This is a genomic window from Nostoc sp. JL33 (genome assembly GCF_017114985.1).
Classification (GTDB): domain Bacteria; phylum Cyanobacteriota; class Cyanobacteriia; order Cyanobacteriales; family Nostocaceae; genus Nostoc.
Genome location: NZ_JABXKP010000080.1, coordinates 1 through 57,671, shown reverse-complemented (window position 1 = coordinate 57,671; position 57,671 = coordinate 1). Strand labels below are relative to the sequence as shown.

Annotated in this window: 54 protein-coding genes and 1 pseudogene (1 of these 55 running past the window's edge); 20 read left to right on the top strand and 35 right to left on the bottom strand. The window is 42.6% G+C overall.

Features of this window, described 5'->3' with window-relative positions; genetic code table 11:
* From HWQ23_RS23800 to HWQ23_RS23790, 3 genes are all read left to right on the top strand, one after another.
* A protein-coding gene (locus tag HWQ23_RS23800; protein ID WP_292833705.1) for an FAD-dependent oxidoreductase crosses the window boundary here: on the top strand, window positions 1–541 show its end. 1,271 nt of this gene lie to the left of the window's left edge; 541 of the gene's 1,812 nt are visible here — the last part of the coding sequence; the start codon falls outside the window, past its left edge; the stop codon is at window positions 539–541.
* A 107-nt stretch (window positions 542–648) separates the two neighbouring features.
* Complete coding sequence (patX, locus tag HWQ23_RS23795) at window positions 649–873, top strand: heterocyst-inhibiting protein PatX (protein ID WP_292833704.1); 225 nt, start codon at window positions 649–651, stop codon at window positions 871–873.
* On the top strand, window positions 860–1,009 hold the full coding sequence (locus HWQ23_RS23790; protein WP_292833703.1) for a hypothetical protein: 150 nt from the start codon (window positions 860–862) through the stop codon (window positions 1,007–1,009). Before patX ends, HWQ23_RS23790 begins: the two co-directional genes overlap by 14 nt.
* A 596-nt stretch (window positions 1,010–1,605) precedes the next feature.
* Here the strand turns inward: HWQ23_RS23790 and HWQ23_RS23785 are convergent.
* Complete coding sequence (locus HWQ23_RS23785; protein WP_292833701.1) at window positions 1,606–2,505, bottom strand: ferritin-like domain-containing protein; 900 nt, start codon at window positions 2,503–2,505, stop codon at window positions 1,606–1,608.
* A 358-nt stretch (window positions 2,506–2,863) separates the two neighbouring features.
* Here HWQ23_RS23785 and gifA point away from each other — a divergent pair, with 358 nt between their 5' ends.
* A complete protein-coding gene (gene gifA, locus HWQ23_RS23780) occupies window positions 2,864–3,064 on the top strand; it encodes a glutamine synthetase inactivation factor IF7A (protein WP_292790281.1) in 201 nt (66 codons plus the stop codon).
* Between the two features lie 121 nt (window positions 3,065–3,185).
* Here gifA and glnA read toward each other — a convergent pair whose 3' ends face one another.
* Entirely contained in the window at window positions 3,186–4,610 is a 1,425-nt protein-coding gene (glnA, locus tag HWQ23_RS23775) for a type I glutamate--ammonia ligase (RefSeq protein ID WP_292833699.1), read from the bottom strand.
* Between the two features lie 372 nt (window positions 4,611–4,982).
* Here glnA and apcB point away from each other — a divergent pair, with 372 nt between their 5' ends.
* The 3 genes from apcB (at window position 4,983) to HWQ23_RS23760 (ending at window position 7,287) form a co-directional block, all read left to right on the top strand.
* Window positions 4,983–5,492 (top strand): allophycocyanin subunit beta, encoded by a 510-nt coding sequence (gene apcB, locus HWQ23_RS23770; protein WP_292833697.1) that lies wholly within the window; start codon window positions 4,983–4,985, stop codon window positions 5,490–5,492.
* Window positions 5,493–6,033: 541 nt separating this feature from the next.
* Window positions 6,034–6,468, top strand: coding sequence for a DUF29 family protein (locus HWQ23_RS23765; RefSeq protein ID WP_292833695.1), 435 nt, complete (start codon window positions 6,034–6,036; stop codon window positions 6,466–6,468).
* Window positions 6,469–7,287: a TlyA family RNA methyltransferase gene (locus HWQ23_RS23760; protein ID WP_292833693.1), complete on the top strand. Its 819-nt coding sequence runs from the start codon at window positions 6,469–6,471 to the stop codon at window positions 7,285–7,287.
* Window positions 7,288–7,305: 18 nt separating this feature from the next.
* Here the strand turns inward: HWQ23_RS23760 and HWQ23_RS23755 are convergent, their stop codons facing one another.
* The 4 genes from HWQ23_RS23755 to HWQ23_RS23740 all read right to left on the bottom strand — a co-directional run bounded on the left by HWQ23_RS23755 (window position 7,306) and on the right by HWQ23_RS23740 (window position 11,331).
* Entirely contained in the window at window positions 7,306–7,827 is a 522-nt protein-coding gene (locus HWQ23_RS23755; RefSeq protein ID WP_292833691.1) for a hypothetical protein, read from the bottom strand.
* Window positions 7,828–7,835: 8 nt separating this feature from the next.
* Entirely contained in the window at window positions 7,836–9,215 is a 1,380-nt protein-coding gene (locus HWQ23_RS23750; protein WP_292833689.1) for an AAA family ATPase, read from the bottom strand.
* A gap of 78 nt (window positions 9,216–9,293) precedes the next feature.
* The gene (locus HWQ23_RS23745) at window positions 9,294–9,539 is read right to left on the bottom strand and encodes a type II toxin-antitoxin system HicB family antitoxin (RefSeq protein WP_292833687.1); all 246 of its coding nucleotides are present in this window, start codon (window positions 9,537–9,539) and stop codon (window positions 9,294–9,296) included.
* Between the two features lie 190 nt (window positions 9,540–9,729).
* On the bottom strand, window positions 9,730–11,331 hold the full coding sequence (locus HWQ23_RS23740; RefSeq protein WP_292833685.1) for an alkaline phosphatase D family protein: 1,602 nt from the start codon (window positions 11,329–11,331) through the stop codon (window positions 9,730–9,732).
* 162 nt (window positions 11,332–11,493) lie between these two features.
* Between HWQ23_RS23740 and HWQ23_RS23735 the strand changes: the two are divergent.
* A pseudogene (locus HWQ23_RS23735) lies at window positions 11,494–12,343 on the top strand (sensor histidine kinase); the annotation flags it as partial.
* Between the two features lie 72 nt (window positions 12,344–12,415).
* Here HWQ23_RS23735 and HWQ23_RS23730 read toward each other — a convergent pair.
* The 5 genes from HWQ23_RS23730 to HWQ23_RS23710 all read right to left on the bottom strand — a co-directional run bounded on the left by HWQ23_RS23730 (window position 12,416) and on the right by HWQ23_RS23710 (window position 15,253).
* Entirely contained in the window at window positions 12,416–13,519 is a 1,104-nt protein-coding gene (locus tag HWQ23_RS23730; RefSeq protein WP_292833683.1) for an AI-2E family transporter, read from the bottom strand.
* 59 nt (window positions 13,520–13,578) lie between these two features.
* Complete coding sequence (locus HWQ23_RS23725; protein ID WP_292833681.1) at window positions 13,579–13,860, bottom strand: hypothetical protein; 282 nt, start codon at window positions 13,858–13,860, stop codon at window positions 13,579–13,581.
* A gap of 94 nt (window positions 13,861–13,954) precedes the next feature.
* A complete protein-coding gene (locus tag HWQ23_RS23720; RefSeq protein ID WP_292833679.1) occupies window positions 13,955–14,392 on the bottom strand; it encodes an NUDIX hydrolase in 438 nt (145 codons plus the stop codon).
* Between the two features lie 13 nt (window positions 14,393–14,405).
* Complete coding sequence (locus tag HWQ23_RS23715) at window positions 14,406–14,894, bottom strand: hypothetical protein (protein WP_292833677.1); 489 nt, start codon at window positions 14,892–14,894, stop codon at window positions 14,406–14,408.
* 200 nt (window positions 14,895–15,094) lie between these two features.
* Window positions 15,095–15,253: a hypothetical protein gene (locus tag HWQ23_RS23710; protein ID WP_292833675.1), complete on the bottom strand. Its 159-nt coding sequence runs from the start codon at window positions 15,251–15,253 to the stop codon at window positions 15,095–15,097.
* Between the two features lie 143 nt (window positions 15,254–15,396).
* Between HWQ23_RS23710 and folD the strand changes: the two genes are divergently transcribed.
* The 3 genes from folD to HWQ23_RS23695 all read left to right on the top strand — a co-directional run bounded on the left by folD (window position 15,397) and on the right by HWQ23_RS23695 (window position 18,112).
* The gene (gene folD, locus HWQ23_RS23705; protein ID WP_292833673.1) at window positions 15,397–16,284 is read left to right on the top strand and encodes a bifunctional methylenetetrahydrofolate dehydrogenase/methenyltetrahydrofolate cyclohydrolase FolD; all 888 of its coding nucleotides are present in this window, start codon (window positions 15,397–15,399) and stop codon (window positions 16,282–16,284) included.
* 138 nt (window positions 16,285–16,422) lie between these two features.
* Window positions 16,423–17,355 (top strand): geranylgeranyl diphosphate synthase CrtE, encoded by a 933-nt coding sequence (gene crtE / locus HWQ23_RS23700; RefSeq protein WP_292833671.1) that lies wholly within the window; start codon window positions 16,423–16,425, stop codon window positions 17,353–17,355.
* Between the two features lie 301 nt (window positions 17,356–17,656).
* Window positions 17,657–18,112: a divergent PAP2 family protein gene (locus HWQ23_RS23695; RefSeq protein ID WP_099100219.1), complete on the top strand. Its 456-nt coding sequence runs from the start codon at window positions 17,657–17,659 to the stop codon at window positions 18,110–18,112.
* 237 nt (window positions 18,113–18,349) lie between these two features.
* Here the strand turns inward: HWQ23_RS23695 and HWQ23_RS23690 are convergent, their stop codons facing one another.
* The 8 genes from HWQ23_RS23690 to fraC all read right to left on the bottom strand — a co-directional run bounded on the left by HWQ23_RS23690 (window position 18,350) and on the right by fraC (window position 24,948).
* On the bottom strand, window positions 18,350–19,051 hold the full coding sequence (locus HWQ23_RS23690) for a hypothetical protein (RefSeq protein WP_292833669.1): 702 nt from the start codon (window positions 19,049–19,051) through the stop codon (window positions 18,350–18,352).
* A 309-nt stretch (window positions 19,052–19,360) separates the two neighbouring features.
* Window positions 19,361–19,690 (bottom strand): MgPME-cyclase complex family protein, encoded by a 330-nt coding sequence (locus tag HWQ23_RS23685; protein WP_292833667.1) that lies wholly within the window; start codon window positions 19,688–19,690, stop codon window positions 19,361–19,363.
* Window positions 19,691–19,755: 65 nt separating this feature from the next.
* On the bottom strand, window positions 19,756–20,472 hold the full coding sequence (locus HWQ23_RS23680) for a nuclear transport factor 2 family protein (RefSeq protein ID WP_292833665.1): 717 nt from the start codon (window positions 20,470–20,472) through the stop codon (window positions 19,756–19,758).
* Between the two features lie 161 nt (window positions 20,473–20,633).
* On the bottom strand, window positions 20,634–21,359 hold the full coding sequence (locus tag HWQ23_RS23675) for a pyridoxine 5'-phosphate synthase (protein WP_292833663.1): 726 nt from the start codon (window positions 21,357–21,359) through the stop codon (window positions 20,634–20,636).
* A gap of 182 nt (window positions 21,360–21,541) precedes the next feature.
* Window positions 21,542–22,198 carry a pentapeptide repeat-containing protein gene (locus HWQ23_RS23670; RefSeq protein ID WP_292833661.1) on the bottom strand — a complete coding sequence of 219 codons (657 nt, stop codon included), beginning with the start codon at window positions 22,196–22,198 and terminating at the stop codon, window positions 21,542–21,544.
* 307 nt (window positions 22,199–22,505) lie between these two features.
* Complete coding sequence (locus HWQ23_RS23665; protein WP_292833659.1) at window positions 22,506–23,285, bottom strand: ABC transporter permease; 780 nt, start codon at window positions 23,283–23,285, stop codon at window positions 22,506–22,508.
* Window positions 23,286–23,340: 55 nt separating this feature from the next.
* Window positions 23,341–24,348 carry a septal junction protein FraD gene (gene fraD, locus HWQ23_RS23660; protein ID WP_292833657.1) on the bottom strand — a complete coding sequence of 336 codons (1,008 nt, stop codon included), beginning with the start codon at window positions 24,346–24,348 and terminating at the stop codon, window positions 23,341–23,343.
* 60 nt (window positions 24,349–24,408) lie between these two features.
* Window positions 24,409–24,948 carry a filament integrity protein FraC gene (gene fraC, locus HWQ23_RS23655; protein ID WP_292833655.1) on the bottom strand — a complete coding sequence of 180 codons (540 nt, stop codon included), beginning with the start codon at window positions 24,946–24,948 and terminating at the stop codon, window positions 24,409–24,411.
* Between the two features lie 223 nt (window positions 24,949–25,171).
* On the opposite strand from fraC, the gene HWQ23_RS23650 reads away from it, so the two are divergent.
* Complete coding sequence (locus HWQ23_RS23650; protein WP_292833653.1) at window positions 25,172–26,308, top strand: cob(I)yrinic acid a,c-diamide adenosyltransferase; 1,137 nt, start codon at window positions 25,172–25,174, stop codon at window positions 26,306–26,308.
* 500 nt (window positions 26,309–26,808) lie between these two features.
* Here the strand turns inward: HWQ23_RS23650 and HWQ23_RS23645 are convergent, their stop codons facing one another.
* Window positions 26,809–27,120: a microviridin/marinostatin family tricyclic proteinase inhibitor gene (locus HWQ23_RS23645; RefSeq protein WP_292833651.1), complete on the bottom strand. Its 312-nt coding sequence runs from the start codon at window positions 27,118–27,120 to the stop codon at window positions 26,809–26,811.
* Between the two features lie 724 nt (window positions 27,121–27,844).
* Here HWQ23_RS23645 and HWQ23_RS23640 point away from each other — a divergent pair.
* Window positions 27,845–28,186, top strand: a complete 342-nt coding sequence (locus HWQ23_RS23640) for a hypothetical protein (RefSeq protein ID WP_292833649.1) — start codon at window positions 27,845–27,847, stop codon at window positions 28,184–28,186.
* A 247-nt stretch (window positions 28,187–28,433) separates the two neighbouring features.
* On the opposite strand, the gene HWQ23_RS23635 is transcribed toward HWQ23_RS23640, so the two are convergent.
* The 4 genes from HWQ23_RS23635 to HWQ23_RS23620 form a co-directional block, all read right to left on the bottom strand.
* Window positions 28,434–29,438, bottom strand: coding sequence for a transaldolase (locus tag HWQ23_RS23635; protein WP_292833647.1), 1,005 nt, complete (start codon window positions 29,436–29,438; stop codon window positions 28,434–28,436).
* Between the two features lie 358 nt (window positions 29,439–29,796).
* On the bottom strand, window positions 29,797–31,227 hold the full coding sequence (pyk, locus tag HWQ23_RS23630; RefSeq protein ID WP_334887731.1) for a pyruvate kinase: 1,431 nt from the start codon (window positions 31,225–31,227) through the stop codon (window positions 29,797–29,799).
* A gap of 237 nt (window positions 31,228–31,464) precedes the next feature.
* Window positions 31,465–32,508, bottom strand: a complete 1,044-nt coding sequence (gene gap / locus HWQ23_RS23625; protein WP_292833643.1) for a type I glyceraldehyde-3-phosphate dehydrogenase — start codon at window positions 32,506–32,508, stop codon at window positions 31,465–31,467.
* Between the two features lie 359 nt (window positions 32,509–32,867).
* The gene (locus HWQ23_RS23620; protein ID WP_292833641.1) at window positions 32,868–33,911 is read right to left on the bottom strand and encodes a DUF2891 domain-containing protein; all 1,044 of its coding nucleotides are present in this window, start codon (window positions 33,909–33,911) and stop codon (window positions 32,868–32,870) included.
* Window positions 33,912–34,015: 104 nt separating this feature from the next.
* Between HWQ23_RS23620 and HWQ23_RS23615 the strand changes: the two genes are divergently transcribed.
* Window positions 34,016–34,231 (top strand): hypothetical protein, encoded by a 216-nt coding sequence (locus tag HWQ23_RS23615; protein ID WP_292833639.1) that lies wholly within the window; start codon window positions 34,016–34,018, stop codon window positions 34,229–34,231.
* A gap of 224 nt (window positions 34,232–34,455) precedes the next feature.
* Here the strand turns inward: HWQ23_RS23615 and HWQ23_RS23610 are convergent, their stop codons facing one another.
* The gene (locus tag HWQ23_RS23610) at window positions 34,456–36,054 is read right to left on the bottom strand and encodes a B12-binding domain-containing radical SAM protein (RefSeq protein ID WP_292833637.1); all 1,599 of its coding nucleotides are present in this window, start codon (window positions 36,052–36,054) and stop codon (window positions 34,456–34,458) included.
* 543 nt (window positions 36,055–36,597) lie between these two features.
* On the opposite strand from HWQ23_RS23610, the gene HWQ23_RS23605 reads away from it, so the two are divergent.
* Entirely contained in the window at window positions 36,598–36,975 is a 378-nt protein-coding gene (locus tag HWQ23_RS23605; RefSeq protein WP_292833635.1) for a nuclear transport factor 2 family protein, read from the top strand.
* A gap of 165 nt (window positions 36,976–37,140) precedes the next feature.
* Here the strand turns inward: HWQ23_RS23605 and HWQ23_RS23600 are convergent, their stop codons facing one another.
* Window positions 37,141–38,124: a CHAD domain-containing protein gene (locus HWQ23_RS23600; protein ID WP_292833633.1), complete on the bottom strand. Its 984-nt coding sequence runs from the start codon at window positions 38,122–38,124 to the stop codon at window positions 37,141–37,143.
* A gap of 290 nt (window positions 38,125–38,414) precedes the next feature.
* Between HWQ23_RS23600 and HWQ23_RS23595 the strand changes: the two genes are divergently transcribed.
* Window positions 38,415–39,482: a DUF3616 domain-containing protein gene (locus HWQ23_RS23595; protein ID WP_292833631.1), complete on the top strand. Its 1,068-nt coding sequence runs from the start codon at window positions 38,415–38,417 to the stop codon at window positions 39,480–39,482.
* An 82-nt stretch (window positions 39,483–39,564) separates the two neighbouring features.
* On the opposite strand, the gene HWQ23_RS23590 is transcribed toward HWQ23_RS23595, so the two are convergent.
* Window positions 39,565–39,969: an NIL domain-containing protein gene (locus HWQ23_RS23590; RefSeq protein WP_292833629.1), complete on the bottom strand. Its 405-nt coding sequence runs from the start codon at window positions 39,967–39,969 to the stop codon at window positions 39,565–39,567.
* Window positions 39,970–40,933: 964 nt separating this feature from the next.
* On the opposite strand from HWQ23_RS23590, the gene HWQ23_RS23585 reads away from it, so the two are divergent.
* A complete protein-coding gene (locus HWQ23_RS23585) occupies window positions 40,934–41,557 on the top strand; it encodes a hypothetical protein (protein ID WP_292833627.1) in 624 nt (207 codons plus the stop codon).
* A gap of 420 nt (window positions 41,558–41,977) precedes the next feature.
* Window positions 41,978–42,436 carry a L,D-transpeptidase gene (locus HWQ23_RS23580; RefSeq protein WP_292833625.1) on the top strand — a complete coding sequence of 153 codons (459 nt, stop codon included), beginning with the start codon at window positions 41,978–41,980 and terminating at the stop codon, window positions 42,434–42,436.
* Between the two features lie 111 nt (window positions 42,437–42,547).
* On the opposite strand, the gene HWQ23_RS23575 is transcribed toward HWQ23_RS23580, so the two are convergent.
* Genes HWQ23_RS23575 through HWQ23_RS23565 form a run of 3 tightly spaced genes read right to left on the bottom strand, consistent with a single transcriptional unit; the run spans window position 42,548 to window position 45,573 of the window.
* A complete protein-coding gene (locus tag HWQ23_RS23575) occupies window positions 42,548–43,255 on the bottom strand; it encodes an actin-binding WH2 domain-containing protein (RefSeq protein WP_292833623.1) in 708 nt (235 codons plus the stop codon).
* Window positions 43,256–43,297: 42 nt separating this feature from the next.
* On the bottom strand, window positions 43,298–44,002 hold the full coding sequence (locus HWQ23_RS23570; protein WP_292833621.1) for an actin-binding WH2 domain-containing protein: 705 nt from the start codon (window positions 44,000–44,002) through the stop codon (window positions 43,298–43,300).
* Window positions 44,003–44,025: 23 nt separating this feature from the next.
* On the bottom strand, window positions 44,026–45,573 hold the full coding sequence (locus tag HWQ23_RS23565) for an FAD-dependent monooxygenase family protein (RefSeq protein WP_292833619.1): 1,548 nt from the start codon (window positions 45,571–45,573) through the stop codon (window positions 44,026–44,028).
* A 102-nt stretch (window positions 45,574–45,675) separates the two neighbouring features.
* Here HWQ23_RS23565 and HWQ23_RS23560 point away from each other — a divergent pair, with 102 nt between their 5' ends.
* Window positions 45,676–46,245 carry a Uma2 family endonuclease gene (locus tag HWQ23_RS23560; RefSeq protein ID WP_292833617.1) on the top strand — a complete coding sequence of 190 codons (570 nt, stop codon included), beginning with the start codon at window positions 45,676–45,678 and terminating at the stop codon, window positions 46,243–46,245.
* Window positions 46,246–46,465: 220 nt separating this feature from the next.
* Here HWQ23_RS23560 and HWQ23_RS23555 read toward each other — a convergent pair whose 3' ends face one another.
* The 5 genes from HWQ23_RS23555 to HWQ23_RS23535 form a co-directional block, all read right to left on the bottom strand.
* Window positions 46,466–48,562, bottom strand: coding sequence for a pentapeptide repeat-containing protein (locus HWQ23_RS23555; protein ID WP_292833615.1), 2,097 nt, complete (start codon window positions 48,560–48,562; stop codon window positions 46,466–46,468).
* Window positions 48,563–49,507: 945 nt separating this feature from the next.
* Window positions 49,508–49,723: a hypothetical protein gene (locus tag HWQ23_RS23550; protein ID WP_292833613.1), complete on the bottom strand. Its 216-nt coding sequence runs from the start codon at window positions 49,721–49,723 to the stop codon at window positions 49,508–49,510.
* Between the two features lie 108 nt (window positions 49,724–49,831).
* The gene (locus tag HWQ23_RS23545; protein ID WP_292833611.1) at window positions 49,832–49,939 is read right to left on the bottom strand and encodes an antitoxin family protein; all 108 of its coding nucleotides are present in this window, start codon (window positions 49,937–49,939) and stop codon (window positions 49,832–49,834) included.
* Window positions 49,940–50,228: 289 nt separating this feature from the next.
* Window positions 50,229–53,582, bottom strand: a complete 3,354-nt coding sequence (locus tag HWQ23_RS23540; protein ID WP_292833609.1) for an efflux RND transporter permease subunit — start codon at window positions 53,580–53,582, stop codon at window positions 50,229–50,231.
* Window positions 53,583–54,118: 536 nt separating this feature from the next.
* A complete protein-coding gene (locus HWQ23_RS23535) occupies window positions 54,119–55,771 on the bottom strand; it encodes a mechanosensitive ion channel family protein (RefSeq protein ID WP_292833606.1) in 1,653 nt (550 codons plus the stop codon).
* 393 nt (window positions 55,772–56,164) lie between these two features.
* Between HWQ23_RS23535 and ahcY the strand changes: the two genes are divergently transcribed.
* Window positions 56,165–57,442: an adenosylhomocysteinase gene (ahcY, locus tag HWQ23_RS23530; RefSeq protein WP_292833604.1), complete on the top strand. Its 1,278-nt coding sequence runs from the start codon at window positions 56,165–56,167 to the stop codon at window positions 57,440–57,442.
* The last annotated feature ends 229 nt before the right edge of the window (window positions 57,443–57,671 follow it).

Below are 57,671 nucleotides of genomic sequence, written 5' to 3'. Positions count from 1 at the left end.
TGGGGCCACCAGATTACAACCTGTGGTTATGGGCATTGGTCAAGCAGCAGGGATGGCAGCAGCGATATGTGTTGAGTTAAACTGCCAGCCGAGGGATTTACCTGTTAGGGCGCTACAAACGGCTTTATTGCAAGACAATCGCTCAAAAGCAGCAATTATTCCTTTATTTAATCTTCCACCCAATCATTCGGATTGGCTGGACTGGCAACTGTATTACTTAAATAACCCACAAGCCTATCCAGTTAGTGGCGATTGCCCTTGCCCATCAGCGAATGAGTACCCTGACTCTGCTTTTGGCAAGGGATTAATTCGGGAAAATAACTGTTTCAAAGGCATTTTCTACCGCTTGTCACAGCAGGAATACAGATTCACTGTCACAGCACCAGCCGCATATCAAGGGCAAAATTGGCAGCTTGTGACTTTGCGATCGCATATCGACGAGCAATTACGCGCTTATCCCCACGAACAATTAGTCACATTCTGGGGTCGTCAGAATCACTTTGCTAATTGGTTATTAGTCGAACATTTAAACGAAGGATAAGAAGAGTTTATTTTCAGTAAAACAGAATACTTTTTGATCATTTGTCCGGATATTCATCAAAAAGCTAAGTATCAGTGAAGTGGAGAGTTTCAAAATAGACACCTTCTATGCGTGCTGCCATTTCACTTTTAGTATCGAGTCTGGTGTTCGGCCCCTTAGCTTATAACTGCCAAGCAATGAATAACTTATCCTATGGGCTGATTTCCACGCCTGCTTCAAAACAGTGGCTCTCGGCGGCATCTGAACAAAATGCAGATGATGCGCCACGTCATCGCGGTAGTGGGCGCCGAGAAATCACCCAAAAATCCGGAAATATCTATGGTGTCCTTTAACAAGCGTAGGGTAATGCCTCCTTTGCCAAAGGAACCAAAGTACCAGAAAAACGGCTGTTGTGCTACCATCTTTTACACAGCTTTTCTGGCAGAGATACATATAGTTGACACACGAAAACCTTCAGCGATCGCTTAGTTTTTCAACTGCAAGCTTTGTATATATAGTTAGTGTCAATCCTGGTGATCAAAACGCAAATCAAATTAAGTGCCTTGATCAATAGCATTACCAACTCCTCAAAAGCTACACAATTGTTGCTCATATTCGGTGGGAAACTCTGCGTCTCAATCCTCAACTGCTCTATAAATTGATGTTACTTAGGCTATCAGTTAATCTAAAGCACATCTAATTCAGACATTTTGCTTGTTGAGGAAACAGTCTTCAGGCAACTTAACTTTATTTCCCAATAGGTTTTTTTCTCATACATTCAGTAGCTGGTTATCTACATCAGCAACTAATTGATTTTCGCTCCGACACCTGTTTAGCGTCCTTTGCCGAAGCATAAATATTAAGAAGGATCTGCTAGATCATCTTAGTCATTTTAATTATTCTACAGCCAAAGCCAGATGCAAAATTTTGCATCTGGCCTTTTTAGATGAATTTTACATGAAGAAAAGGGAGTGGGGAGTGGGGAGTGGGGGGATGAGGGAGCAGGAGAAAATTCCTCTCCTCTGCACCCTTCCCACTGCCCCTCTGCCTCTTCTCAATGCCCAATGCCCAATGCCCACTCCCTTTTACACTGTTGTTTTCTTGTCGTTAATTTCTCTTCCCTGGATGCCGTTGAGGAACATTGGCACAAACTTCTCCATAAACGCCTGTGGATCGCGCTGCCAAGCCTTTTGTGCAACCTGAATCCTAGTAAATTGCAACTCAGGCGCTAGCAAAGTCTGGGGTAAGCGTTCCATCAGGTACTGGGGACGTTGCCAAAGCGGCATGGTATTTGCCACTTCCACCAGGTTGGCAACTCCCCGCAGTTCTGCACCCAAGGTAATATCCATTCCCGATTCAAATGCTGCTTGTTCAATTGCGGTATATTTTCGCTTGGCTTGCTCTACTTTTTGCCGATGTTCTGGACTCTTACGAGCGAGTTCTGCCAGCCAACGATTACCCCACCGGACGTGTCCCACTTCCTCTGGGAGAATTTTTTCAATCGTTTCCCGAATTTTGATGTTTTCTTCTGTCTGTGGCGCTTGTTTGAGGGCGTGAATGTGGGCAGAGAAATACTCACAACCCCGCTTTTCAGTAATGTTAATTGCTGCTAAACCAGCAATTATACTGTCGTCTCGGTTGTGTTTTGGGTCATAGGTGTCTTTGTCGAGCAGCCGATCAAATTCATCGATATAGGAAGTTCCTGGAGGAGTTCCTATATCGCTTCCCAAATCAATCAACAAGTCAGTTAGCCACATGGCATGACGAGCTTCATCCGAGATGTGATGAGACAAATCCCGCACCAGTTCCGGTGGTTGCCCATTCAGTTGTTCAATTACCTCAGTCAGGTCTTTGCAACTGCGTTGTTCACTATAACGGTAGCGGTTGAGGGTAATTAGATGGATTTCGCGATCGCATACCACCCGCTTCAATATATCTCTAGCACCCAAAACATTCTGAAATTTACGTGGGTAGGTAACTGTCATAAATTATGTAAATTTTTGTAAACTAAATCTGTATTTCGCTCGTAACTTAGTTTTTTGCAACTGCTGTATCTGTGCCGCGTCACTGAAAAATGAGTATAAGTTACAAAAATTAATCACTTTCAACTCAAGTGTAAATAAAAGTAACGAATAAATGTTCAGTCTTGAGAGAGGTGTATTTCTTCAAGGCAGAGGTGGATTAAAGAGATTTTTCCGGCTTTTGGGAAACAAATAGTTCATATTGTCAGCAAAAGCAAATATAAATTTTTGTAAAAAGTAGCTTATGTTACAGAATTTTTGCTATATTAGTCTTGTAAGAAACTAAAAACTATATATTCACAGAATAGAGAGGACTATGGTTATGTCTATCGCAGATAAATCTCGTGCGTTAATGGTACGTGAACATCAGCAAGTCAAGAATCGTCAACAATCAATGCTGATGCGTGCTGCACAAGAACTTGGTCTTCCTGAAGAAGCATCCTACTATTGGAACCCGATTCAAGGGAAGGTAGATGCTAGCGCTCGGATGATTTATGGGTCTAGTCATGCTTCGATGAGCTAAGTTTCAATAGTTTTAAGGTTGATTTTTGGAGTGAATATCTCAACTGAGAACTCTGCAAAAAAAAGCCACCCTCTACTTTAGGGTGGCAAAACTTATATATTTAGATAGATACGATACTTAATTAAGCATCGTAGTAGAGGTAAAACTCGTAAGGATGAGGACGTAGCTGCAACTGTTTGACTTCGTTACCTAGCTTGTAATCAATCCAATTTTCGATAAAGTCTTCCGTGAATACGCCTGATTCTGTCAAGAAGGCGTGATCTTTTTCCAGTGCTTGCAACGCCAGTTCTAAAGAACCTGGAGTTGAAGGAACCTTTGCCAGTTCTTCTGGAGAGAGTTCATAGATATTCTTATCTAAGGGTTCACCAGGATGGATTTTGTTCTTGATGCCATCGAGACCAGCACAAAGCATTGCAGCAAATGCCAAGTAGGGGTTAGAAGTAGCATCTGGACAACGGAATTCTAAACGCTTGGCTTTGGGGTTAGTGCCAGATAGAGGAATACGGATAGAAGCAGAACGGTTCCCTTGGGAATAAGCCAAGTTTACTGGAGCTTCATAACCAGGCACTAGGCGCTTGTATGAGTTGGTGCTGGGGTTGGTAATAGCCAACAGCGCTGGTGCGTGTTTGAGAAGACCACCAATGTAGTACAACGCCATTTCACTCAAACCAGCATACTTATCACCTGCAAACAGAGGTTTGCCATCTTTCCAGATGGACTGGTGACAGTGCATTCCAGAACCGTTATCGCCAAAAATCGGTTTTGGCATGAAGGTAACGGTTTTGCCGTGTTTCTTGGCAACGTTCTTGATGACATATTTGTAAATCATCAACCAGTCAGCCGCTTCGATCAACTTCCCAAACTGGAAACCTAGTTCGCACTGACCACCAGTAGCAACTTCATGGTGATGCTTTTCAATAGGCACACCTAATTTTGCCATTACCAACAGCATTTCTGTACGGATATCTTGGAAAGAATCCGTTGGTGAAACTGGGAAGTAACCTTCTTTGAAGCGTGGTTTGTAACCCAAGTTGGGTTTTTCATCTGTACCGGCTTTACCGGAATTCCAAGCACCTTCTTCGGAGTCTAAGAAGTAGTAGCCTTCGTTAGCGGTTTGGGCAAACCTAGCACTATCAAAGATAAAGAACTCAGCTTCCGGGCCAAAGAAGGCTGTGTCACCAAGACCAGTGGAAACTAAGTAGTCTACTGCTTTTTGGGCAATAACCCGTGGGCAACGATTGTACCATTCGCCTGTGCGGGGTTCTTTGATGCTACAAATTATACTTAGCGTTGGGACTTCCATGAATGGGTCGATCCAAGCAGTGTTGGGGTCGAGTACCATCGTCATGTCCGATTCGTTGATTGCTTTCCAACCCCGGATGCTGGAACCGTCAAAAGGTACGCCATCAGTGAATGCAGTCTCATCGATTTGGTTTTGGTACAGTGTGAGGTGCTGCCAAGTCCCTACTGTATCGATGAATTTGAGATCAATCAGCTGAATTTTTTCATCTTGAATTCTCTTCAAGACTTCTTGTGGTGTTGTCATTGTTACTCCTTCTCTACCAATTTCCGTAAAATAAAACCAGAATCTTCCAAAGCATCCTAACCCTGCTGATCTCAATTAAGCCGTGACACACCTGAAATATCTTAAATACTAGACATTGGCGAATTTTGTAGTCTATGTTACAGATGTCTGGATTATCAAATTATATTAACCTTTCAGCGATCATCTCTACAAAACTGGAAAGTTCATCATATAGGGGTCAACTTTGGCATAGAATCCATAGATAGTGGATAAATTGTTTTTGTGCCGAATCTATTTTTAATAGCACAAAAATTTACTGGTGTAATTGACTGGTGCATAAGTGCAGCCAAATAAATATCAAACCATAAATAGCAATGATTGGGAGAAGAAGGAATGCGCGATGCGGTAACAAGTTTAATTAAGAATTATGATCTAGCTGGCCAGTATTTCGACCGGAATGCGATCGATAGCCTGAAGTCTTACTTTGACAGTGGTACAGCAAGAGTACAAGCGGCGGCGGCGATAAATTCTAATGCGGCTGCACTTGTCAAGCAAGCTGGTTTGAAATTATTTGAAGAACTGCCAGAATTGATTCGTCCTGGTGGAAATGCTTATACAACTCGTCGTTATGCGGCTTGTCTGCGGGATATGGACTACTACCTGCGCTACGCCACCTATGCGCTGGTTGCTGGGAACACAAATGTGTTGGATGAGCGTGTGCTGCAAGGGCTGCGAGAAACTTACAATTCTCTAGGAGTGCCTATTGGGCCTACGGTTCGCGGTATCCAGATTCTCAAGGATCTGATTAAGGAACAAGTGACAGCCGCAGGTGTGGTTAATACTGCTTTTGTGGATGAGCCATTTGATCACATCACACGCGAGTTGAGCGAACAGGATATTTAGTCATTCAACAATAAGTATAAAATATAGCGATCGCACTTTGATTTTATGGGGCGATCGCTTTTTTATGAACCCTAACAGGCGTTGACAAGGGCTTTATCCAAGTTTTCGCCGCCAAAGAAAGTTCCCAAGCGAGTCTATGAAGGTATATTTTCTGAACGTTTATCCCTCAAAAATGTTTAAGTCCCGTTAGCAAAGAAAAGCTCCTCTAGCGTTTATTGTAAGCTGGACAGTTGAATTAGACTGGCTAAGTGCAGGTTTGCGTAAAATCGTGGCGAATTGAGGGTTGAAATTTAAACGCAAAGTGGAGGCAGCGCGTTGCGTATTTTCCCACGGCAGTTCCTTCAAGTCGGCAAAGCCGCCCAACGGACTGCCTCCCCGTTGTAGCGACTGCCGTCGCGCAGAGAGAAGCGCGGAGGGACGCAGAGAATTTGCTATGAATTAATGAAATGTTGTACTAAGGAATGCGATCGCTCATAGATGAAACACATTAGCTTATCTTATAGAGCCACAATAGAAGTTGCCGATGTTTGAGGCGCTGATTATGGAAGAATTATTAAGTTTGAAAGACTTGCTTGTTAAAGGCGATGTTCAAGGGGCATTGATTATAGTTGAAGAATTAACAGAAATGAGCCGAAATGACATAATCAAGACGATTCGTAGCTATGCAGTGATTTTGCTGCTGCATCTAATTAAACAACAAGCTGAAAATCGCACGACTCGCTCTTGGGAAGTCTCAATTCGGAATTCGGTTCTGGAAATTCAACGCGAAAATAAGCGGCGTAAAGCTGGAGGCTATTATCTCGCGCCAGAAGAATTGTTAGAAATCTTAGCAGAAGCCTATTTAAATGCCAGTAATGAAGCTTCCCTAGAAGTAGAAGAAGGTCGTTATGAGCCAGAAGAATTAGAAAAGCTGGTTAAGCGAGAAGAAATCATCAATCGTGCTTTGGCTTTAATTTTACCAGGAGAGTCTAGTTAATTGGCTAAACAGCGACTCGATACATTATTAGTAGAGTTAAATTTATGTTCTTCTCGCGCCTTGGCACAACGGCTAATTCAGGCGGGGGAAGTTACTGTTAATCAGCAGTTAGTTGATAAACCTGGTACAGAAGTTGATATTTCAGCCCAAATAAATATTAAAGTGCGATCGCCTTTTGTTTCTAGAGGCGGTGAAAAACTCTCCAAAGCTTTATCAGTATTTGCCATTCCCGTAGCAGAGCGCATTTGTTTAGATGGTGGGATTTCTACTGGTGGTTTTACTGATTGTCTCTTGCAAGCTGGAGCGAAACAAGTTTACGGAATTGATGTCGGTTATGGGCAAGTTGACTGGCGGTTGCGAAATGATTCGCGGGTAATTTTACGGGAACGCACCAATTTACGGCAACTACGACCAGATGAGTTATATGGCGAGGATGACGCGATTCCTGATTTGGCGGTGGTCGATGTATCGTTTATTTCTTTAACGAAGATTCTGCCTGCTTTGTGGCAATTAACTCAAGCTAATCGGGAAGCTGTGTTGTTAGTCAAGCCACAGTTTGAAGTCGGTAGATCGCGTGTGGGTAAAAAAGGCGTTGTGCGTGATCCAAATGACCAAGCTGATGCCATTTTTCAGGTGTTGCAAGCAGCCCAGGAATTAGGATGGAAATACAAAGGCTTAACTTGGTCGCCAATCACTGGCCCTGCTGGAAATATTGAATATCTTTTATGGTTGGGAATGGAAAGTGAAACACCACCACTTGATTTAGAGGTAATTAAGCAAATAACTTTAGAAGCAACAACTGATTTACGGAAGAGTTAAACATTGCTCAAGGATATTTTACTTGGTGCGATCGCTTCGCCGTCTACGTTCTGGGGTAGCTGGTTCATAAGCCTTCAGTCCCCCATCGCCCGTAAAAATTTCTACTTGGAATGTGCTACTAGCTTTAGCGTAATATTCAGCCACAGTCTTAATTGTCGCATCTCCGATGGAAATCTTTCTAGATGCTAGAGTAGGCCATTCCGTAGCTAACTGTTTTAATTGTTCTGAATTCCAAAGTTCACCTACTTGAGTTTCAAAAACTCCCCAAGGTATCAATCCATCCGCTACTTTCACTAAAATATCAGCGAAAGCTTGAGCAATTTCATATCGCCTAGACTTAGCTTGTGCAATGTGATTACCAGTTTCTATAATTGTTGCTATTGGTAGTATAAACTTTGCACCTTGTTTTTCTTCTGCCTTAAAACGGGCTTCAACTCTTTTTTTATCCCATTTATCATTATCAGAGCCACAAGTCTCTTTACCAGGAACACCTAAGTAGACGCAGAGTATTGATGTGTCAATAATCAGAACCTTTCTCATATTTCGCTTTACTTATTATCAGAAAGGCTCTTTTCAATTGCGCCTTTAGTTGCTAATCTGCCCAAAGTCCCTGATGCTAGCAAAAGAGGAAGATTTTCAATATCTTCTAAAAGGGTAAGTTTGCTTTCTCCAGTTTCAGAATCGCGGTGTGCAACAACTACAAAAGGAACTATCTCTGGGCCTAAAGCATCAAGTAAAGCTGGGTTATGGGTAGTAAGTAAAATATCGATTTTTCTTTTGTTGCCAATCTCTCGTAGTATTCTTACCAGCAATTTTGCACGCGAGGGATGAAGCCCATTATCTATTTCTTCAATGACAAGTTGACTACCTTCTGGTCTTGTAAGTAATGCTGTGAGTATTGCTAGAAAACGTAAGGTTCCATCTGACATAGTTCTAGCATCTATTAATGTCGTCTCTCCAGGTTTCCATTCTTCTTCACAGTAAAGCATCGCATCAGTTTTAAGTCTACCCACTGGTTCTGCAAATACTTTTTTAATATCGCCTTCTGGGAAATTTTTGATGTATGCTGATAGAGTTGATTCGACTTCGGCTTTTTGTTCACCATCCAATGCTGCTAGTACACCAGCAATATTAGAACCATCGCTTTCTAAAATGTTAGATAAGTGTGAATAATCACGCATCATAGAAGGAACGGGATTTAATAAAAAAATATTACTAATTTTATAAATCATGATATCTATTAGTTTAATAGAATCACTAATCAAATTAAACTTATTATCATTCTTATAGATGATTTCAAACAAATCATTCGTTATTTTCTTGACATCTTCTATTTTTTCAATAGTTACTTCAGTTTTTACCTCATTAGTAGTTATATTTTCTTTGAGTGTATTAACTTTTTGCAATAACTCTTGGTTGGCATTATTTAACTTACTAAGTCCCAGCATCAATTTATCACGTTCCTTTTGTCTTTGTGCAAACAAGTGGGTAACTTCTGGTAAATATGATTTATTGGTTGAAATATTATTATTTATTAAAATTTCATGACTAACCTGAAAATCTGATGATATTTTTTGTCTTTCAAGATATTCTTGGACAATATGAACATTTGGCTTAGTTTGTACTGTAATACTATAAAAATAATCTGTATTGTCATCTTCACCTTGAACTAGTAGTTTTAATATAAATTGAGTTTCCGGTTTAAGAGCAGCCCATTCAACACCGCCTCGAATGGAGGAAAGAGTTTTATTTCCTGCTAAAGCTACTTCAATATCCTCACCTCTGACAATTCTTCTGAGCAACTCTAACGCTTCAGCTACATTAGATTTTCCACTCGCATTCGTACCAATCAGAACAGTCAACGGGTCAAGTGGAAGCTCCGCATAACGAAAACTTTTCCAATTTTCTAGGATGAGTTTCTTAAGCATGACCAACTCCAAAAATGCTAAAAATTTACTTTTGCTATTTCGACAGACTTAATACAAAAACTTTGCGCTCCTCTGCGTTTAAATTTCAACTTTCAATTCGCTAAGATTGATACCAGCAATTACAGGAATCGTTAACCCCAAACGTAACCGTAGCGCCAGCCAATCACTTAAAGCTTCTCTTAATTCTCGCCTACATTCTTCTAGCATTTTATGATTTGCCCAGACTCCTTGTAAACTTGGAATTTCACCCCAATAAGTTTGATCATCTTCAATGATCTCATAAACCGCTAGTTCCATTGCTTGGTCAATGTAGCTTGCCAGCATAGCAATTAAAAAATCCAGTACCTATCTAAATTTAGCTCCTAGCAGTAGCGTAGGCAAAGCCCGCCGCAGGCATCGCACAAGGTTTTTCATCTTTCAACATCCCACCAAAAACAACAAAACCAGCAGACAGAGTAAAAAATTACGTAATTACTCTATCTAACTGGCTAAATTTCGCTGTGCTTTTAGAGATTTATGCTTCTGGCGGCAAATCTACACTGTAAAGAGTTTTCCCTACCAAGTTACGCAGTGTTACCGTCATCACCTTTGTATTAGCATCAATCTTTACCCCTCCAAAGAATTGCAAACCTTCACTTGGGGGTCGATTTGCTTTTGTACCTGGAGGAAGACTTTGAAATATTAATTGTGGGCCAAAGGTATTTTCCAATTCGTTTGGCCCAAATGTGCCAGAGTTAAGAGGCCCGGCGACAAACTCCCAAAAAGGCTTAAAGTCGGTAAACTGCGCTTTCGCGGGGTCGTAATAATGGGCTGCTGCGTAATGTACATCAGCAGTTAACCAAACAACATTCTGGATATTCTTGTTTTTGATAAATCGTAATAAATCGGCAAGTTCTAATTCTCTTCCTAAAGCTGGGCCATTTCCGTTAGCCCAAGCTTCAAAGTCCGTGCTACCGTCTTTAACTATCAACCCTAAAGGCATATCACTAGCAATCACTTTCCATGTTGCTTTTGATGATAACAATTGCCTTTTCAGCCATTGTATTTGTGTTTCGTCCAGAAAATCTGTTTTTTTACTTGGTACTGGCTGATTATTGGGACTGTTTGGCCCCCGATAGGTGCGTTCATCTAGCATGAAAATGTCTAGTAATGGCCCATGCTTAAAGGAGCGATAAATTCTCGTTTTGTCTGGATTCTCGGTTGTATATCCAATAGGTAGATATTCCAAAAACGCTTGTCTTGACCTTTCGGCTAGCAAGTTAACATCCTTAACTGTATAACGGTCATCGTTGAGGATAATTTGCCCAGGATACCAGTTGTTCCTTGTTTCGTGGTCGTCCCACTGTGCCAATATGGGAACTTCAGCGTTGAAACGCTTGATGTTTTCATCCAGCAAATTGTAGATATAGTTGCCACGATATTCTGTGAGAGTCTCTGCCACTTTGGATTTTTCTGGTGTGGTGATGTTTTTCCAAATAGTGCCGTCGTCTAAAGTTACTTTTGATTCAATCGGGCCATCAGCATAAATATTATCGCCAGAATGGATGAAAAAGTCGGGATTAAGTTGACGCATAGTTTCGTAAATTTTCATCCCACCGAAATCAGGATTAATCCCCCATCCCTGACCGGCAGTGTCTCCACCCCAAACAAAGAATACATCTCGCCCCGATTTGGAGGGAGTTCGGAAAGTGCCTTGAAAAGGAGCGCTGTAGGTGGTTTTATAATTTAAATCTTGGAAGATTACCCGATAAAATAATTTTTGGTCTGGTGGGAGGTTCTTCAGATAAAGTCGGGCTGTAAAGTCGCTATTTTTTAAAGCATTAGGCCCCACAACTCGCTGCACATTTTTAAAAGATTCGTTAGTAGAATATTCTACGATCATTTTGGCAGGGCGATCGCTCCGACTCCAAATGACAATGCTATCGTTGCAGATATCTCCGCTAGCTACACCATAAGGTATACCAGGACGCATTTTATCAGAGGTGATAATGGCAGGTGCTTGAGCAAAAACTTGTGATTTGGATACAAGATTTGTAGCAATAATTCCGCCTGCTGTGATAGTTGAACGGAGCAAAAACTGGCGGCGGTTTAGCTTCAATGGGTGATGAAATTCCATACTAAATAATCGCAATTTTAAGAAGTATTACAGGATAAAGGTTTACCATATCCTGTTATGACAATAAGTAAAAATTAGGTTATCGAATGGTTAAAAAAAATTTGAAATATTGGATTAGCTGAAGTACTTTATATTCTCACATCTAGACTGTAAATTTTGGGATTAATTCAGAGTGAAAAAATGGCTGCTTTAGGACAACTCGTTGCTGGTATTGCCCACGAAATCAATAACCCGGTCAACTTTATTGCTGGCAACCTTGTTCACGCCATCCAATACAGTCAAAATTTACTCAATCTGATTAGATTGTACCAACAATATTATCCTGAACCATCAGCGGAAATTCAAACTGCGATGGGCGTAGCCCGTCGTAGACATCGCACAAATTCAACTGGATTTTTTAAGCGTTGATCTCCCCCGACTTCTCACCTCTATGGAGGTTGGTAGCAAGCGAATCAAGCAAATCATTCTTTCGTTACGAAATTTTTCCCGCCTCGATGAATCCGAAAGAAAATCAGTTGATATCCATGAAGGTATTGATAGTACTTTGCTAATTTTACAAAGTCGTCTCAAAAATCACAAAATCGGTGAAAGCATAAACATAATTAAGGAATACGGTGATCTTCCTCAAGTTGAGTGCTATGCTAGGTTACTCAATCAGGTGTTTATGAATATTTTGGCGAATGCTATTGATGCTATAGAAGAGTCATTAGTTATTAGTCATCCGTCATGGGTAATAAATAAAGGAAACATTTGCATTCGTACTGAACTCACTGATGACAAGCAAGTAATTATTCGCATTTCCGATAATGGGCCGGGAATTCCAGAGAGTTTCCAAAATCAGTTGTTTGATCCATTTTTCACCACTAAACCCGTTGGTAAAGGAACTGGATTAGGTCTATCTATCTGCTATCAAATTGTTGTGGAAAAACACGGTGGTCAACTGCAATGTATATCGGTTGTTGGCCAAGGGACTGAGTTTATTATTAAAATTCCACTTCAACTTAATTCTTAACTTGTAAAAAAAACAAGCAGTAAGTAATAGCCAAAATTGTCAATTTTCCTTTGCTTACATATTTATTGAACTTTAACTATAAGTTCCTGCTCTCTCACTAATTATCGGAACAGGTTCTGATTCGATATCATCTATCTTCTTAAACTCTCCAGCCCGCCAGCTATCTGTTATATCCTTGATAAAACTGGCAATAGGGATCGCAATTAATAAACCCAGCACTCCTCCCAACTTTGCCCCCAACAGCAAAGAAATCACCACCCACACGGGATTTAGTCCAGTCAAATTACCCAGAATTCTAGGTGCAACAAAATTAGAATTAACTTGGTCGATCGCAACAGCTACACCTAAAACTTCAACTCCTAACCAAAAGTTTTGCAATGCCACCAACAAACTTACTATGGCGATACCTACCCCCGTACCAAAGGGGAAGAGAGAAAACAAACCAATACCGATGCCAAAAAGTAAAGCTAAGGGAACTTGCAGCGCCAAAAATGCCAGTGTAATTGTCACCCCTAGCACGGCTCCCAATGTTGCTTGGCCGATGAAGTAATTGTGAAAATCCTCTCGCAGTAATTCCCGCACCTTTAGCCCAATGTTAGGGGGAAACCATTGGAAAATTCCGTCCCAAAGACGTTCGCCGTTTAATATTAAATAGACAGTAAGCACTACTGCCAACAGCACGTTGAGGACAATACCAATGGTATCGACGGCAAAACCAAGAATTCTACCAGTGAAAGACTGAAGTTGGTTAGATAATCGTTCCAGAACTTGGGTAAATAAACCACTTAAATTAATCGGAAGCTGTTGTTGACTTAACGCCCAATCCTGGAAAGCTTGCAGCTGCACAGTACCAGAATCAATCCAACTGGGCAAAATATTAGCTAGCTCTACGAGCTGTTGGATAATCAGGGGAACCAAGGTGATGCCTAAAGCTCCTAAAACCACCACAGTCAAAAGCAATACTCCTGCGATCGCTAGGTTGCGTTTTACCCTTTGTTCCTGGAGAAACTGGATTGGATAGTTCAAGACAAAAGCCAGTAAGATGGCGGCGGCAATAATGCTCACCAAGGGTTGAAAATACTGTACAACTTGGAGCAATAGCCAACCGTTGAGAATGGCAATGGGAAATGCCAATCCTATAGTTAACCATCGCGGTAGTTTGTTTGCTGATTGCATTAGGGTGACTCCACAAGAGTTATAACTTTATTCTGGCTTCTGGGAACTGGGCAATAATCCTAATGGTGGCATTTGGGATTTGGGTATTTTTTATGTGCTTTGTGTGCAACTCCTAATGCATCCTGATTAATAAAATATTCTCCACTTTCTGGCTCAACTGCCATGTACCAGTTATAGTGAGTTTTAATTAACGACTGTTGTACCTGAGCAAAAATTGGTTGGCAGCGCTCTTTAAATGCTTCGCGTTCAGCTTTCCATTGGGCTTTCTGTTCTTGAGTCCACTGAATTTGTGGAAAGATTCTCCCCCGGCATACTGTACGATTAGATTTTGCTTCAGTCATAGTTGGTTCTCATATCCATTGCCATATCTATATTTTCCACACTACTTCAAACTGGGCAACTAATAGCCGTTTAGCAAATAGTGATTCTCTTTGATTAGGCTTGTTGATTTGTCTCGAAAAAATCCAACATAATTCGCTGATGCACACTTCCCAAAGGTCGCACTTCGCCAGCCTTTTGCGAATAACAGTTACCTTGGCGAATATCTTCTGGGGTCAATAACCCCATATCCCAGCCTTCATTCAAAACCAGTTGATTTAATTCCATCAAAAGTGGTGCATGAAAGACATGACGAACAACTCTTTCGTCGGGATAATAGCCAAATTTAATAAAAGGTGGTAGGATATACCCGATTTCTTCTAAAATTTCTCGCTTCACTGCTACCTCTGGCGTTTCACCAAGTTCGATATGACCGCCAAATAGCGCCCAGTAACCAGGGTAGAGAATACCGGGGATGTTGTCGCGCAGTTGCATGAGAAACTTGTTTTTTTGGTAGAGAATTGCGATCGCTACATGCACCGGTTGATTGTTCATTTTTAATTGCTGATTACTCTTCTTCTAGATAAACTTCTCCCAATTCTTTCCCCGCTAAGGGGATACTTCGGTAGCGAACTTTACCCTTAATCACTACTTGCGCTCCCTCGGCCAGATTCTTTTGATGGGTGACAACCCAAATTTTGCCAGTCGAGTCATTAATTTGATAAGCCCACTCCTTCATTAGAGGAGCTTGCTTTTCTACCTGACCTTGGATGTAAACTATAGCCTGATTGTCTTGTTTTGGTTTAATTTCTCGAATTGGGGTGACATTGGTGCCAATTTTCAAGTTAACCCCATTCAAGCCAGACGAAGGCAAACTACCACAACTACAAAGCCCCACCACCAATAAAAAAATCAACCCCAGGCGGTAGCGAACAATGCTGTGTCCGTAGAAAAACAAAAGGGACAAATTTCTCGCTTGTTCCATGAAAGCCACCGATTGAGCAAATTTTTGCGTCATTGTTTGCGTTGTCGCCAGTTTCATTAGGTCAGTTCCCATTTATAATGTTTTCTTCGGTTGCAGAAACACACTCTCAACTGAGCAAAAAATGTTCCGATTTCATCCATAATCTTTATATTCTTTAGATAACATCCTTGATCTGAGAAAATAAACATTATGGATTTACCGTGAGAAAAACGCTACAACATCAAACAGGAACACAATAATTGTTAAAAGTCAAGAGTCAATAATCAATATTTTCACTCAGGATTTTGGACGTTGACTGTGCCAATTTTAGATTTTGGATTAATGGAATAATGGAATTGGTTTTTCGGTACAAGCCCCCCTTCTAGGCCCAATAAATCTAAAATCATCTTTTCTTCAATCCCTAAGCCCCGCACCCTTGTGGTTTCTTCCAATCCAAAAGACGCTCTCTACGAGACGCTGCGCGAACGCGGACTCGCTAACGCTACGCTATCGTAAATCTAAAATCCAAAATTGTTTGACTGTGCCTAGACCAGAAGCGGCTGAGTTTTGAAAAAAGGCGAATATGGGAATTCTCATGGAAACAAAAACTGCCAAACTCCTTGATGGTAAAGCAATAGCTGCAAAAATTCAGCAAGAACTTTCTGTTGCCATTACACAATTACAACCAAAAATTGGACGGCCCCCTGGTTTAGCGGTGCTGATGGTTGGCGATAATCCAGCATCAGCCGCTTATGTACGTAATAAAGAAAAAGCCTGCGCTAAAGTTGGTATCGCCTCTTTTGGTAAGCATTTTCCCGCCCAAACTACCCTTGGGGAGTTAGAAGAGGTGATAGCTGCACTCAACCAGGATGAACGGGTGGATGGCATTCTTGTGCAGTTGCCCTTACCTAACCACTTGGATGCTGTGACTCTGCTACATCAAATTGATCCTGATAAAGATGCTGATGGACTCCACCCAGTTAACTTGGGGCGATTAGTACGGGGAGAAACAGGTTTACGCAGCTGCACGCCGGCTGGTGTGATGCGACTGTTACAAGAATATGAGATTCCTTTGCAGGGAAAACAGGCAGTAGTCGTGGGACGCAGTATTTTGGTGGGTAAACCTATGGCGCTGATGCTACTAGAAGCTGATGCCACAGTTACGATCGCTCACTCGCGATCGGATAATCTCAAAACCATCACCCAAAATGCTGATATTCTAATTGCAGCAGTAGGTCGTCCCGGACTGATCACTGCTGATATGGTGAAACCGGGCGCTGTTGTGGTAGATGTAGGGATGAATCGCGTCACCGATGCTAGTGGCAAAAGTCGCTTAATTGGCGATGTCCACTTTGAATCAACCGCCGATGTAGCAGGATTTATTACCCCCGTTCCTGGTGGTGTTGGCCCGATGACTGTCGCCATATTGTTGCAAAATACATTTGCCAGCTATTCTAGGGCGGCAAGAGAGGAAAGAGAGTGAGGAGTGATCAGTTAAAAGTTAAGAATTATTATTGCTAATTCCTAACTCCTAATTCCTAACTATTCATTTTTTCAGCCCCACAGCACCTTAAAATTGTGACGTATAAGACAAAAATCCCCAAATGTCAGGAATTTAAGAATGGTAGCAACTGATAACGTTCAAAAGACACCACCAGAGGAAGCCACATTTAACTTAGCAGCCTATCTAAAAGAGCGACAAAAGCTTTGTGATACTGCTTTGGATCAGGCTATCCCAATCATTTATCCAGAAAAGATTTATGAGGCGATGCGCTACTCGTTATTAGCTGGAGGCAAGCGTGTACGTCCCATTCTTTGCCTTGCTACCTGTGAAATGATGGGTGGAACTATCGAAATGGCCATGCCAACGGCTTGTGCTGTGGAGATGATCCACACAATGTCGTTGATTCATGACGACCTCCCAGCGATGGATAATGACGATTACCGTCGTGGTAAGTTGACAAATCATAAAGTCTATGGCGAAGATGTGGCGATTTTGGCTGGGGATGGCTTGTTGGCTCTGGCTTTTGAGTTTGTTGCCATTGAAACCCCCCAAAGCGTCAACAGAGAGCTAGTCTTGCAGGTAATTGCCCGTCTTGGTCGGGCGCTGGGGGCAGCTGGTTTGGTCGGCGGTCAAGTTGTCGATTTAGAGTCGGAAGGTAAATCAGATATTTCCCTAGAAACGCTAAATTTCATTCATAAACACAAAACAGCTGCTCTTTTGGAAGCTTGCGTAGTTTGTGGCGGGATCATAACTGGGGCATCACTTGAAGATGTGCAGCGACTGACCCGTTATGCTCAAAATATTGGGCTAGCATTCCAAATAATAGATGATATTCTGGATATCACTGCTACTCAAGAGCAATTAGGCAAAACAGCTGGTAAAGACCAAAAAGCCCAGAAAGTGACCTATCCCAGCCTTTGGGGGCTTGAGGAATCGCGCTCAAAAGCCCAAGAGCTAGTAAAAGCAGCTTGTGTGGAATTAGAACCATTTGGGGAGAGAGCCAAACCACTCCAAGCGATCGCTCATTTTATTATCAGCCGCAATAACTAGTACAGCTTTGCGGAATTCGGAATACTCGCCTTTGGCGAGAAGCAAGCTATGTAATTATTATACCGCAAGGGTTTCATTGATTTGGAATGGGTGGTTTATTTACACTATGCTGTAGTACTACCGCCCAACGGAATTCAAAATTTAAAATTCTAAAAGCTTGTTTGATAAGCTTTTAGGCTATTTTGAATAATTGGTCTGTTTCCATCGTGATGTACTAGGTTAATTTTGGATTTTGGGTTAAATCTAAATGTTTCCTCAACCAACAACTGCTGCTAATATCTATTAACCTAACCAAAATACCATGCAGGACATAGGCAACATTTTAGACAACCGGGTGCTGCTGGTTGCTCTGCTAGCTTGTTTAATTGCTCAAGCACTAAAACTCGTAATCGAGATCATCAAAAATCGCAAACTGAATGTGCGTGTTTTGGTGACAACCGGAGGTATGCCCAGTGCCCATTCGGCTCTAGTTACGGCTCTAGCGGCTGGTGTAGGGCAAGAACTGGGTTGGGGATCTCCTGATTTTGCCGTTGCGATGATTTTTGCGATCATCGTCATGTATGATGCAGCCGGAGTTCGCCAAGCGGCTGGTAAGCAAGCTCGTATCCTTAATCAAATGATTGATGAATTATTTGATGAAAAACCAGACTTTAGCCAAGACCGTTTGAAGGAATTACTTGGACATACACCAGTTCAGGTAATCGCTGGGTCAGCTTTGGGTATAACTATCTATTGGTTAGCTAGGTCTGCTTATTAAGCTAGAGCAATGAATTTTTCTTTGAGCGGCTAGTAATTTGTCAACCAATTTTGGATTTTAGATTTACCCCATGAATAAATTTACTTGCTCTGAGGATGGAAGGATTTGTTCCACAAATAAATACATTCGCTTTAAACCTTTTGAATTTTCAATCCCAAATTTAAAATCTAAAATTCGGTCAGTTGACAAATTACCACCCAGGTAGATCGCATCAGTATTTCAGAAAACTTTATATCACTACAAGCGCACAGTTGAGCGCAGCAGAATCACCTTACGACTATCTACTATGCTGGCAACAAGACCGCGATCGTTCAGCTTTTGCAATGTGTTGTATGCTTCACTTTGGTTAGTGGTATAAACTGCCAACAAGTAAGGGCGTTGTCCATAAGAAACAAAACCTACGTTACCTCCCATTAGTTGCTGCACACTATTTACTAGTTCAGGACGGTTGTAATAATCTACCAGGACTGCATAACCCTCTCCTAAGGCTTGAGGATTATAGTTAGCTGTCTGCTGAGGTGACTGTGGCTGTGGCTGTGGCTGTGGCTGTGGCTGTGGCTGCACATTTGCCGTTCTTGGTCTGGGCTGTGGCTGCACATCTGCCGTTGTTGGTCGAGTTGTAATTATGGCAGACAGTCCAACAATATTGCTGACATATCTGGCCCAACGATTGGCATCGTCAATTTTGTTAAAGCCCCCTACCCGCGTCACAGTTTCGTTGAGATATTTGCAGGTGATGGTCTTAAGTTCAGACGGTAAGGCACTACGCAACTGCTTTTGATTATTTGCTGTGGGACTGACTACTAATAAAAGATACTCACCTGTATTTGGTGGTTGACAAAGGGGAATGGCTTGTTGGGCAAAGACAGAACTCATGCCACCAATCAACCCTGCAATCGCTAATCCGAAAACACTTAGTAAAGTCTGAAATCTATGCACAAAAGTTAGATTATGTAAATCAAGGTGTCTTAGAAGATTTTATAAGAAAAAAGGTGAAAACCTAGCTACTTAAGTATGCGGATTAAAGGAGTGTCAAAAAATATATTTTGTTCCTCAAAAATAAAATTAGGGAATGGGGAGTGGGGAGTGGGGAATAGGGAGACAAGGGGACAAGGGAGACAAGGAGAATAACCCATGCCCAATGACGCCAGTCGTCTCAAGTCGAGCCAGCCGCTTGCGTATTTTCCCCCCGTTGTGCGGGCTGGCGTGGGAAACCCGCTCTTACCGCCTGGCTCCCCAATGCCCAGATTAGGAAACAGTAGCAAGCGATGCCAAAGCATCCGGTATTGTCTCAGAAGGAGCCTGGAATTCACCAGTACTGACGTACTCTAAACGCAGTTTTAACCAAGTAATAAATTGGGGATTAGTAGAAATAATTGCTACTGCTGGTTGAGGACACTTCGCTTTTAACTCTGTAAACTGCGGTGTTTCCAAGAAAGCTGGTTGCTGAACCAACCAAAAATCTATTTCTTTTTCTTGTTCGTGGTAGTGACGAGTGCGCTCTTTGAGAACTTCGTGTGTCGGTTCTTCTTCGAGAAGAAAGCGTTGACTGGCCAAAACGTAATAATATGTTTGCATTTGCATCCTTTGGTTGCTATGTGAATAATTTAAGGGCACAGCGCTGCACTCTGTACCCCTAAAAACTAACTCTTGTGGGATTTCTTGAACCAAGAACTGAACGGACAAGCACTTCTCTGGCTTTCAGCATTTGTCTTGCCACCAGATGTTAGCTTTTGCAAGAACAGACTATTGTCAAAGTAGTGTTCTAAGGAAACAATCTTCAAGTCATCGCTAACTTTTGCAATACTCATGCCGATAATTTCTATTGTCTCTCCAGTCGGTGCATGGTCTTTGTATTCTCCGTTAAAATGTCCCCAATGCCGCCACTTGAATGTCACATTTGGTGGCCCTGAGAAAACTTCCACCACTTCCCAAGGAAATCCTTGGGGAAATGCTGTGTAGAAGAGTTTTCCGGATGATTCAAAGGTTTCTTCTGAAGCCTTGTAATGTTCTGAATCAGCCATAAACAAATTGTAAGTACCTTGGGCTGATACATCTGCTGCTGTGTACTCTACTCCACCATTGGTACTGACGCGAAACTTGTCATTCACAATAGACAACCACTCTTGCGGGTTAGCTTTGAAAGATACCTCCATCTCAAAGGTTCGTACCAAGTTTTGCACGATCGCTTCCAGTGTACCTTCAAGGTGATTGTAGATACTTTCTTGGGCGAGATTCTGGTTTGAACGGGAATAATCAGGCGGTGTCTGATCGCGCCACTCAACATCAGTGCTTTCTGCTATTACCTTATCCCGATGCTGTACCCAAAGCGGCAGGTTGTTAGATTGTGTTGCGCTCATAGAAGTTTTTGCTGAAGATTTGATCCCAATTTCTAGATTTCGCAGTGACAATCCCTCTAAATGTGGGGAGTGGGGAGTGGGGAGTGGGGGAGATGAGGGAGATGGGGGAGCAGGGGAAGCAAGAGAGAATATTTCATAATCAATGCCCTACTCCCTACTCCCTACTCCCTCTTCCCTCTTATAGCTTCTTTCATCTCGCGCACTGCCCTTTCTATACCTACTAATGCAGCCCGACTGATGATGGTATGGCCAATATTCAGTTCTTCCATGCCTGGAAGCGCAGCCACCGGATAGACGTTCCAGTATGTGAGTCCATGACCAGCGTTGACTCGCAATCCAGCTTGAATCGCTTGTTCACACCCTTTAGCTAATATGGCTAATTCTCGCTGGCGATTTCTTTCATCCTTAGCCTCAGCATATTGTCCGGTATGCAATTCAATAAACTGCGCCTGCACCTTGACAGATGCTTGGATTTGTGCTGGCTCTGCGTCAATAAATAAACTAACTGGTATGCTAGCGCTTTGCAATTTATCGACTATCTCACCTATTCTAGCAATTTTACCGATAATATCTAGTCCGCCTTCTGTTGTGACTTCTTCGCGCTTTTCGGGGACTAAAGTCACATAATTTGGTTTGATATCGAGAGCGATCGCTAGCATTTCATCTGTAGGGGCCATTTCTAAATTAAGATGCGATCGCACTGTTTGCCGCAATATACGCACATCCCTATCTTGGATATGCCGCCGATCTTCGCGCAGATGCACCGTAATCCCATCTGCACCCCCTAATTCTGCCAGCACCGCCGCCGCTACGGGGTCTGGTTCCACCGTCCGCCGTGCTTGCCGGATGGTGGCGATGTGGTCAATGTTAACGCCAAGTGTAGACACCCCAAATTTCTCCCAAATCCACAGTCCTCAGAACTTGATTTTACCGGAAATGTATATGCTAATTTTTTGACATTCTCCTTATCTATAGGACTCATATCTGATTTTTGAACAATATTTCAGATAGAACCCTGATAAAACAGGCTTTTCAGTCTCAGAAAAGTCAGACCAAAACTGGCTCCTGACTAATAAATCACTATCTGAGGTTGCTTAATTGTGCCATCAGGCATGATAGTATCGCGAAACTTTGCATAAATCAGGTTTGCCTCCCAAAGGTTTGCCTTATTCAAGTTTGCCTTGGTTAAATTTGCCCATGTCAGGTCTGCACCAGTTAAGTTGGCCTGAGTCAAATTAGCTTCTAGTAATTTTGCTCCACATAGCTTTGCACCAGCGAGATTTGCAAAACTTAAGTTAGCTTCAATCAGCGATGCTTCAATTAATTTAGCTTTACTGAGGTCTGCTTCTCTCAAATCCACATCACACAAAGAAGCACCCCAAAGATTACTACCTGTGAATTTCACTCGCCATAAAAAAGTTCCGCACAAATTTGCTCGTGTTAAATCAGCATTAATCAAATTAGCTTCGCACAAAGAGGCTTCATACAAATTAGCTTCACGTAAGCTAGCTTGCATCAAATTTGCGCCACTTAAATTAGCACGAGTCAGGACACAGCCACACAGATTTGCACCACGCAAATCCGCTCCTATGAAGTTAACACCATTTAAGTCAATTCCTTTCAGGTCGATTCCACTCAAGTCACATCCACTGAAATCTCGGCGCTGAAAATATTTATTTGTGATTTGACTTAATACAAATTCTTGCTTGTCAGCATAATTTTTCATGGTATTCACCTCTGGGTGTAATTTATCTCAAAGGTCAAGTGTGGTAGTTACCGTATATTGAGAGTACACCCCAAATGGAGATCAACTCAGTAAATAATCAAAAATAAATTCCCAAAAAATCGCCAATCACCTGAGAATAGGCTTTTGAAGTGATTTTTAAAACAAAAAATGCTGACATAAGTCAGGAAATATTCATACAACAGGAGTTGAGTGCTGTTAGCTTTCTTCGGGGCATTTAGCCCGTACCGAGTAGAGAATCTCACTTCTTTACTCAGAACTCGGAACTGTTTTGCCCAATGCCCAATAACTAAAATTCGCGTTGTGAAAAAATAAAAATAGCGATCGCTAACAACATCACACTATAAAGTAAGCCATAGCCAGCGTTTGTAATCAGTGCTGTTGTGTCAGGTAGTGCTTGCAGACCATAAACGGCATCATTTTTTAAATCTAATCGAGATAAATCTGGCAAGATGAGAAACAAACCTTGAGTTAGACCTTCCATACCAGGGTTGCGGCTAATACGCCCAAGTTGTACTAAATCGTGAGTAATATTTCCGATTAAATATACCGCAAAGGTTAAAACAGTCGCTAGCAGTGAAGCAGTAAAAACGCTGAAGGTAATAGCCACAGAGGTGATTAATGACAACTGCAAAAATAAGAAAATTGCAGCAATTAGAATGCTCGTCGTTGGATGAGGAATTTTACCAAATTGCAGAAATACTAGATAAATTGCTGTCATCATGGCCACAAGTACAGCTAGTATTGCAGATAAACCCAAGTATTTGCCGACGATAATTTCGCTGCGGCTGACAGGTTTAGCAATTAACATCAAGATAGTACGTTTTTCAATTTCTTTATTAACTAGTCCTGTACCAACAAATATTGTAATAATCAGCCCGATGGCATTCATCGCCGCCATCCCAAAGTCTAAAAACATTTTGTCTTCAGTCGTAGCTGCAAATTCAGGAAGAACGCGGAAGGCAATGGCAAGTATTAGCGCATAAAAACCAATGATATATAGGATGCGATCGCGTACCACTTCCTGAAACACATTCTTTGCCAATACAAAAATTCTGTTAATAGCCATTTGTTATTTGTTATTTGTTATGGTTATCCCCCTCATCCTCCTCATCTCCCTACCTTCACTGCTGCGGAGGCGGTGATCCAGGAATCAATTTACTCAGGCGATCGCATTCAATTTCTGCAACTGTAATCTTATTCCCGGAATTATTGGTTGCTGCAACTGGTTCAATGCGACAAGATTTTTTCAAGTAATAGCCCCGTAGGTTATAACTTGGGCCTATCCAAATACTTAATAAATCTAATATATATCCAGACTTAGTATTAGATACACGGGGTTCAACGCGCCATAGTTCCTTCTCTTCATATTTACCCAGGTTTTTTTGAATTACTCCCCTACCCAGACTTCCTACCTGCTGTTTCGCATCTAGCAACCATTTCTCCACTTCCGACCAAGGTCTTTGGGCTATTTGTTCTACTACTATTGGTTGAAGTCGCTCTAGAATTACAACGCCGTTTGGTGGAATTTTTACTGCTTCTTCTGTTCTGACAACAAAGGTACTACGTTTAAAAGTATCTGCCTGCAAACTGGGATATTGTCGTAACCAATTATCCATTACAAAGTAAAATTGAATCCAGCAACTTAGCAGCATACTACTAGCAACTAAAATTATGATTCTTTGGCGGTCTTCTGGCTTAGGAATTCGAGCTTTAGCGTCGGTGTCATTTCCTTCAATAAATTCTGGTATTGCCGTAATTAGTGCTGAAATTGTCGGCCATAAAACGATTGTTCTTGGTGTAATTACATCGTGTTCATTTCCAAATGCAAAAACACTCACTAAGAATCCAGTGATTACTGCCCCGACTGGCATAAAAGTACCAGGAACCCTCAAAGGATCTTCAGTTGTGTACCAAGCTGTGCCGGCAATTAAAAATAACCAGCCGAAAAAGGCAATAACATCTTTGATATAGCTTGTAGCAAAATATGAAAGTACCCAAGAAAAAATACTCAGATAAATAAATGTCTGCCAAGAATAAGCTTTGGGTGGAACTAATATCTTTCTAATTCCCGCATAAAGCCCTTCAGTAAATTTAAAAAACCCAAATACATCTTTAAGTAGCGTATTCATCTTCCTTTTTCCACCTGATTAATAAATCACTTTCCTCTGAATTCAACAAGTCAATCCTTGCTATTTTGAGCGAAACAATAAAATAATTGTGATTAGACTATAACTCAGAGAATTCGCTATTAATACTGTAGTAAGTAAATTGGTAGTTTGTAATTTAACATTGCTAAAAGTATGCGATCGCCGCCGTTGATATGTTTGAGGCTCCTCTTCTTTTTTAGCAAATGTTTCATTTAATGATAGTAGTAATACCCTTAAAATGAAAAATTTCATTAAAAAAGTAGCAAAGAAAATTATAAAGGCAGTTAAGATAATTAGAGTTTGTGTATTCTGGTATTTAAAAGTATTAAAAAACATATAATTAATTAATTCTGATTTCACCTGTATCGGCAACATTGGTTCTGATACAAAAAATATGAACCAACCAATTACACTAGAAAACAGATTCATAGAAATGGCATAAAAAGTACTGGATTTTTTGTCAAATTTTAGCCGAGTGTGCAAAACATATGCTTCGATGGGGATGGCAATTAGTACAAATAAAAAGTCAAACAGAATTCCACCAATGGGAAAAATCCTGGGAAACATCCAATTTTCAGGCATAAATGGTCAACGGTAAGGGTTAACTGTAGTGAGTATAACTGGGATAGTGAGGGTGATGGGGGAAATTATCCGATTGTTCTTGTTCTTTACTATGGTGGTGTGTCAGTATTCCTCTATTGATATTGTTAATACTTGTACGGACGCGCTAGAGGGGCAGTTTCTAAGATGAGAGTACAACACGTTAGGTAAGATTAAAGACTGCCACGTTATAGCTTTTCGAGAGATGACAAGGAACGGTATTGGTATTCGCACGGCGCAAGTGCGTGCAGAACGGCTCATTGGTCAAATTCACGTCTACGATGGCGTGGGTAAAGGTAAGTCTCAAGCGGCTTTAGGGGTGGTTTTGCGCTCCATTGGCTTGGGGATAAATATGCCTAGTAATTCTAACCGCGTTTTACTGCTGCGGTTTTTAAAAGGGCCTGAACGTGATTATGACGAAGATGGCGCGATCGCAGCTTTGCAGCGCGGTTTCCCCCATTTAATTGACCAGGTTCGCACTGGGAGAGCGGAATTTTTTGGGCATGAGGAAATTACCACCTTTGACCGAGATGAAGCCGCGCGGGGTTGGGATGTAGCCAAAGGTGCGATCGCCAGTGGTTTATATTCAGTTGTCGTCTTCGATGAAATTAACCCGGTTCTGGATTTAGGTTTGCTACCAGTGGATGAAGTGGTACGGACATTAAAATCCAAACCCCAAGAGTTGGAAATCATTGCTACCGGACGCGCCGCACCGCAAAAGTTGCTTGATATTGCAGATTTGCACTCAGAAATGAAACCTCATCACCACCCAACAGCTAAAGCCCTCTTACTTGAAGGGATTGAAATTTATACTGGTGCTGGTAAAGGCAAGTCTACTAGTGCTTTGGGCAAAGCCTTGCAGGCGATTGGTAGGGGAATCAATCATCCCGGCTCTACCCGTGTGCTAATTATGCAGTGGCTTAAAGGTGGTAGTGGGTACACAGAAGACGCAGCGATCGCCGCCTTGCAGCAGTCATATCCAGAAGTGGTGGATCATCAGCGCTGTGGTCGAGATGCGATCGTCTGGCGTAATTCCCGGCAAGAATTAGACTACGTAGAAGCCGAACGGGGTTGGGAAATCGCTAAAGTTGCGATCGCCTCTGGTCTGTATAAAACTATTATTCTCGATGAACTCAATCCCACCGTTGACTTAGAATTACTCCCCGTTGAACCGATTGTCCAAGCTTTACTCCGCAAACCCCGCGACACCGAAATTATTATCACTGGCCGCTGCCAAAATCCACCCGCGTACTTTGACTTAGCTAGCGTCCACTCAGAGGTTTATTGCCACAAACACTATGCTAATCAAGGTGTAGAACTTAAACGAGGGGTAGATTTTTAAATTGGCAATGGAGAATGGGGGAAATAAGAAAGAACAGAGGCTAAAAGCTTTATTCATACAGAATTCTGACTCCTGAATTCTTCTTATAAAATATTCCCTGACAAATAATAGACCTCTTGCAAAAGTCCCTAACACCCCATCCCCAACCCCTCCTCGCTTGCGGGGAGGGGAGACAAAGCGTAGCTTTGGCGGGGTGGGGTTCTTATTTTTGATTTATGCAAGAGGTTTAATGATTAATCACTATCAGGAGCAATCAGGGGCAGCCAATGGCTGCCCCTGATTGCCTATTTTGTTATCAAAAAATGGGTCTAAAACCCTGTCATAAAGGACGGCTTTAAGTTTTGTGGCTCTTGTCTTTATCCCCGTTACAAAACTGTACTTCTTTGAACGAGTTCTTTAAATTTCTCGATATTTTCCAAAAGTCCTGAGCATAGATCGCATTTTGTTTTTGCTAGTTTTCAAAACCGCATCTCTGGTGTACTCAAAAATAGAAAGTACAGTTATTTTGCGTATTTTGCGGGCAAAGCGTCATCGCCGTCTGATGGGTACTTCAAAGTTACTACACGCCCATCTTCATGATCAGAATGGCACTTATGAGTAACAGCCTGTTCATCACTATCAGAAGGGTACTTCTTTGTTGCGACAACGCCGTCTTCACTATCAGAAGGGTACTTCTGAGTCATGACTGTCTGTCCGCCGCTAATTGCTTCTGATTCTTGATCACAAAGGTCTTCAGCGTTTTGCCCTTCTAGGAATCGGGCGAAAAATGGTACTGCTTGTGAATTCAAATCTTCTGGTTTGATCTCAGACATAATCTTTCTCCTATGAAAAGTGAATTTCAATTTAGACTACAACTCGATTTGATGATATTACGTAATACATACGTATAGAAAGCATGAATTTTATTAACATAATATTTATTTATGTAAAAATAATTGTATAAAGTTGAAATTATAATAAATTTTTTTAAGTATTTTATTAACAATTGCTACTGAGTACTGGTTTCACTAAAAGAGAATGTTTCTTAAAACCCTTTTTCTTAGTAAACAATGTCAAATGTAGAATCAATTCTCCTCTTTGACTATGGTTTGACAGGAGCAATTAATTTTCGCTATTCATAAAAACAGAGATCAAAGCTGGTAGTCTTGCTTATCTAACTTTTAGTACTGTTTAAATAGGGATTATCAATAATATATTTTCTGGATTAGTTTCTGCTTTTGGCAATCTTGGGATACTTGGTTTCTCCCTACCCAATGCACCCAGAAGTATTGGAATGTGATTAGCAAGGCAAAGCTCTCTCAAACTCAGACAGCTAGCAATTACCCCCCTTTATGGTGAATTAGGAAAAATTACATTTTACTAGACATTGGCTATTTATTTGCATAATTTAATCTCATTTACAATTATCCATAAGGTTGAAATTGCAATACAGAATTTCATACCAAATTAAGTTTAAAAAAAAGAGTGTGAGCGATAATTTGCGGACTTTAGAGTGTTTAATAAAGTTATTGCCAAAAGTCTAGTAGAAGCAAAAACATGAAAGGTTTTAAGAAGCTATCCTCAATAGCAATGTTGCTATGTGCCTTTGTGTATCCGCCCTCATTAGCTGAAGCGAAGGATATTTCGCTAAATAATATTCGCAATGAACAGAGCGCCACGCCAGATGCTAACCTAGTTGGAGATAAAACCGGACAGCTTTTAATTGCTCAACGGCGGCGGCCAGGACGATACCAAATTATTCGACGACGGCAGATAATCCGACAACGGCAGCCTTTCGGACGATATCAAAATATCCGACGACGGCAGCCGTTAAGACAACGGCAAAATATCCGACGGCAGCCCGTCGGACGATACCAAATTATTCGACGCCGCTATTAGACATCTTTGAAAATCAATCTACAACCCTTGTGCAGCTTGGGCTGATACCTAATTTCTGGAGATGTCTATGTGAAGACTACTGATGCAAATAAGTAATGGTTAGTGGTTATTCTATTAACCACTAACCATTAACTATCGTTATGTTCTAAGGAATACCAAAAAATCAATTATCCATAACTTGATAGTGCGTTACGGCTCAAGCCGTAACGCACCCTACAGCCTGGATATTTTTTTAATTGGAAGTCCCTTAATGGCTTGCTACTACCTCTGCTTCCAGGCGAACTAGTCGGTCTGCCAAAAGTTTCTCAAGGTCTTCTAATGCCTTGGTGAAACCTTTGATGCCCTCGTCTAGTTTGTCAGTTGCCATGCGGTCAGTGGCGTGCATCTTGTCATAGGTAGCTTTGTCAATGGATATCTTTTCAATTTCCAAGTTTGCTGCCTTAGCAGGGTCAAGTTTACGTGGCAAGTCTCCAATAGTTGCGTGCAATTCACCCAAAAGTGCCGGCGAAATTGTCAACAAATCACTACCTGCAAGTTCAGTAATTTCACCAATGTTGCGGAAGCTAGCTCCCATAACTTCGGTTTTATAACCGAATTTCTTGTAGTAGTTGTAGATTTTGGTGACAGACAAAACTCCTGGGTCTTCGGCTGCGGGGTAGCTATCGCGTCCGGTATCTTTTTTGTGCCAGTCGAGAATCCGACCGACGAAGGGAGAAATTAGGGTAATGCCGGCTTCTGCACAAGCGATCGCTTGGTGAAGACCAAACAACAAGGTAAGGTTACAGTGAATACCTTCTTTTTCGAGAATTTCCGCAGCGCGAATGCCTTCCCAGGTGCTGGCAATTTTAATCAAAACGCGATCAGGGCCAATTCCAGCAGCTTTATACTGGGCAATTAAATCCCGTGCCTTAGTAAGGGTAGCTTCGGTATCGTAAGACAAGCGAGCATCCACTTCCGTAGAAACGCGACCGGGAATAATTTGTAAAATCTTTAATCCAAAGGCAACTGCCAGACGGTCAAAAGCTAGAGAAACTATCTCTGTTTGGGTAGCCTTGGCTCCAGCATCTTTCTGGGCCTGGAGTAAAGTTTGATCAACAATTCCCTGATATTCTGGCATCTGCGCCGCAGCAGTAATCAGAGAAGGATTGGTGGTGGCGTCTTGGGGTTTGAACTTTTCAATTGCCTGGATATCCCCTGTATCTGAGACCACAACAGTCACTTCCCGCAATTGTTCCAGTAAATTCTTAGACATAAAATACTCCGTGATGAATGTTACAGGATTTACCGAAGAAGAATTCAGAATTCAGGAGCCAGAATCCAGAATGGATTTTGTGTGATGGTTACTGAGCTTGTCGAAGTACTGGATGGAGAATCCAGGTTTAGAGCAAGCGATTTTAATCATGGAGAAGAAAAAATTCTTTCCGTGACTCTTCGTCCTGACTTCAGACGTGGGGTATTCTGAATTCTGAATTCTGTCTTCTGACTCCTTCTCATTTATTCCCCAGTTCTTTACAATCTTTACTCTTGCTTCAATTCTGATTCTGGCAATTTTTCGGAATCATTGCCCAAGTTTGCTTACTATCCACAGCCACAGCCCTATTCTAGGTGGGTTATGCCGAAATTGGCTGTCCAATGGAATGCACTTTGATTAAACTAGTTGTTCCCGATTTACCAATTGGAACGCCAGAGGTAATTACCACCTTATCGCCCTTATTCGCTAGACCCATGTCTACAACTGTGTTCACCACATTGGTAAACATCTCTTCGGCATTGTGGACTGGTGGGATCAGCAAAGCTTCCACACCCCAAGAAAGTGCTAGTTGGCGATAAGTGGTGATGTCAGAGGTGAGGGCAATAATCGGAGAAGTAGGGCGATATTTAGAAACCATTCTCGCTGTACTTCCTGATGAAGTGTTACAGAGAATTGCCCGTGAGCCTGTTTCATAGGCGATGCGACACACGGATTCTGCCACAGATTCGGTAACGCTAAGACTGCCTGCTTCATGACACCAAGCATGTTTGCTACCCTCATCTAGAGCCTGTTCTGTCCGCACGGCGATATTGTGCATCATCTGGACGGCGGCGACGGGATATTGTCCGACGGCCGTTTCACCAGAAAGCATTACCGCATCCGTACCATCTAAGATGGAGTTGGCAACATCAGTTGCTTCGGCGCGGGTGGGATCGGGGGCGCTAATCATCGACTCTAGCATTTGGGTGGCTGTAATCACCGGCTTGCCAGCACGATTGCAACGGCGAATGATATCTTTTTGAATTAGGGGTACTTCGTGAATTGGCACTTCCACCCCTAAATCACCACGGGCAATCATAATCGCGTCCGCAACCTTCAAAATGGAGTCAAAATTCTCTACTGCTTCTGCTCTTTCGATTTTGGCAATTAAGCGGATCGAAGCACCAGCAGCTTCAATCATCCTTCGGGCGGGTTCTAAGTCTTGTGGCGATCGCACGAAAGACACCGCCACCCAGTCTACACCCAACTGAATCCCAAAGCGCAGATCCAGCAAGTCTTTTTCGGTGATCGAACTCACAGGTAAAGGAGTTTGTGGCAGGTTTACTCCTTTGTGCGTGGAAATTAGCCCGCCAATTTTCACCTCCGCCCGAATGCGATCGGCATCACGAGCGGTAACAATCAACTTGACGCGACCATCATTAATCAAAATCGGTTCGCCTGGTCGCACCATTGCGAATAAAGTCGGCAATGGTAGGGGTAATTCGTCGATAGTCTCACCCTTTTCTTGCAAAACAAAGGTGACTTCACTACCAGCTTCCAGATTTAACCCTTCTGGTGGTAAAATTCCCAAGCGAATCTTGGGGCCACACAGGTCTTGCATAATTGCGATCGGCTTTTGCTGCTCAGTACTAATTTGCCTGAGATAGTGAGCGGTTTGGGCGTGGAATTCATAGGCTCCGTGAGAAAAATTCAGCCGCGCCACATTCATTCCAGCTTCTACTAAGGCTTGCAGCCTTTCAGGTGGAGATGAAGCCGGCCCAACAGTACAAATGATTTTGGTTCGACGCATAGGGATTGGGGGTTGAGGAATAACCTGCAAATTTGGATGCTTTGAGCGTAGGCGTAGCCCGTCGTAGACATCGCGCAAAACATCCAAATTCACATGTGCTTCATATCACTAGGTTGCTAAAAAAGTTACTTTATTTAGTCTTGTTTTCAGGGTATTTATCATCCCAAAACCCAAAAGTCCCTAGTCAAGAGTCAGCAGTCAAAAGCTAATGACTAATGACTAATGACTAATGACCAATCAAACCACAGATGCTGTCGGTGCGAGTTTTTCCTTCTGTGACATAGACAACATCAGGTCAATCACGCGATTCGAGTAGCCCCACTCGTTGTCATACCAGGCAATTACCTTAAAGAAGTTGGAGTTCAACTCAATTCCAGCACCTGCGTCGAAGATACTAGAATGGGTATCGCCTTGAAAATCCGTAGAAACTACTTCTTCATCTGTGTAGCCCAAGATACCCGATAGAGAACCTGCGGCAGCCTCCTTCATAGCAGCACAGATTTCCTGATAACTGGTGGCTTTGGCAGTTTTGAAAGTTAAATCAACTACAGAGACATCGGGAGTCGGAACTCGCAATGCCATACCAGTTAACCTACCCTTCAATTCTGGTAAAACCAGTGCTACGGCTTTCGCTGCGCCTGTGGAGGAGGGAATAATATTCTGGGTTGCACCTCGACCACCCCGCCAGTCTTTCTTGCTAGGGCCGTCTACAGTTGGTTGGGTGGCAGTCATGGCATGAACTGTGGTCATCAACCCTTCAGTTAACCCAAAGTTATCATTGATCACCTTAGCTATGGGAGCTAGACAGTTTGTAGTGCAGCTAGCATTGGAGACAATTATATCTTTGCTGGGGTCAAAGAGGCGATGATTTACACCCATTAATAGGGTAGGAACTGTATCTGGATCTTTGGTGGGAGCGGAAATTATCACTCGCTTTGCACCTGCCTTCAGGTGGTTTGCAGCCCCTTCATAGCCAGTGAAGAGTCCCGTAGATTCCACCACATAATCTGCACCTAATTGTCCCCAAGGTAACTCTGCTGGATTCCTCACCGACACACAAGGAATGAAGTGTCCGTCAATGAGGATACCATCTTCCTTAGCTTCAACCTTGAGCTTTAATTTACCGTGGGTTGAATCGTACTTTAATAGATAAGCGAGGTTATCTGGTGGTACTAAGTCGTTAATGCCCACAAACTCAATGTTAGGGTTATCGATGCCAGCGCGAAGCACAAGTCGCCCGATTCTACCGAAGCCATTGATACCAACTTTTAATTTAGTCAAGATAAAACCTCCCGTTGTGGAAAGTTGAACAAAAGGAGAAAGTTAAAAGTCAAAATAGATTGCCTTTTACTCTTTACTCTTTGATCCTGACAGTTTCAGTCGGTTAAGCCATGTTTACTTGGCATCTTTTAAGGTTTGGGGCATTGGGCATTGGGCATTGGGCATTGGGCATTGGGAATTGGGCATGGGGCATTGGGCATTGGGCATTGGGAAAACCCCGATTTAAGCAGTTTTGATACATTTAGGACTTACGCAAAATATCTCTGAAACTCTGATTCCTCGGTGTACTCTGCGCCTCTGCGGTTCGTTATTCCGTAACTCGTGCGTAAGTCCTAACATTGTTAGATCGCCCAGACTATTTAAATAATTTGCCCTTGCAACCCACGATTCGTTAAAAGGTAAACAGCAAAAGTTCCTAGCCAGTGACTAGCTGCATAATGTTCACTGACAACATTTGCTAGTCCATGCTGACGATGGTGAACCGCAGCAGAGCGAAGTGTTTCTATGCGGCGATCGCTATTTGCCAATCCAGAAATGATCCCTTCAAGCATCCAAGCGCGACTGAGATTAAGACCGTATAAGTGGGATTGCATATAATCTTGAGGATTATCTACTATGTTTAGTTCTAACCAATTTCCTGAATTCTCAATCGGTATTTGGGGAAGAAAATTCGTCAGCCAGTCAGTAAAAGCTGTTGTTGGGAGGACTCGCCGCATCAGGTCTGCTTCAGCAAAGCCAGGAGAGAGAAAATCGTAGCCAAGCGGCTCGAATTGTAAGGAATAGTTGCGATCGCTGAGATAAAATTGCCGTGCCTTGTTCTCTATTAACTCAATGAAGTCAGCATTTTCGGTAATCCGTGCCCAATCCAGCATTAAACCAAGTGCAAAAGCTGTTTGGCTATGCATCCCCGTGCGATTTGGGAGTTTTAGTGTGTCAATCCAGCGCTGTAAATTACCTGCAATCAACTTTTCTAGCGGTTCCAATACAATTCGCCATTCTTTCGCTTGAGGATGATTCCACTCGTGAAGTTCCGCAGCCAGTTGCAGAAGCCATGCCACACCATAAGGAAATTCATAAAAGGGTAATCGTTGGAAATGGGCAATCTCTCCTTGAATCTTCTCAGGCGTTAGGCTTTGATCAAGTGCTTGCTTTGACGCGACATTGAAGGAGGCTTCAGGAAAGTGACGCATCAGACGTACCAGCAACCAGTGACCATGTACAGCTGAATGCCAATCTAAGCAGCCATAAAAAGCAGGAGTCAATTCACGCGGTGGTTTTATATCCTCGTCGCTATCAGCCCAATACAGATTACTGTTGGGATACTCCCGCCCGATACAATCCAGCACTAATTGAGCAAATTGTGCTGCGATCGTTTCATTTATCTCCAAATTATCGGCTGGCATCGTTACTTAGTACAGCTTTGCGTAAAAGCATAGCGTTTTTAATGCAGGGGAACGCATTAACATTGTATCGGAATGCATTGGCATTGCAAGGGGACGCATTAACAATGCATCAACATGCATTGGCATTGCAAGGGGACGCATTAACAATGCATCAACATGCATTGGCATTGCAAGGGGACGCATTAACAATGCATCAACATGCATTGGCATTGCAAGGGGACGCATTAACAATGCATCAACATGCATTGGCATTGCAAGGTATTGCCAAATTTAATTTGCTAGGAATTAATGAAATGCTGTACTTAGGAAAGTGGATTTAATCATGACTGCCTTTTTTACTTTGCATCCCAAAGCCAGTTTTAGAGCGCATAATCATTTCTAATACCGCGCAACGACTCTTTTCTGTCGAGGTTTATTAAATTTCTTAGCGTACAATTCCTAATTACATGAGGTACATCTTAGCCCCCTCTCGAAGAGCGGGGAGGGGGTTGGGGGTGGGGTTCTTGGGGTTTACTAAGTAATCAAGCGGACATGATATGAGTTATTATTTTAAACTTCCTAACACTTCCATCACTTCTGCTTCCGGTTTTACCCTAGCTTCTGCTTCCAGAAATTCAGCTACTTGAGCCTCAATTTCATCGCGAACAATCTGGCGATACTCCAAGAAATGCTCAATTTGGGCACAAACAGCTAAATAACTACTCACTCCACCCGGATTATGCTGATACATATTCCACAAGTTGCGCCAGAATTGCCAGCGCGTTTGACGACGTACACCTTGACGCCAGCAAATGATCACAAACGCCCGGAGTACTTTCCAGTTCAATGGTTTCTTAGCACCTTTGCCCTTTTTCGGATAGGTTGCTTCGCCCAAAAGCCGGAAGTGTTTGTATGTACGCTCCAAAAACCGCTCTGGTTCATACAAATCACAGAACGCCTGCACATATTCACCAGCGATGTCTTCTAACGGTCGAGTTGGCACAAAATTCATCAACGTGGTTTGGTTGATGTTAGCAGATTTATTACGCAGTCGTCCTTCCTTTTCTAATCTATGCCAGAGGGCTGTATCTGGAAGCGCTTGCAACATACTAAATAAGGCTGTGGGAATTGCTGTTTCTTCAACAAACTTGACAATTCGTGCGCCGGCTCCTACTTTCTCGCCATCAAACCCAATGATAAAGCCTGCCATGACTCGCAGCCCTGAGCGGGTAATCCTATTCACAGCTTCACTGAGCGAGTCTCTGGTATTCTGGTATTTCTGAGTGAAAGTGAGACTTTCTTCGTCGGGGGTTTCAATTCCCAGAAAAACAGCACCAAAATTACACGCTACCATCAAATCCATCAGTTCTTGATCTTGAGCTAAATCAACTGAAGCCTCTGTGGCAAAGGAAAAGGGATAGTTATGTTCTACCATCCAGGGCAGAAGAGACTTCAAAAATAATTTCACATTCCGCTTATTACCGATGAAGTTGTCATCCACCATAAAAATACTGCGCCGCCAACCCAGTTTGTAGAGATAATCAAGTTCTGCTAATAATTGATCTGGGTTTTTGGTGCGGGGTTTGCGACCGTAGAGAACAATAATGTCACAGAACTCACACTGAAAGGGACATCCACGGGAAAATTGCACCGACATCTCTGCATAGGCTTCAAATTCTAGCAAGTCAAAGCGAGGAATCGGAGTATTGGTGACATCTGGTTTTTCACCACCAGAGCGAAAAATGCCTGTGCGATCGCCGCGTGCGATCGCTGCTACAAATAAGGGTAGAGTGATTTCCCCTTCATCTAATATCAAGTAGTCTGCTCCAACGGATGTCATTTCATCCGGTAGCGCTGTCGGAAACGGCCCACCCACAGCTACCCGTTTACCTCTCTGCTTTGCTTCTAATATCTGAGAGAGCAAATCCTCTTTTTGCACAATCATCGCCGACATAATAACCAAATCTGCCCAAGCCCATTCTGCTTCTGTACAAACGCGAACATTTCGATCTACCAGCTTAAATTCCCATTCTTGGGGTAAAATTCCGGCTACAGTTACCAAGCCTAAAGGCGGTAGCATTGCTTTACGATCTAATAAAGCCAGTGTTTTTTCAAAAGACCAAAAACTTTTTGGAAAACGGGGGTATAAAAGTAAAATGTTCATATTCGATGCTTATAACCCTTGATGTTTGCTGCTAGTTGAGTTTATCTAAAGCTGAATCAGTCTGACAACAGATTAAACGAACTTCTGTATACAGTAGTTGTAACTTCGTTCTCTTTGAAGGCGCACAGTATCTACAGCTATATGCAAGTCTAAAGAGACTTTCAACTCAACTAGATGCGATCGATCGCCCAACGGTTCCGAAGATCGATAGAGCCAGTCCACCCTCTCCCCTTTAGGATGTTATGCAGAAACTTTCAACCTATTCACCAAAATGAGCGTCTTATGCGGAAAGATTCGGCTTAAATAGCGGCTTTGGAGTATTACACAGAAACTTTCTGGCTATCCGTCTACTACGGGATCTTAGACAGAAACTTTCAGTCTAATAATAGTTCGGGGGCGGCGCGCGGCTTGACGGCGATTTGGAGTAGGCATAGAGTTGTACTACCTGTATTCTTGAATCTACAAGAACAGTTGAAGGCGAGCGTCGAACCGGTAGAGCAACCGCTCCGTTAAAGCATTCACTTGAACAGAGGAGAGATTCAGATGTCAGAGAAAAATAAAGCAATCTTAGAAAAGGGCAACGCGGCGATCGCTGAAGGCAACAATGAAGGACTCTTGTCGTTCTGCGCCGACGACACGGAATGGACGTTTGTCGGCGACAAGACCCTTAAAGGAAAAGAAGCCGTTCGCCAATATATGGCAACGGCGTACATCGAGCCGCCAAAGTTTACGGTCACTAACTTAATCGCTGAAGGTGATTTCGTCACGGCACTCGGCGACATAACATTGAAGGACGAAGACGGGAAGGCGGTTCATCACTCGTACTGCGATGTCTGGCGCTTTCGCGGCGATAAGATCGTCGAATTAAGGGCTTTCGTCATCAAAACCGAGGTCAAGGATGAAACCAGCAGTGCGGCGTAAGCAATAAGGTATCTATTTCAAGCCTTCCTCATTCATGCTTGGTATGTCAAGCGAACAGTCTAAATTAAGAGTCGCAACAGCCGCCGAACATGGCACAAGCTAACGCTTTCTCTAGCATTACGCCTGTGCTGGTTAGCCCAATCCTTGCCTAACAAAGAGTAACTTTTAATTTATTACTCCAGAAAGCGGGTGCAGTATTGTTAAATGAAAACTATGCCTAGTTTCCGTTTTTAGATACCGTTCTTGCAAAGGTTGCCATTGCTGCCACGACTGGTAACGATTTTCAGTTAACAAAGTAGCAAGGGTGGGTAACTCAGTCTGAATTTCTGACTTGAAGACGTCTGTAAGCCAGTCAGTTAAGACGGCACTATCTTGCATCGTACCCAAAATTTCTTGGATACTTTTCACTTCTGTAAGATAAGCTGCGTAAGACTCACCATATAAGTCAGTAAATAACTCCATCTGGTAGCGTATACGTTTAGCTTCTTTTCGCAAACTGTGAATAATTTCACCTTCTGTTGTTAATTGTTTTTCTATCTTTTCCGGTTTCCAGTTTTGATGGATTATCACTTCTGAGTCCACAAATTGCGTGCCAACTAGCCAACCCGGATGCAGTAAGAAGCTACTCACTTCTGGTAAAAGTAAGTCTGGTAGCACTTGCTGAATAGTAATAGATGCCAAAGGTTGATAACTTGGTTTCTCTAACCATTTCTCTAATTCATCTTTTAGAGACTTGTAAGATTCATCTTTTAACGTTTTCTGTACAGTCGATAGTACATCTTCACGTTGTTTAGCTAAAGCTGTGAAAGCTGTTTGTAGAGATCCCTGTTCTTTGCGGGGTAAATTTGGTTTGTAATTGTTTTCCAAACTTTCTTTGAGTACGTCTAAATCTCGGAGACTACCAAGACGACGGGCTATTTTACCAATATTTTTATCGCTAACTGGTTTCGGCACATCCACCGCTAGCCCAAAGCTAGTTACGGCTGTGCGTAGGCGGCGCATTCCTACTCGCATTTGGTGCAGCGCTTCTGGATCTTCATCTTTCTTAACTGATTTTTCCCACTTCAAGGTCTTCTTAAAGTGTTTTTCAATCGCTTGGTAGGCGTAGTCCCCTAAAGTTTTTACCGTGGCTTGTGTGGCTAATTTCATAATTGTTCTTAATGACTACCTCATGAGGTTATTGCATAATAACAACATTAATTAAAAAGTTGCATCTACTTTTGATATTTTTTTATGCAATCAAGGTTGTAAAGTATGCTTATGACTATTGATAGTTGCATATGCTTCGGCAAATATGCAATATCTATCAAAGGTTGAAGTAGCAGATTCCCCCTGGCAATTTGATATGAGCTATACTTTTTAGATAATTTTTTTCGGAAACTTAACTTTACATTATAATAGCATAATTAACATTTTTGTAACTATTAACATGATTTAGAATGCCAAACTTACATTTGCTGAATCAAGCTTTATTGACTTTTGTAGATAATTTTAAAGAACATAGAGAAGACTTATCAGCAGTGCTGCTAACACATCAAAAGTATTTATGGTTAGGGTCAGATGAAACCTCAACTATTGAACGTCTCTCTTTGGTTGATACTGATAAATTTACAGACCATGAACAATTTCGGGTAGCAGAATTTATAAATTTACCAGCACCAGAAGAGGAAGAAATTGATATAGAAGGACTTGCTTATAGTGATTATTACTTATGGTTTGTTGGTTCTCACAGCTACAAACGCAAAAAACCCAAACCCGAAAATACAGATGCAAAAAATTTAAAAAGGCTAGCAAAAATTGAATCAGAACCCAACCGTTACCTCTTAGGACGGATTCCGATGATAGACGGTAAGTTATTTTCATCTTGCCCACACCCCCAAAATCCAGATGTGCAGTTGAATGCCGCTAAACTAGAGGTGACGAACCAGGGTAATTTGCTGATGACAGCTTTAGTAGATGACGCTCATTTAGGCTTGTCTATTAAGGCAGCAATTCCCGGAAAGGATAATGGCTTTGATATTGAAGGAATAGGCATTTATCAAAACCGCATTTTTCTGGGTTTGCGCGGCCCAGTCTTACGGGGTTGGGCTGTGGTGCTGGAAATAGAGTTAGAAGATTCTACCCCTGGAGTGATGAAACTAAAGCAAATTGGGGAAGCCAATGAGTTATATAAAAAGCATTTTATCTGGTTGAATGGTTTGGGAATTCGGGATTTGCATGTAGATGGAAAAGATTTGTTGATTTTAGCCGGGCCAACGATGGATTTAGATGGCCCCGTGCAAGTTTATCGCTGGATAAATGGCGTGAACTTGCCAGAAAATGTCTTCAGCAATCCAGATTTTGTGCAAGATATTCCCTATGGAAATCGGGAAGAACACGCTGAAGGAATGACGCTGTTTCAGGATGTAGCTGGTATACCTTCGCTATTGGTAGTTTATGACTCTCCGGCAAAAACTAGGCTGGTGGGTGATGGTAGTGTAATAGCGGATGTGTTTAAGTTGGGCTAAAATCAATTTTGGATTTTGGATTTTAGATTTTGGATTGGTGAGAAAGTTGGATGGGCAATCCTCCGTAGTGTATGCGGTAATCTTAAAGGTTAGTAGAGATTGCCTGTACGGGACAGGTGGGGATACACTGTTCGCAGACGATACAGCGCGATCGCGTGAATGTCAACTTGGATGTCTCTGGGTGGAGGGTGAGGGCTTCGGTAGGACAAACCCCAGTACACAAACCACAGTGGACACACACATCCTCGTCGATCGCAATTTCGCCTAATGTATGAGAAACGCTAACATGGCGCGATCGCATCCACTCGATCGCCGCATCTAATTGATCGATATCTCCCGATAGTTCTACTACCAGTTTGCCAATTTGATTTGGGGCAACTTGGGCGCGGATAATATTGGCGGCGACGTTGAACTCTTTGGCCAGCACATAAGTGACTGGCATTTGCACGGCGCGTTTCGGAAAGGTGAGTGTTACTCGTTTTTTCACAGGTTTACCAGAGGGTTTTTTCTGTTGTAGCGTATTGAAAGTTTTATCAGTTCTTCCTTACGGGACACTGCGCGAACGGGCAAGGCAAGGAGGAACATTGCCTCCTACCTCAACATACATAGCACGATTGACAAAAATCTTTGCAATACACTCAAGCAGTAAATGTTATACAGCCTCTGAGTGACAAAGCAGGAGTGAAAGTATCCATTTGTGACCTATCCGGTAAGTATTGGCAGATTGCGATCGCATTGTCCAAACCTTAACCAACCTACTGAGTAACGCCATTAAATTTTCGTCTGCTGGATCTAAAGTTTGGTGTTGGAGTCTAGAAAAGTAAGCTAAACAGCCCCTTTAATCATCTATAGGATCTTACGCAAAAACCCTTTCAAACTCTTATTCCTCCGTGATGCCTCCCAATACGGTTCGTTTTCATTAGCTGTGCGTAAGTCCTAATCTATTTAAATCACAATTAATTATATCCATAAATAATTGTGCTCTTTCCTGATTTATGTTATTGCGGTTCCCAAGTGGATGAAGTACATATCAAAACCTCACCCCCAATACCTCTGGTAATCCGCGGAGAGGGGAGATAAAGCACAGCTTTATCGGGGTGAGGTACAGCTTAACCCCACTCTTATTAGGAAAGGCTATATGAGCTTTAAAACATTAATATTTTCGATGAAAAAGTTTATTAAAAGTATATCTAAGGAAGTAGATTAATTCTAAAAAAATAAACAAATGTCTAAGATATCAGGAGTTAATTTAACATCAGACTATACCTTAGGCAGAAGGACAAGGAAATCAATTCAGTTAACTTGTTAATTAAATAACAACATCCATCACAATACTTTTGATTTAGATCATTAGTTGAGTTCTAGTTGAAAAATAGAGAAAAATTTTCTTGATTTCAGCAAATTGCTTAGTAGCAAGAAGAACCATTTTACTTCAAACTCAGGAGATACCAATGAACGTAAACCACAGTAAAAATTTGCTCAAAATGCTTGCTAGCCTTGTGGGAGTTGCTAGTACTGGTGCTTTAATAAGTCTTCCGGTACACGCTCTGCCCCAATCCAACTCTAGAAATTTGGAAACTAGTCAAGTTCCTATAGGTAATAGATTGTACTCCCAAGCGGGTACAGGTGGTTCAACTGGCGGCAGTAGTGGAACAACTGGCGGCAGCAGTGGAACAACTGGCGGCACTAGTGGAACAACTGACGGCACTAGTGGAACAACTGACGGCACTAGTGGAACAACTGGCGGCAGCAGTGGAACAACTGACGGCACCAGTGGAACAACTGACGGCAGTAGTGGAACAACTGGCGGCACTAGTGGAACAACTGGCGGCAGCAGTGGAACAACTGGCGGCACCAGTGGAACAACTGACGGCAGTAGTGGAACAACTAACGGCACCAGTGGAACAACTGGCGGCAGTAGTGGAACAACTGGCGGCAGTAATGGAACAACTGGCGGCAGTAATGGAACAACTGGCGGCAGTAGCGGCACTAGTGGAACGCAACAAAATACAGGTGGTAACAACACAAGAGGTGGACAAAACACTGGTGGAGGTGGTGTCAGAGCGCTATGGTAATTTAGTAGCCAGACACGCACGGACTAGCGAGGTTGTTAAGCTTGCTGCCTGTAAGATGATTTAAAATAGTGAATGTTATCAACAGTAAATGCAGTAGAAAAGATGAGATGGGCTGTCAATTGATTCGATTTCTACTGCAACTCCTTTTGACGGTTTAATTTTACCTTACTCACAAAATTAATTACTCTTGATATCTAGTTCTTAAACTATTGTGTTCATCAGGAATAATTCGTCAAGTAACTACATAAGATATAATATAATCTCACAAATTCAAAAATCGATAATTAGTTTGGTACTCAACTATTGATGGCAACAAGTTTAAGTTTTAAAATGTTCAAGCAATTAGATAAATTAGTTATTTTTATTTGTGCATGTGGATTAAATTTTAATCCGGCTATGTCGTTGGCTTCTGAGCTAAGAGTGACTTCTCATACTTCAACCAACAATTTAGTCTCTCAAGCAACTAATATTAATAATTTAATTATTCAACCTCTTCACCTAGAGATCAGTCTTCACAACCGTCGAGTCACCCTCTATCGAGGAAAAACCCGAATTAAAAGTTATCCCATAGCAGTAGGTCGCCAAGGCTGGGACAGTCCAATTGGTAATTTCCAAGTACGTACAATGTTGGAAAACCCTACTTGGATAAACCCTTTTACAGGTAAGGCTATTCCAGGAGGAGACCCTGAAAACCCACTTGGCAAATACTGGATTGGATTTTGGACAAACGGTAAAAATTGGGTAGGCTTTCACGGTACGCCTAATCCTGATTCAGTTGGTAAAGCTGCCTCACACGGTTGTATTCGGATGTACAACAACGATGTTAGAGAATTATTTGATCAGGTAAATGTGGGAACACCAGTTACTGTAGTGCGATAGCTAATACCCCTTATTCATTTGGGTGCATCCCAGTTTTTATATTCCAATGTCGCAATGACATCTCATAAAAAATTTCCTGGACAATGATACAAAACATGTATAAATCTTAGATTAACGCAAACCCAAAATTTCAGAAATTGCCGCTACAATATCCAGATAAAAGTTGCCTTTCACCGCCCGAAACAATTCAAATTTAGAGTCAGGGGCACCAAAAAATGGTCTGAGAAACCATCCTAACTGCATACCAACAAAGGCATAAAGCAATAACCAGGATCTTAAAATAGTGGTGCGGGTTTTTTTGCCAACTTCATCTTGTTGAGAAAGTAATTGCATTCCTTCATACAGGAATTTAACGCCAAAGATGCCTGTAATGCCAAAAATTAACACATTCAACAGTTTAAAAAATTGATAAGAGTCGGGTGTTGTGATCAGAAAAAATAGCGTAACTGGTGCCAAGCTGAATAAAAGCACACTAATTACTGATACAGATGTGAGCAAAACAACGAAATGCTGTTGAATACTGCTCCGGGAACCAAACAAAACATTAAAAAAGAACAAAGTAGGAAAACAAATGATCAGTGTTAATAAATAAAATGCTGGAAGTTTAATAGCACCAGATAATGCCTGTGCCCAACTGTTAGATGCACCGATAATTGCGCCATAGATGGCAAAGAATATGGAACTAGTTACGAACAGAGAACTAATTTTATTTTGTAGTCTTATTCCCAGACGAATTTCTTCTAAAAATGCCTGGCGATCGCGCAATAAATTAACTAAAACACCAAATTGCTGAATTCCACGATTTTGTTTTCCCAGCATGATTTTATATGTTGTATATTTTGTTGAATTACTAATGGGTAATTAACGGATTCCCAAGAGATAGCTAATAGCTTGAATCACACTCAAATAGAAATTGCCTTCTCTTTCACGGAATAATTCAAAGGTAGAGCCAGGTGTACCAAAAAACGGTCTGAGAGTCCATCCTAACTGACTACCTACGAAAGCGTAAAGAAATAGCCAAAATTGTAAAATTTTCTGGCGTGTCTTGCTACCTTCATTATCTTGCTCTAAAACTAAACTCGTGGCGTGATATAAAGACGAGACACCAATAAATCCAGTCAATGCGAAGATAAAGACATTTAACAGAATTAAAAATTGGTAATTATTGGTGGTAATCAAGAAAAACAGTGTGATTGGTGCAAAGCTAAATAAAAGTACACTCGTGACTGAAACCGCAGTCAATACTAATGCTAAATGCTGTGCAAAACTCCGTTTGGAACCAAAAATAATGTTAGCAAAGAACAACGTCGGGATACAAATCAGGAGTGTGATTAAATAAAGGGCTGGGAGTTTAATGGCGGAAGATAAAGCTTGCATCCAACTATGGTATGCACCAATAATTCCGCCATAAGCCGCGAGAAATAAAGAACTGCAAACCAGCAGCGAAATGATTTTATTTGGTAATCTTGTACCTTGGCGAACTTCCTCTAGAAAACTTGGGCGATCGCGCAGGAATCCAATCAGCACCGCAAAGTATTTTATTCCTAAAGATTTCCGTTCAATCATGTTATCCTCACACAGGTAAAATTCTAAGTTTCATCTGAGTAATCACCGCCAGAACCATACTTCCAGGCATCAATCAAACGATGCCAATAATATTGTTGTTCCTTTGATTGATTCTTAATCCATGTTTCTAGCATTGGACTTAACCAAAATAAGGCAGTATATACACCTAAGTTTCCGTAATGCACCATCCAATCTAATAAACTTCCCAAACCTACTTGCGGAATTATCTTGGCAACTAATCCTGGATGGGACAAACCAGTTTTTAACAGTGTTTGCGTTAGTGCCGAAAACTGCACTATATCCTGTAAAAATGGTTTTAGCACTGGTGTACCCAACTGTTGCATTTCCTGAAATACCGCCGAGAGTAGTTGATTAATTTGATCTGGGGCAATTTTCTGATTTACACCAACACTCATCGCCCTTTGAAACAACCAGGTAACAGTCAAACTTGGCTGATAGGGTTGCAGCAGTGCTAAGGCTTTTGCAGATAATTGTTCTGTTTCTAGCGCTTCATAAATGCCAAATGTTAAACGCTTCAGGTGACGCACCATTGCCCCAAAACCACCAAAACTCAAAGGAGATTGACTACCACTGCTATCTCCCACTGGGAGAATGCGATTCCAAGGGGTTTTTAGCGGACTTTGGCGATAGGTGGGAAAGAAACCAAATAGCGATCGCTGAAATTTCAGCTTGCTCAATTCCACTCCCTGATATTCTGGTAAGAGACGCAGATATTCTTCAAACAGAGCTTCTAAACTCAAGCGTTGGGGATGTGCATCCATGTAGGTAAACAAGTAAGTGGTTCTGCCATCCCTGGCTGGGAATGCTTCCCAGAAGTATTGACATTGATTTTGCAAAGATGTAAATGATAACAACAAATCGCCTGAGTTATTTTCCGGAAAACCTTGGGCGCAACTTCCCACAACTAAGCACAGCGCATCTGGTTTTTTGCCTTGGCGTGCTTGTTGCGTGATTGGAGAAAGATGTCCCATCGCGTCGATTAATAACCGAGTTTTGAATTGGTTATTTACCATCACCCCATCTGGATGAACCACCGCTTCGGTAAAAGGTGTGTTTTCTAACAACTTTCCCCCAGTGGCGAGAAATCGGGTTTTTAATGTAGCTAGTAGATAAACTGGATCTACGCCGATATTCAAAACATCCTCTACCCAAACTTCTGTACCGCCATCAAAACTAACTCGCGCCGGATTATATTGAGTGGCGATCGCACTCTCTAATTCTTCCTCTGTTAGCAAGTTCAATTCCACAAATACATCTAATTCTTTACGAGAAATATTCCATTCTTGTTCCCTCCCCCGCAGAATTCCCCTTTCCATCAACGCCACCCGCAGCCCCTTCACCGCCAAGGCGCAACCAATTAAAATGCCCAAGGTGCCACCGCAGATAATTACATCGAAGTCTACAGCGCCTAAAGGCTGTTGACTTTCTTTAACTAACGTTGGGATAGGTGCGGTGTTTTCGCGCACAGATGTTAAGATGCGATCGCTTTGGCGCAATCCTGCTAAAACATCGCCGGGTAATTGGGAAAGAATTTCTTCAGTTAAAGACATTTTGGAAAAACTCAACTCTACATTCCAAAACTACCTGAGAATGAAGAAAGTAGATATGATCGTGACACTCCCAACCGTCCAAGAGGAACTGGAGACAGAAGTATGTCCACTACAAAGCCTGTAGAACCTCTGTATACTTTTAAGGAATATCTCACCTATGATGATGGCACTGACAAGCGCTATGAACTTGAGGATGGGGTACTGCTAGAAATGCCTCCAGCCTCAGATTTGCATGAAGCGATGATTACTTTCTTGTTGATCCGCTTCTATCTGGAAATCCAACGACTAGGGTTAGACTTGCAAGTTCGCCCTAGCGGTACTGGCGTTCGTACCTCTGTCAAAAAATCCCGTCTCCCTGACTTAATTGTGATGACTGAAGAACAGCGACAATCTATTCAGGGTAAATCGGCTGTGCTTGAGTTACCTCCACTGTTGACAATAGAAGTGGTTAGCGCTGAGTCTGTGAAGCGAGATTATGAAAAGAAACCACTTGAGTATGCAGCTTTCTCTATCCCTGAATACTGGATTGTTGATCCTCTTGAGGCAAAGGTGACAGTCTGTTTATTGGATGAAGGACGTTATAACCAAACAGTATTTACAGGAAACCAGCAAATTTTTTCTCCGACTTTCCCTGAGTTAAAACTGACAGCGCAGCAAGTATTAACGGCTTAGTCAAATTGAGCTAGGGCGAATGGAATTCGCGGCTACACAAACTAAGTCCGCCTGCGCGGACTAAGGAAAAATTGAGGGTTTGAAACCCACGGAGGTGGGTTTCAAACCTCGTTTACAGCCTCTGGCTGGAAATGCTGCTCATTGCGGCTCTGCCGCGAGTAAAGAAGGCGGAGCCTTAATGACGGGCATTCCCAGTCTCCGACTGGGAACGAGGTATGAATTATCCTAAACCGAATAATTTTGCGATCGCAGGCAATAATTTATTAGTCGCTTCAACTAAAGAAGCGATCGCAGGTAAACCAGAAAATAGCCCTTTTAACATGGTGATTGCATTTTTTGCAGTCTTTTGCCTGGTGGATTCTTGAGGATTTTTAGCTGCTTCTGCTAAAGCTTCTACCTGTAACAAGGCATCAGCTTTGTCTGTTTCAGGCAAATCTGAAGACTGTGAAATGCAAGAGTGCAACTGCGTCAACAATTCTTTAATTCCTGGTTTCTCGGCATCTGGTGAATCAGGCAACTCATTAAGGGCAATACTCACATTACCGCTAATGGTTCCCAGGTTGGCAACCGAACCACCGCCAGCGATACCGCTAACATTACTGCTGCCTTGAATATTGATGCCACTGATATCAGACATGATGGTATTTCCTTGTGTATAAGATTTGGGATGCCCAAGTGCAGTTGTGATCATATTTTTTAAATCACTAATATAACTATCTTTTTCTACCAGCAATAATTGCTGACTCTGCGATAAAGCTTTGACTTGATTATAATCATCAAAATATTCTGCACTCAGTTGAGATTTATCGCTCCCTACTGCGGTTTTGGCTCTGAGCAAGATTTTATCATCGCCGCGTTTCTCCATTGCGACGATTTCTAACTCAGCTTCGGGATGTTTTTCGGCAAGGTTTTTGAAAGCTATGGCAACAGCACGAGGGTCAACGCCTTGATTATGATAAAGGTCGAGGGTGTCAAAAATTGGCTTGATAAAGTCGGCAAAATCCCCATCTGCAAATACCTCTTGTTTATTATCAGGTTTGCGGAGGGGGTCGGGGTCTTCTTTGGTGGGTAAACGCATAAAGACATATTCACACCTCACACCATGCAATTTAGTTGTATTTGTAATCCCCCAATCTTCAATGTAGGCTCCGGTGAGAGTTGCACCTGTTAAATCGGTTGCGTCTAGTTGCGTTTGCTTGAGCTTTGCTCTTGACAAATCGGCATCTTGCAAATTAGCTTCACTGAGGTCAGCGCCGATAAAGCTGGTATCAGCTAGGTTAGCTGCTTTTAAGTTGATACCTCGGAGGTTTTCACGGTCAAAGTTTGTGTCTTGTCCCTGTCCTGTAACCAGCAGTTGACGTATTTGTGGGTTTTGAAGATAAGTTGAACCAGGACGAATACGGTCAAGCATTTTGGCTTGATGCCAACGGCTACAGATAAGAATAGTGTTTCGTAAATCTGTACTTTTGAGCGTTGCTTGGGTGAAATCAGCACCCGTTAAATTAGCGCCACGAAAACTTGTACCTCCTATTGCAGCAAAGGCGATCGCGATATTACGAACTAAAGAATATTTTTCGTTTCCTTTCATCGCTTGCCAACCAATGTAAATACTAAATAACACTCCGACGAAGGCGACGGCGAAGGCGACGGCGAAGGCGACGGTGACGGCTAAGTTCAAGGAGACGGCTAAGGGGACGGCGACGGCTAAGGTGATCGCTCCGGCGAAGGCTAAGGCGACGGCTCCGGCTAAAGCTCCGGCTAAGGCGACGGCTAAGGCGACGGCTAAGGTTTCGGCGACGGCTAAGGCGACGGCTAAGGCGACGGCGATGACGACGGCTCCGACTAAGGTTGTGGCGACGGCTACGGTTAAGACTCTGGCAAAGACTCCGGTTAAGGCGACGGCTAAGGCTCCTGGTCCGGCTAAGACTCCGGCGATGGCGACGGCGACGGCTCCTAAAACAGCTGCTAGTCCTTGGCGAATTATGAGGAAGAAAAAGGCAATTAATATGATTAAGGCAGTCCAGCCGATAATCTGAAACTGTAAGCTGGAAGTATTAAATATTTGTAACACCAAATAACTATTGAAAGCCCATAAAACTCCTGAAAGTCCCGACAACAGCCACGAGACAAGGATTAAGAAAATTGCCCAACGTCGTTGCAGTCCCGCTTTGACATGACTGAAGTTTGCCCCTGTTAAATTAGCGTTAGTGAAGTTTGCACCTCGAATGTCGGCATATCTAAAGTTTGCACCCGCAAGGTCTTTCCTACCTTTGAAGTTGCGTCCTCGGAGATTTTGACCGGAGAAGTCTAAAGCCATGTTCCACTTTACAGAGGTGAGCAAATTTTACTACACGCTCACCCCTGTACATTCATGAATGGTTAGATATTTTTCATTAATGGAGTTCAAAGACTCGTTCACGAGTATAAAAGACTCGTTCACGAGTATCAAAGACTCATTCACGAGTATAAAAGACTCATTCACGAGTATAAAAGACTCATTCACGGAGTTCAAAGACTCGTTCACGAGTATAAAAGACTCATTAACGGTGATCAAAGACTCGTTCACGAGTATCAAAGACTCATTCACGAGTATCAAAGACTCATTAACGGAGATCAAAGACTCGTTCACGAGTATAAAAGACTCATTAACGGTGATCAAAGTTTTATTAATGGAGTTATCATGTCCGGTTGCTTAGTTGCTAAACTTCAAGAACCCCACCCCGCCAAAGCTACGCTTTGTCTCCCCTCCCCGCTTGCGGGGAGGGGTTGGGGGTGGGGTGCAATGACTGTGGGAATCGTAACTAATTATTTGGACATGATATTACAGCAGTTTTTATGTATGTGCAGAATCTACCCAGAATGAGGGTTGAACTATCATTTGAGTAATCATAAGCTGTATGTCTGGTTTAATTTAGCGGACTGGTGGTATTTTAACAGCAAGAAAGTAATCGTTTCGTCAAGGACGTAATATTTTGTATAAATCAATACAGTTCAGTTAAGAAAAATTGTAGGTTGGGTTAAGCAAAGCGCAACCCAACAAAGCCCCGGAAATGTTGGGTTTCGTTCCTCAACCCAACCTACCCAGTTTAAGGTTTTTGGCGCTAACTGAACTGTATTGTTGTATAAATTTGCCCATTTTCAGCGATGTCTGACGACAAGCCGCTTTGCGTCTACGCACGTTGGTAAGCTTCTGTGGCTTCTTGATGATAGGGTTCACTTCTGTCATGAAGCGTGAGCCAGCCCCATGTATCAATAATAAAGCTTAATCGCTATAGAGTTCTTCGTCTAAATTAGCAGCCAGGGAGCCGTGAGAGACTGCACCGATGAAGTCTGCAAGGCGATCGCTGCTTTGGGTGGGTGGGTTGGATGGTGGTGATTTTAGAGTATTTGCAAGTTTTTGAACATACTGCAACACGTCTTTTAAGTGCTGCTCTGGCAGTTGTTCAATTGCGTCAAAGATAGCTTGTTTAGTTGTCATGGCAATAGCTCAAATTCCTGATGAATTACAGCCTGTAATTGTGCAGCTTATTCGTCGCTGATAATGCCTGCAAACTGTAACAGTGGATGGCTTGGAGTCTATTGGTACTCAATTATGATTAAAACTAAAGCTATGTTCTGCCACACCTGTTAGTGTTTGCAGTGGACGCAAAACTCCATCTTCATATATTGCTTCAATAGTCTGAGACTTTGGCATACGGCTTTACAATCTAATTCCTACTAAAAATTCTATAACGGTTTACAGTTACCTCGTATCTCGTTAAGAGTCTCCGACTGGGAATGCCTAATATTTTGGCTCTGCCTCTTAACTTGCGGCAGAGCCAAAATAAACACTTAATATCATGTCCGCTTGATTGCTTATTAAACCCGAAGAACCCCAAAGAGCCAAAGCTGTGCTTTGTCTCCCCTCCCCGCCTGCGGGGAGGGGTTGGGGGTGGGGTTCTTTTATTATGGGTAATTTGGCGGACATGATATAACGGCAAAAATCAGCTGATCCCATCCTCCTGAGACCTAAGTTGTGTCTCTGGCTGAGTTGAGCCAGCAGGCAAAGCCCGACGTTCAGATCCCAAACCTGCATTCGGAGAATCTGGAGGCTTTGAGCCACCCGATCGCTTCTGATAAAATATAGCCTGAGCTAGGGTCTTAACCAAAATATACAGAATTGGCACTAAGAACAAACTCAAGAACGTCGAAAGCATCAGCCCCCCAAAGAGTGCTGTTCCTAAAGACCAACGGCTGCTGGCTCCAGCCCCTTGAGAAATCACCAAGGGCAAAAATCCTAACAGCGCTGCAAAGGAAGTCATTAAGATCGGTCGCAGACGTTCTTGCCCCGCTTTCACCGCCGCCCGTGTGTAGCTCATGCCCTCCTCATGCTGCTGATTGGCAAATTCCACGACTAAAATCGCGTTCTTTGCGGCTAGACCAATCAAAGTCACCAAACCTACCTGGCAATAAATATCATCCACCACTTTGGGGAAGAGGCTACCTGCCATGAAAATATTGGAACGTACCCAAATCGCCGTCATCGCTCCCAAAACTGCTAAGGGAACTGTCAGCAAAATAATGATCGGGTCAACGTAGCTTTCATACTGAGCCGCTAGCACCAGAAAGACAATAACGAAGGCGAAGGCAAAAATCAAGCCCGTAGATCCCCCAGATGTCTTCTCCTGGAGATAAGTCCCTGTCCACTCGTAACCAAACCCTTGAGGTAAGACTTCTGTTGCTAGTTTCTCCATCGCTTGAATCGCCTGTCCAGAACTAGCGCCGGGAGCCGGAGCGCCCTGGACTTTGATTGACCTGTATAAGTTGTAATGGGAGATGGTTTTCGGCCCTACAAAGGGAGTAACTTTCACCAGATTGCTCAACGGAATCATCGCCCCACTTCCAGAGCGAACATACAGCTTGCCAATATCATCTGGATTAGAGCGGAAAACCCCATCTGCTTGGACATATACTCGATACTGTCGCTGTCCCTGCACAAAGTCATTCACATATTGCGACCCTAAGTAACTTTGCAATGCCCCAAAGATGTCGTTGAGTTCAACGCCGAGAGCTTTGGCTTGGTTGCGGTTCACTTGGATGTCAAATTGGGGAGTGTCTGCGGTGAACTGAGTGAAGACTCGTTGTAAAACAGGGTTTTTATTGGCCGCCCCAATGAATTTTTGAGCAGTATCAAGCAGGGTTTGAATCGGCGCACTTCCGGTTTTGTCTTGAATGATAAACTCAAAACCACCTGTACTACTTAATCCTCTAACTGGCGGAGCATTGACTGCGATCGCTCTGGCATCTGTAATTGCAAACAGCTTTTTGTTCATCCTCTGAAGTATTCCATAGACAGACTGAGATTCTTCAGTTCTCTCTTTCCAGGGTTTCAGGTTAGCAAAGGCAATGCCTAAATTGGAAGCATTGCCATCGAAACCAAAACCACTGATCATAAAACTAGCTTGAACTTCGGGAAGCGATGTTACTTCCTTGGCAACCCGCTCCATAACAGATTCGGTGTATTTCAAAGAAACCCCATCAGGCCCTTGGACAACTACAAAGAAGTAACCCTGATCTTCCTCTGGAATAAATCCAGTAGGCACTGCTTTGTACATCAAAACCGTTGCTACTAAACCAGTGATGAAAACCCCAATTACAATTGGCTTGATATGGGTAAGGTAACTAACAAACCCGACATATCGCCGTGTGAACCAGGAAAATCCCCGATTAAACTGCGTAAAAAACCATCCCAAAGGGCCCCGTGGAGTCTGAGCCGGGCGCATGAGGATGGCTGCCATACTCGGAGAGAAAGTTAAAGCATTGAAGGTCGAAATGGCAATAGAGCAAGCAACGGTTAACCCAAATTGTTTGTAGACAATCCCAGTTGTGCCCGGAATGAATGTAACTGGAATGAATACCGCCATGAGTACAAGTGAAGTGGCAATGACTGCCCCAGTTAACTCTTTCATGGCTTCCATCGCAGCCTCCAAGGGCCTCAAGCCCTGCTCCAGTTTGACTGCAACTGCCTCCACCACAATAATGGCATCATCGACAACCAGACCGATCGCCAGCACAAAACCAAATAAAGTCAGTGTATTAATCTGAAATCCTAAAACCAACAGAGCCGCACACGTCCCAACCAGGGAAACGGGGATCGCCACAGTGGGAATGATCGTGGTACGCCAGTCTTGTAAAAAGACAAAAATTACCAAGACCACCAGGATAATCGCTTCAACCAGAGTCTGTAGAACTTCTTCTAAAGAAATTTCTACAAATGGAGTGGTATCAAATGCCACCTGTCCTTTTAGTCCAGGTGGAAAACTCTTCTCTAGTATTTTGATTTGGTTTTCAACAGCATGGGCAACGTCCAGGGCATTACTACCCGGAAGTTGATATACCCCCAAACCGACGGCTGGCTTGGGAGCATTCCCTGGAATGGTGAATTTGGCATCAGCGAGATAGCTCTCTGCTCCTAGTTCAACTCGACCGACATCTCTGACCTTAACTAGGGTGCTATTAGTGGTGCTATTAGTGGCGCTATTAGTGGTGCTATTAGTGGTGCTATTAGTGGTGCTATTAGTGCTACCTCCACTCACCTTCAGCACCATATCTTCAAATTCAGCCGCATCTTTAAATCGACTGGTTGCCCGTAAAGCAAATTCAAAGCTTTGATTATCTGGTGCTGGTTCCTTACCAATCGCTCCTGCACCCACCTGAATATTTTGTTCTTGCAGGGCAGTTGTCACATCTTGAGGAGTTAGTTGATGTTGGGCAAGCTTGTTGGGATCAAGCCAAAGGCGCATGGCATATTTGCGCTCCCCAAAAATTACGGCTTTTCCTACACCAGGAAGCCGTTTGACCTGATCGAGAATATACAGATCGACATAGTTGCTGATAAAAATGTTGTCATACTCATTATTATCTGAGTAAAACCCATAGACCAGAAGCAGACTGCTCGATGCCGTTTCAACGGTGACACCTGTTCGTTGAACAGTATCTGGCAATTGAGGATCAGCAAGTCCTTGTTTATTTTGAACGTTTACTTGAGCAATATCGCTATTGACATCAGTTGGGAAGGAGACAGTTATATTGCTGGAACCATCATTACCCGTATTAGAAGATATATAAGATACATCTTTAACACCATTAATTTGTCGCTCAATAATGTTGGTGACAGTACTTTCTGTTGTTTGAGCATCTGCACCAATATTGTTGGAGCTAACGGTGATTTGCACCGGCGCGAGGTCTGGTAGCTGAGAAATCGGAAGGATCGGAATACAGATGCTTCCCAGCAGCAAAATAATGAACGTGCAGACCGTCGTCAGGACTGGACGTCTGATGAAGGTATTGACAAACATAAATTAGGGAAAAGTTCAAGAGTCGTTAGTGAAGTAGTTGCTTTTTATTAATATAAGTATTTATTCAGGCTTAGTGTTGGCGATCGCCCAAAATTCGGGATTGGGCATTGGGAAGAGACAAGCAAGAAACTTGTCCCACTTGTGCCCCTCATCCCCCTGCTCTCTCTCCTGGGATGCTACGGTGTACACACAAGTCCGCAGCCATATCTTTATTAATAAATCTCACACTGCGTTTCTATCCCGCCTCGGAATAAATTCCGAGTCTCATAGCGAAAGCCCTGAACTTCAGTTCTGGGCGGGATGTCGGTGAGTGTGACAGTTTCACTTTCACAAAAATAAAATGTGGCTAGAGGATTTTTGGACTTGTGTGTACAAAGTAGTTGGAAAGGGGAGGGAACTAAATTTCTTGTTTCCCCCCAATATATCGGGGGGATTAAGGGGGGTAATTCGGCTTGTGTGTACACCGTAGCTCCTGGGATGAGAGAGGTCAGGGTTTGGTCTAATCAACTGAAAAATGCGGTAATAAATTTAAATTTCTAATTAGCTTTGCCATTCTCCTGAAAATTTAACAAGTGATCATCATTGACCCAAATCGCTTGCTGAGGCACAGAAATCGAAATTCCGGCTTCGTCTAGGGCAACTTTCAGACGGCGGCGAAACTCCCGTGCTACATCCCATTGTTTGAGGGGCTGTGTTTTAATCCATACACGAATAATCAAACCGCGATCGCCAAATTGATCTATTCCCAAAACTTGCGGTGTTTCCAGAATTTGACGCTCCCATTGCGGATCTTTATCCATCTCAAAGCCAATATTTTCAATCAACTTCAAAGCCTTTTCAATATCGGCTTGGTAAGCGATCGGGATCGTTAAATCGGCTCGTGACCAACGACTAGAAAGATTGGCAACAACTTTAATTTCACCATTGGGAATCGTAATCAAGCGCCCTTCAGAATCCCGTAGTTGGGTCATCCGCAGATTTAGATTTTCTACTAAGCCTCCCACGTCTCCCACAGTAATCACATCGCCTAAAGCGTACTGGTCTTCTAAAATGATCAGGAAACCGTTAATCGCATCTTTAATTAAGTTTTGTGAAGCCAGAGACACTGCAACACCAACTAAACTTGCACCCGCTAGCAAGGGAACGATATCTATCCCCAATGACACTAGTGCTAGCAAGAAACCAACTCCTATGCAGATACCAGTAGCGATGCTTTTAGTTACACCAGAAAATGTGGAAACTCGCAGTTGCAGCCGTTCAGAACTTTCTGGAGTCAATAAAGCACCACTGATGATCAGAGTGCTAGTGAAGCGGTCAATCAGGGCGTAGGTCAAACGGATCGCTACATAAGTTCCCAGTAATACGACACCTAATCGCAAAGGAAACTGGGCGGCTGTGAGAATCGCTAGCTGAAATGGTCGTGTATAGGGAAATAAACCCAAGATAAAGAAACTTCCACCTCCCCAAATTCCGGCTTGACTTAGCTGAAACAATCGTCTCTTGGCTTCTTGGAGATGCTGATGTTGCCGTTGATTTAGTTGTGTTGTAATTGGTTGAGCTGCTGGTGGTGAAATTGGGGAGTTTAGGAACCATCTGGAAGGTTGGGAGGCAATGGGATGTACTAAATCTTTTTTGGAACGCTGTTCCCAGGTATATACCCCCCAACTCATGACAATCATTGCCAATCCGATGCCCGCAGCTATTTTACCTTGGTCGATTAAAAATTGAGTTTGTCTTTCTTGCTTTCCTTGTTGCAAGTCTTCTTCTAATTTTTGTTTTATTTGATTTGCCGATGTTGACATATCTATCTGTCGCAGTCCAGCATCCTCAGAAGTGATGGTCATCAGATATTGGTCATTGACATAGATTACTGGTAATTCGTTTACTTTGCGAACATCTACCTTAACTGCTGTTTTTGCTGGTGATTGAAAGTAATTTTGAGCAATTTTATCCAACTTCTTTTGAATATCTTCTGAACGCTCAGGGAAGTTGGTTCTTGATGCGGCTATCTGAAATAACCGACGACCATCTAAATAAATCCAGCCTGTAACAAGTCTATTATTTAAATCATTACTCACACTGCTGGGAGCTTGCAACAGTGGTAACAAAGGAATCTGGGCTGTGGCTTTGGGCACAGATACAACAGCTATGGCCATTGAACTAGCGATCGCCAAAAATTGAAAGCGCACTCAAACACCTCCTTGGGTATAATTTCCTAGTGACTACTTCTATAACTATCCTCCGTAATTACTTTGGGTAGATGTACCTATCTAAAGTTGAGATTTTACCTTAAGATGATGAAATTTTGATGTTTTTTTGGTTGTGTTCTATCTTTAGACAGATGAAAATGTACTTAGAATCAGCCTTCAAAGCCTAGAAGAGTCTTACTCTTAGCAAAGATAAAACAAAAACGAAGAAGCTGGGGATGAAGTTGACATTATGCTGATCAAACGTCAAGCTAGTTTTGAGGGCTATTGACTAGTGATTTGCTTTTCTTACAAGCAAAAATCGCCAGTCGTAGAATAACCTAGTAGAGTGCGTAAAATTTACGTAGCTTTTTTAATATTTTGAGGTAACTTTTGATGACCGCAACTTCTCCCCGATTAAAGCACGAGGTTAAAGACCTCGGCCTAGCTGCCTTGGGAAGACAGCGTATTGAATGGGCTGGACGCGAAATGCCAGTTTTGCGGCAAATCCGCGATCGCTTTGCTATCGAGAAACCCTTCGCTGGTTTACGTCTTGTAGCTTGCGCCCACATTACAACAGAAACAGCACATTTGGCGATCGCTCTGAAAGCCGGTGGTGCAGATGCGCTTCTAATTGCTAGCAATCCCTTATCAACGCAAGATGACGTAGCAGCTAGCCTCGTCTTGGATCATGAAATTCCCGTCTTTGCTCAAAAAGGCGAAGATAACGAAACTTATAACCGCCACGTCCAAATAGCTTTAGATCATCGCCCCAACATTATTGTTGATGACGGTAGCGATGTGGTTGCAACTTTGATACAACAACGCCAACACCAAATCGCTGATTTGATTGGTAGTACCGAAGAAACCACCACCGGCATTGTGCGGTTACGCGCCATGTTTAGAGAAGGCGTTCTCACCTTCCCCGCAGTCAACGTCAACGACGCCGACACCAAGCACTTCTTTGATAATCGCTATGGTACTGGGCAATCAACCCTAGATGGCATTATCCGCGCCACAAATATTTTGTTGGCTGGTAAAAACATTGTTGTCGTCGGTTATGGCTGGTGTGGTAAAGGTACAGCCCTCCGCGCCCGTGGGATGGGTGCTAACGTCATCGTCACCGAAATCGACCCCATCAAGGCAATTGAAGCCGTAATGGATGGCTTCCGCGTCCTGCCAATGGCTGAAGCTGCACACCAAGGTGATATTTTTATCACTGTGACAGGTAACAAGCACGTCGTTCGCGGTGAACACTTCGATGTGATGAAAGACGGTGCGATCGTTTGTAACTCCGGTCACTTTGACTTGGAACTTGATTTGAAATACTTGGCTGCGAATGCTAAGGAAATCAAAGAAGTTCGTCCTTTCACTGAAGAGTATAAGTTGAAAAATGGTAAATCAGTTGTCGTTCTCGGACAAGGACGCTTGATTAACCTAGCTGCGGCTGAAGGACACCCCAGCGCAGTAATGGATATGAGTTTTGCGAACCAAGCTTTGGCTTGTGAATTCCTGGTGAAGAATAAGGGTAAGTTGGAACCTGGTTTGCACTCAATTCCGGTTGAAGTTGATCAAGAAATTGCTCGGTTGAAGTTGCAAGCTATTGGAATTACGATTGATAGCCTAACACCTGATCAAATTGAGTACATCAATTCTTGGACAAGTGGAACTTGATACATTGATTAGTTGATTTTTTGGGGGATAGGCGTTTTGCTTATCCCTTTTTTTTGTGTTTCTCTCGCAGAGATGTAGAGGCACAGAGAGAGGATATAATAGGATGGAGGGTCTTATTCCCGGATTTCTCACGAGCGAGAAAAAAACATCTGGATTAGCCAAACTTAGGATAAATTAATTGATACATTGTTAAATTAAGCGTAGATTAAAATAATTCAGCAGTAAAAAC

What these genes read in the sequence shown, in the direction of transcription:
- patX (WP_292833704.1), top strand. Translation starts at nt 649, where the DNA reads ATGCGTGCTGCCATTTCACTTTTAGTATCGAGTCTGGTGTTCGGCCCC.
- HWQ23_RS23790 (WP_292833703.1), top strand. Translation starts at nt 860, where the DNA reads ATGGTGTCCTTTAACAAGCGTAGGGTAATGCCTCCTTTGCCAAAGGAA.
- HWQ23_RS23785 (WP_292833701.1), bottom strand. Translation starts at nt 2,505, where the DNA reads ATGACAGTTACCTACCCACGTAAATTTCAGAATGTTTTGGGTGCTAGA.
- gifA (WP_292790281.1), top strand. Translation starts at nt 2,864, where the DNA reads ATGTCTATCGCAGATAAATCTCGTGCGTTAATGGTACGTGAACATCAG.
- glnA (WP_292833699.1), bottom strand. Translation starts at nt 4,610, where the DNA reads ATGACAACACCACAAGAAGTCTTGAAGAGAATTCAAGATGAAAAAATT.
- apcB (WP_292833697.1), top strand. Translation starts at nt 4,983, where the DNA reads ATGCGCGATGCGGTAACAAGTTTAATTAAGAATTATGATCTAGCTGGC.
- HWQ23_RS23765 (WP_292833695.1), top strand. Translation starts at nt 6,034, where the DNA reads ATGGAAGAATTATTAAGTTTGAAAGACTTGCTTGTTAAAGGCGATGTT.
- HWQ23_RS23755 (WP_292833691.1), bottom strand. Translation starts at nt 7,827, where the DNA reads ATGAGAAAGGTTCTGATTATTGACACATCAATACTCTGCGTCTACTTA.
- HWQ23_RS23750 (WP_292833689.1), bottom strand. Translation starts at nt 9,215, where the DNA reads ATGCTTAAGAAACTCATCCTAGAAAATTGGAAAAGTTTTCGTTATGCG.
- HWQ23_RS23745 (WP_292833687.1), bottom strand. Translation starts at nt 9,539, where the DNA reads ATGCTGGCAAGCTACATTGACCAAGCAATGGAACTAGCGGTTTATGAG.
- HWQ23_RS23740 (WP_292833685.1), bottom strand. Translation starts at nt 11,331, where the DNA reads ATGGAATTTCATCACCCATTGAAGCTAAACCGCCGCCAGTTTTTGCTC.
- HWQ23_RS23730 (WP_292833683.1), bottom strand. Translation starts at nt 13,519, where the DNA reads ATGCAATCAGCAAACAAACTACCGCGATGGTTAACTATAGGATTGGCA.
- HWQ23_RS23725 (WP_292833681.1), bottom strand. Translation starts at nt 13,860, where the DNA reads ATGACTGAAGCAAAATCTAATCGTACAGTATGCCGGGGGAGAATCTTT.
- HWQ23_RS23720 (WP_292833679.1), bottom strand. Translation starts at nt 14,392, where the DNA reads ATGAACAATCAACCGGTGCATGTAGCGATCGCAATTCTCTACCAAAAA.
- HWQ23_RS23715 (WP_292833677.1), bottom strand. Translation starts at nt 14,894, where the DNA reads ATGGGAACTGACCTAATGAAACTGGCGACAACGCAAACAATGACGCAA.
- folD (WP_292833673.1), top strand. Translation starts at nt 15,397, where the DNA reads ATGGAAACAAAAACTGCCAAACTCCTTGATGGTAAAGCAATAGCTGCA.
- crtE (WP_292833671.1), top strand. Translation starts at nt 16,423, where the DNA reads ATGGTAGCAACTGATAACGTTCAAAAGACACCACCAGAGGAAGCCACA.
- HWQ23_RS23695 (WP_099100219.1), top strand. Translation starts at nt 17,657, where the DNA reads ATGCAGGACATAGGCAACATTTTAGACAACCGGGTGCTGCTGGTTGCT.
- HWQ23_RS23685 (WP_292833667.1), bottom strand. Translation starts at nt 19,690, where the DNA reads ATGCAAACATATTATTACGTTTTGGCCAGTCAACGCTTTCTTCTCGAA.
- HWQ23_RS23680 (WP_292833665.1), bottom strand. Translation starts at nt 20,472, where the DNA reads ATGAGCGCAACACAATCTAACAACCTGCCGCTTTGGGTACAGCATCGG.
- HWQ23_RS23670 (WP_292833661.1), bottom strand. Translation starts at nt 22,198, where the DNA reads ATGAAAAATTATGCTGACAAGCAAGAATTTGTATTAAGTCAAATCACA.
- HWQ23_RS23665 (WP_292833659.1), bottom strand. Translation starts at nt 23,285, where the DNA reads ATGGCTATTAACAGAATTTTTGTATTGGCAAAGAATGTGTTTCAGGAA.
- fraD (WP_292833657.1), bottom strand. Translation starts at nt 24,348, where the DNA reads ATGAATACGCTACTTAAAGATGTATTTGGGTTTTTTAAATTTACTGAA.
- fraC (WP_292833655.1), bottom strand. Translation starts at nt 24,948, where the DNA reads ATGCCTGAAAATTGGATGTTTCCCAGGATTTTTCCCATTGGTGGAATT.
- HWQ23_RS23650 (WP_292833653.1), top strand. Translation starts at nt 25,172, where the DNA reads ATGACAAGGAACGGTATTGGTATTCGCACGGCGCAAGTGCGTGCAGAA.
- HWQ23_RS23645 (WP_292833651.1), bottom strand. Translation starts at nt 27,120, where the DNA reads ATGTCTGAGATCAAACCAGAAGATTTGAATTCACAAGCAGTACCATTT.
- HWQ23_RS23640 (WP_292833649.1), top strand. Translation starts at nt 27,845, where the DNA reads ATGAAAGGTTTTAAGAAGCTATCCTCAATAGCAATGTTGCTATGTGCC.
- HWQ23_RS23635 (WP_292833647.1), bottom strand. Translation starts at nt 29,438, where the DNA reads ATGTCTAAGAATTTACTGGAACAATTGCGGGAAGTGACTGTTGTGGTC.
- pyk (WP_334887731.1), bottom strand. Translation starts at nt 31,227, where the DNA reads ATGCGTCGAACCAAAATCATTTGTACTGTTGGGCCGGCTTCATCTCCA.
- HWQ23_RS23620 (WP_292833641.1), bottom strand. Translation starts at nt 33,911, where the DNA reads ATGCCAGCCGATAATTTGGAGATAAATGAAACGATCGCAGCACAATTT.
- HWQ23_RS23615 (WP_292833639.1), top strand. Translation starts at nt 34,016, where the DNA reads ATGCATCAACATGCATTGGCATTGCAAGGGGACGCATTAACAATGCAT.
- HWQ23_RS23610 (WP_292833637.1), bottom strand. Translation starts at nt 36,054, where the DNA reads ATGAACATTTTACTTTTATACCCCCGTTTTCCAAAAAGTTTTTGGTCT.
- HWQ23_RS23605 (WP_292833635.1), top strand. Translation starts at nt 36,598, where the DNA reads ATGTCAGAGAAAAATAAAGCAATCTTAGAAAAGGGCAACGCGGCGATC.
- HWQ23_RS23600 (WP_292833633.1), bottom strand. Translation starts at nt 38,124, where the DNA reads ATGAAATTAGCCACACAAGCCACGGTAAAAACTTTAGGGGACTACGCC.
- HWQ23_RS23595 (WP_292833631.1), top strand. Translation starts at nt 38,415, where the DNA reads ATGCCAAACTTACATTTGCTGAATCAAGCTTTATTGACTTTTGTAGAT.
- HWQ23_RS23585 (WP_292833627.1), top strand. Translation starts at nt 40,934, where the DNA reads ATGAACGTAAACCACAGTAAAAATTTGCTCAAAATGCTTGCTAGCCTT.
- HWQ23_RS23575 (WP_292833623.1), bottom strand. Translation starts at nt 43,255, where the DNA reads ATGCTGGGAAAACAAAATCGTGGAATTCAGCAATTTGGTGTTTTAGTT.
- HWQ23_RS23570 (WP_292833621.1), bottom strand. Translation starts at nt 44,002, where the DNA reads ATGATTGAACGGAAATCTTTAGGAATAAAATACTTTGCGGTGCTGATT.
- HWQ23_RS23565 (WP_292833619.1), bottom strand. Translation starts at nt 45,573, where the DNA reads ATGTCTTTAACTGAAGAAATTCTTTCCCAATTACCCGGCGATGTTTTA.
- HWQ23_RS23560 (WP_292833617.1), top strand. Translation starts at nt 45,676, where the DNA reads ATGTCCACTACAAAGCCTGTAGAACCTCTGTATACTTTTAAGGAATAT.
- HWQ23_RS23555 (WP_292833615.1), bottom strand. Translation starts at nt 48,562, where the DNA reads ATGGCTTTAGACTTCTCCGGTCAAAATCTCCGAGGACGCAACTTCAAA.
- HWQ23_RS23550 (WP_292833613.1), bottom strand. Translation starts at nt 49,723, where the DNA reads ATGACAACTAAACAAGCTATCTTTGACGCAATTGAACAACTGCCAGAG.
- HWQ23_RS23545 (WP_292833611.1), bottom strand. Translation starts at nt 49,939, where the DNA reads ATGCCAAAGTCTCAGACTATTGAAGCAATATATGAAGATGGAGTTTTG.
- HWQ23_RS23540 (WP_292833609.1), bottom strand. Translation starts at nt 53,582, where the DNA reads ATGTTTGTCAATACCTTCATCAGACGTCCAGTCCTGACGACGGTCTGC.
- ahcY (WP_292833604.1), top strand. Translation starts at nt 56,165, where the DNA reads ATGACCGCAACTTCTCCCCGATTAAAGCACGAGGTTAAAGACCTCGGC.